This window comes from Cupriavidus sp. FW305-27 (assembly GCF_058787995.1).
In genome coordinates, this window is the sequence record NZ_JBYTAG010000023.1 from 1 (window position 1) to 56,805 (window position 56,805).

50 protein-coding genes and 1 pseudogene (1 of these 51 only partly in view) are annotated in these 56,805 nt (G+C 68.1%); 18 read left to right on the plus strand and 33 right to left on the minus strand.

Features of this window, described 5'->3' with window-relative positions:
- On the minus strand, positions 1-443 hold a 443-nt coding region (locus AC3WRI_RS13275), incomplete at its 3' end, for a TorF family putative porin (RefSeq protein WP_492293406.1).
- Between the two features lie 386 nt (positions 444-829).
- Between AC3WRI_RS13275 and AC3WRI_RS13280 the strand changes: the two genes are divergently transcribed.
- Both AC3WRI_RS13280 and AC3WRI_RS13285 read left to right on the plus strand, forming a co-directional pair.
- Positions 830-1,108 carry an accessory factor UbiK family protein gene (locus tag AC3WRI_RS13280; RefSeq protein WP_010814845.1) on the plus strand — a complete coding sequence of 93 codons (279 nt, stop codon included), beginning with the start codon at positions 830-832 and terminating at the stop codon, positions 1,106-1,108.
- Between the two features lie 80 nt (positions 1,109-1,188).
- Positions 1,189-2,733, plus strand: coding sequence for a YifB family Mg chelatase-like AAA ATPase (locus AC3WRI_RS13285; protein ID WP_492293407.1), 1,545 nt, complete (start codon positions 1,189-1,191; stop codon positions 2,731-2,733).
- Positions 2,734-2,792: 59 nt separating this feature from the next.
- Here AC3WRI_RS13285 and zwf read toward each other — a convergent pair whose 3' ends face one another.
- The 6 genes from zwf to ptsP form a co-directional block, all read right to left on the minus strand.
- A complete protein-coding gene (zwf, locus tag AC3WRI_RS13290) occupies positions 2,793-4,280 on the minus strand; it encodes a glucose-6-phosphate dehydrogenase (RefSeq protein WP_010814847.1) in 1,488 nt (495 codons plus the stop codon).
- A 58-nt stretch (positions 4,281-4,338) separates the two neighbouring features.
- Complete coding sequence (locus tag AC3WRI_RS13295; protein WP_492293421.1) at positions 4,339-5,370, minus strand: SIS domain-containing protein; 1,032 nt, start codon at positions 5,368-5,370, stop codon at positions 4,339-4,341.
- Positions 5,363-6,466 (minus strand): N-acetylglucosamine-6-phosphate deacetylase, encoded by a 1,104-nt coding sequence (gene nagA, locus AC3WRI_RS13300; RefSeq protein WP_454749521.1) that lies wholly within the window; start codon positions 6,464-6,466, stop codon positions 5,363-5,365. Before nagA ends, AC3WRI_RS13295 begins: the two co-directional genes overlap by 8 nt.
- A gap of 42 nt (positions 6,467-6,508) precedes the next feature.
- On the minus strand, positions 6,509-7,573 hold the full coding sequence (locus AC3WRI_RS13305; protein WP_011614456.1) for a porin: 1,065 nt from the start codon (positions 7,571-7,573) through the stop codon (positions 6,509-6,511).
- A 116-nt stretch (positions 7,574-7,689) separates the two neighbouring features.
- Positions 7,690-9,399, minus strand: coding sequence for an N-acetylglucosamine-specific PTS transporter subunit IIBC (gene nagE, locus AC3WRI_RS13310; RefSeq protein ID WP_011614455.1), 1,710 nt, complete (start codon positions 9,397-9,399; stop codon positions 7,690-7,692).
- 57 nt (positions 9,400-9,456) lie between these two features.
- Positions 9,457-12,009, minus strand: a complete 2,553-nt coding sequence (gene ptsP, locus AC3WRI_RS13315; protein ID WP_492293408.1) for a phosphoenolpyruvate--protein phosphotransferase — start codon at positions 12,007-12,009, stop codon at positions 9,457-9,459.
- Positions 12,010-12,401: 392 nt separating this feature from the next.
- Here ptsP and AC3WRI_RS13320 point away from each other — a divergent pair, with 392 nt between their 5' ends.
- Positions 12,402-13,124, plus strand: a complete 723-nt coding sequence (locus AC3WRI_RS13320) for a GntR family transcriptional regulator (RefSeq protein WP_010814853.1) — start codon at positions 12,402-12,404, stop codon at positions 13,122-13,124.
- Here AC3WRI_RS13320 and AC3WRI_RS13325 read toward each other — a convergent pair.
- From AC3WRI_RS13325 to AC3WRI_RS13335, 3 genes are all read right to left on the minus strand, one after another.
- Positions 13,106-13,294, minus strand: a complete 189-nt coding sequence (locus AC3WRI_RS13325) for a hypothetical protein (RefSeq protein ID WP_081050386.1) — start codon at positions 13,292-13,294, stop codon at positions 13,106-13,108. The genes AC3WRI_RS13320 and AC3WRI_RS13325 overlap by 19 nt on opposite strands.
- Positions 13,295-13,372: 78 nt before the next feature.
- Positions 13,373-14,020, minus strand: coding sequence for a LysE family transporter (locus AC3WRI_RS13330; RefSeq protein ID WP_492293409.1), 648 nt, complete (start codon positions 14,018-14,020; stop codon positions 13,373-13,375).
- A gap of 82 nt (positions 14,021-14,102) precedes the next feature.
- On the minus strand, positions 14,103-14,705 hold the full coding sequence (locus AC3WRI_RS13335; RefSeq protein WP_010814855.1) for a hypothetical protein: 603 nt from the start codon (positions 14,703-14,705) through the stop codon (positions 14,103-14,105).
- Positions 14,706-14,859: 154 nt separating this feature from the next.
- Here AC3WRI_RS13335 and AC3WRI_RS13340 point away from each other — a divergent pair, with 154 nt between their 5' ends.
- The 3 genes from AC3WRI_RS13340 (at position 14,860) to AC3WRI_RS13350 (ending at position 18,270) form a co-directional block, all read left to right on the plus strand.
- Complete coding sequence (locus AC3WRI_RS13340; RefSeq protein WP_439671196.1) at positions 14,860-15,363, plus strand: SoxW family protein; 504 nt, start codon at positions 14,860-14,862, stop codon at positions 15,361-15,363.
- A gap of 111 nt (positions 15,364-15,474) precedes the next feature.
- Positions 15,475-16,011: a TlpA disulfide reductase family protein gene (locus tag AC3WRI_RS13345; RefSeq protein WP_439671195.1), complete on the plus strand. Its 537-nt coding sequence runs from the start codon at positions 15,475-15,477 to the stop codon at positions 16,009-16,011.
- Positions 16,012-16,170: 159 nt separating this feature from the next.
- Positions 16,171-18,270 (plus strand): ATP-dependent helicase, encoded by a 2,100-nt coding sequence (locus AC3WRI_RS13350; protein WP_492293410.1) that lies wholly within the window; start codon positions 16,171-16,173, stop codon positions 18,268-18,270.
- 19 nt (positions 18,271-18,289) lie between these two features.
- On the opposite strand, the gene AC3WRI_RS13355 is transcribed toward AC3WRI_RS13350, so the two are convergent.
- From AC3WRI_RS13355 to AC3WRI_RS13375, 5 genes are all read right to left on the minus strand, one after another.
- The gene (locus tag AC3WRI_RS13355) at positions 18,290-19,486 is read right to left on the minus strand and encodes a class I SAM-dependent rRNA methyltransferase (RefSeq protein ID WP_492293411.1); all 1,197 of its coding nucleotides are present in this window, start codon (positions 19,484-19,486) and stop codon (positions 18,290-18,292) included.
- A 113-nt stretch (positions 19,487-19,599) separates the two neighbouring features.
- Entirely contained in the window at positions 19,600-19,905 is a 306-nt protein-coding gene (locus AC3WRI_RS13360; protein ID WP_010814860.1) for a YbeD family protein, read from the minus strand.
- Positions 19,906-19,966: 61 nt separating this feature from the next.
- The gene (locus AC3WRI_RS13365) at positions 19,967-21,166 is read right to left on the minus strand and encodes a D-alanyl-D-alanine carboxypeptidase family protein (RefSeq protein WP_010814861.1); all 1,200 of its coding nucleotides are present in this window, start codon (positions 21,164-21,166) and stop codon (positions 19,967-19,969) included.
- A 62-nt stretch (positions 21,167-21,228) separates the two neighbouring features.
- Positions 21,229-21,870 (minus strand): alpha/beta hydrolase, encoded by a 642-nt coding sequence (locus AC3WRI_RS13370; RefSeq protein WP_010814862.1) that lies wholly within the window; start codon positions 21,868-21,870, stop codon positions 21,229-21,231.
- Positions 21,871-22,018: 148 nt separating this feature from the next.
- On the minus strand, positions 22,019-22,339 hold the full coding sequence (locus AC3WRI_RS13375) for a (2Fe-2S) ferredoxin domain-containing protein (protein WP_010814863.1): 321 nt from the start codon (positions 22,337-22,339) through the stop codon (positions 22,019-22,021).
- Between the two features lie 390 nt (positions 22,340-22,729).
- On the opposite strand from AC3WRI_RS13375, the gene AC3WRI_RS13380 reads away from it, so the two are divergent.
- The 8 genes and pseudogenes from AC3WRI_RS13380 to AC3WRI_RS13415 all read left to right on the plus strand — a co-directional run bounded on the left by AC3WRI_RS13380 (position 22,730) and on the right by AC3WRI_RS13415 (position 32,803).
- The gene (locus AC3WRI_RS13380; RefSeq protein WP_492293422.1) at positions 22,730-24,031 is read left to right on the plus strand and encodes a dicarboxylate/amino acid:cation symporter; all 1,302 of its coding nucleotides are present in this window, start codon (positions 22,730-22,732) and stop codon (positions 24,029-24,031) included.
- A gap of 82 nt (positions 24,032-24,113) precedes the next feature.
- Positions 24,114-26,116: pseudogene (locus AC3WRI_RS13385) on the plus strand (sensor histidine kinase).
- A gap of 8 nt (positions 26,117-26,124) precedes the next feature.
- Positions 26,125-27,450 (plus strand): sigma-54-dependent transcriptional regulator, encoded by a 1,326-nt coding sequence (locus AC3WRI_RS13390; RefSeq protein WP_041687124.1) that lies wholly within the window; start codon positions 26,125-26,127, stop codon positions 27,448-27,450.
- 238 nt (positions 27,451-27,688) lie between these two features.
- Positions 27,689-28,816, plus strand: coding sequence for an NAD(P)/FAD-dependent oxidoreductase (locus tag AC3WRI_RS13395; RefSeq protein ID WP_010814867.1), 1,128 nt, complete (start codon positions 27,689-27,691; stop codon positions 28,814-28,816).
- 250 nt (positions 28,817-29,066) lie between these two features.
- Complete coding sequence (gene creB / locus AC3WRI_RS13400; RefSeq protein ID WP_492293412.1) at positions 29,067-29,765, plus strand: two-component system response regulator CreB; 699 nt, start codon at positions 29,067-29,069, stop codon at positions 29,763-29,765.
- 9 nt (positions 29,766-29,774) lie between these two features.
- Entirely contained in the window at positions 29,775-31,211 is a 1,437-nt protein-coding gene (gene creC / locus AC3WRI_RS13405; RefSeq protein ID WP_492293413.1) for a two-component system sensor histidine kinase CreC, read from the plus strand.
- A gap of 126 nt (positions 31,212-31,337) precedes the next feature.
- Positions 31,338-32,315, plus strand: a complete 978-nt coding sequence (locus AC3WRI_RS13410; protein WP_010814870.1) for an NAD(P)H-dependent flavin oxidoreductase — start codon at positions 31,338-31,340, stop codon at positions 32,313-32,315.
- 119 nt (positions 32,316-32,434) lie between these two features.
- On the plus strand, positions 32,435-32,803 hold the full coding sequence (locus AC3WRI_RS13415; protein WP_439671757.1) for a YbaN family protein: 369 nt from the start codon (positions 32,435-32,437) through the stop codon (positions 32,801-32,803).
- Between the two features lie 48 nt (positions 32,804-32,851).
- On the opposite strand, the gene AC3WRI_RS13420 is transcribed toward AC3WRI_RS13415, so the two are convergent.
- The 7 genes from AC3WRI_RS13420 to AC3WRI_RS13450 form a co-directional block, all read right to left on the minus strand.
- Complete coding sequence (locus AC3WRI_RS13420) at positions 32,852-34,102, minus strand: phenylacetate--CoA ligase family protein (RefSeq protein WP_011614446.1); 1,251 nt, start codon at positions 34,100-34,102, stop codon at positions 32,852-32,854.
- 86 nt (positions 34,103-34,188) lie between these two features.
- Positions 34,189-35,007, minus strand: a complete 819-nt coding sequence (locus AC3WRI_RS13425) for an ABC transporter ATP-binding protein (RefSeq protein ID WP_010814873.1) — start codon at positions 35,005-35,007, stop codon at positions 34,189-34,191.
- Between the two features lie 78 nt (positions 35,008-35,085).
- Complete coding sequence (locus AC3WRI_RS13430) at positions 35,086-36,423, minus strand: ABC transporter substrate-binding protein (protein WP_010814874.1); 1,338 nt, start codon at positions 36,421-36,423, stop codon at positions 35,086-35,088.
- Positions 36,424-36,513: 90 nt separating this feature from the next.
- Complete coding sequence (locus tag AC3WRI_RS13435) at positions 36,514-37,590, minus strand: branched-chain amino acid ABC transporter permease (RefSeq protein ID WP_010814875.1); 1,077 nt, start codon at positions 37,588-37,590, stop codon at positions 36,514-36,516.
- A 24-nt stretch (positions 37,591-37,614) separates the two neighbouring features.
- Positions 37,615-38,529 (minus strand): branched-chain amino acid ABC transporter permease, encoded by a 915-nt coding sequence (locus AC3WRI_RS13440; protein ID WP_010814876.1) that lies wholly within the window; start codon positions 38,527-38,529, stop codon positions 37,615-37,617.
- An 11-nt stretch (positions 38,530-38,540) separates the two neighbouring features.
- Positions 38,541-39,503: an ABC transporter ATP-binding protein gene (locus tag AC3WRI_RS13445; RefSeq protein WP_037025387.1), complete on the minus strand. Its 963-nt coding sequence runs from the start codon at positions 39,501-39,503 to the stop codon at positions 38,541-38,543.
- A 14-nt stretch (positions 39,504-39,517) separates the two neighbouring features.
- Positions 39,518-41,476, minus strand: coding sequence for an AMP-dependent synthetase/ligase (locus tag AC3WRI_RS13450; RefSeq protein WP_010814878.1), 1,959 nt, complete (start codon positions 41,474-41,476; stop codon positions 39,518-39,520).
- A 237-nt stretch (positions 41,477-41,713) separates the two neighbouring features.
- Between AC3WRI_RS13450 and AC3WRI_RS13455 the strand changes: the two genes are divergently transcribed.
- Both AC3WRI_RS13455 and AC3WRI_RS13460 read left to right on the plus strand, forming a co-directional pair.
- Entirely contained in the window at positions 41,714-42,382 is a 669-nt protein-coding gene (locus AC3WRI_RS13455) for a Crp/Fnr family transcriptional regulator (protein ID WP_010814879.1), read from the plus strand.
- A 1-nt stretch (position 42,383) separates the two neighbouring features.
- Entirely contained in the window at positions 42,384-42,806 is a 423-nt protein-coding gene (locus tag AC3WRI_RS13460) for a DUF3293 domain-containing protein (protein WP_010814880.1), read from the plus strand.
- Between the two features lie 49 nt (positions 42,807-42,855).
- On the opposite strand, the gene AC3WRI_RS13465 is transcribed toward AC3WRI_RS13460, so the two are convergent.
- The 5 genes from AC3WRI_RS13465 to AC3WRI_RS13485 form a co-directional block, all read right to left on the minus strand.
- Entirely contained in the window at positions 42,856-43,194 is a 339-nt protein-coding gene (locus AC3WRI_RS13465) for a hypothetical protein (RefSeq protein ID WP_492293414.1), read from the minus strand.
- A 184-nt stretch (positions 43,195-43,378) separates the two neighbouring features.
- The gene (locus AC3WRI_RS13470) at positions 43,379-44,233 is read right to left on the minus strand and encodes a 3-hydroxybutyryl-CoA dehydrogenase (RefSeq protein ID WP_010814882.1); all 855 of its coding nucleotides are present in this window, start codon (positions 44,231-44,233) and stop codon (positions 43,379-43,381) included.
- A 51-nt stretch (positions 44,234-44,284) separates the two neighbouring features.
- Complete coding sequence (locus AC3WRI_RS13475; protein ID WP_010814883.1) at positions 44,285-44,722, minus strand: HIT family protein; 438 nt, start codon at positions 44,720-44,722, stop codon at positions 44,285-44,287.
- Between the two features lie 142 nt (positions 44,723-44,864).
- Positions 44,865-48,155: a fused isobutyryl-CoA mutase/GTPase IcmF gene (gene icmF, locus AC3WRI_RS13480; protein ID WP_492293415.1), complete on the minus strand. Its 3,291-nt coding sequence runs from the start codon at positions 48,153-48,155 to the stop codon at positions 44,865-44,867.
- 283 nt (positions 48,156-48,438) lie between these two features.
- The gene (locus tag AC3WRI_RS13485) at positions 48,439-48,777 is read right to left on the minus strand and encodes a DUF2917 domain-containing protein (protein ID WP_010814885.1); all 339 of its coding nucleotides are present in this window, start codon (positions 48,775-48,777) and stop codon (positions 48,439-48,441) included.
- Positions 48,778-49,001: 224 nt separating this feature from the next.
- Between AC3WRI_RS13485 and AC3WRI_RS13490 the strand changes: the two genes are divergently transcribed.
- Positions 49,002-50,408 (plus strand): aminotransferase-like domain-containing protein, encoded by a 1,407-nt coding sequence (locus tag AC3WRI_RS13490; RefSeq protein WP_010814886.1) that lies wholly within the window; start codon positions 49,002-49,004, stop codon positions 50,406-50,408.
- A 6-nt stretch (positions 50,409-50,414) separates the two neighbouring features.
- Here AC3WRI_RS13490 and bcaP read toward each other — a convergent pair whose 3' ends face one another.
- From bcaP to AC3WRI_RS13505, 3 genes are all read right to left on the minus strand, one after another.
- Entirely contained in the window at positions 50,415-51,812 is a 1,398-nt protein-coding gene (gene bcaP / locus AC3WRI_RS13495) for a branched-chain amino acid transporter BcaP (protein WP_010814887.1), read from the minus strand.
- A gap of 176 nt (positions 51,813-51,988) precedes the next feature.
- Positions 51,989-52,192, minus strand: coding sequence for a hypothetical protein (locus tag AC3WRI_RS13500; RefSeq protein ID WP_010814888.1), 204 nt, complete (start codon positions 52,190-52,192; stop codon positions 51,989-51,991).
- A gap of 7 nt (positions 52,193-52,199) precedes the next feature.
- Positions 52,200-53,450, minus strand: a complete 1,251-nt coding sequence (locus AC3WRI_RS13505) for an MFS transporter (RefSeq protein ID WP_011614443.1) — start codon at positions 53,448-53,450, stop codon at positions 52,200-52,202.
- A gap of 166 nt (positions 53,451-53,616) precedes the next feature.
- On the opposite strand from AC3WRI_RS13505, the gene AC3WRI_RS13510 reads away from it, so the two are divergent.
- Positions 53,617-54,594, plus strand: coding sequence for a GlxA family transcriptional regulator (locus tag AC3WRI_RS13510; protein WP_011614442.1), 978 nt, complete (start codon positions 53,617-53,619; stop codon positions 54,592-54,594).
- Between the two features lie 6 nt (positions 54,595-54,600).
- On the opposite strand, the gene AC3WRI_RS13515 is transcribed toward AC3WRI_RS13510, so the two are convergent.
- The 3 genes from AC3WRI_RS13515 to aptA form a co-directional block, all read right to left on the minus strand.
- On the minus strand, positions 54,601-54,951 hold the full coding sequence (locus tag AC3WRI_RS13515) for a glyoxalase superfamily protein (RefSeq protein ID WP_439671185.1): 351 nt from the start codon (positions 54,949-54,951) through the stop codon (positions 54,601-54,603).
- Between the two features lie 13 nt (positions 54,952-54,964).
- Positions 54,965-56,482 carry a CoA-acylating methylmalonate-semialdehyde dehydrogenase gene (locus AC3WRI_RS13520; RefSeq protein ID WP_492293416.1) on the minus strand — a complete coding sequence of 506 codons (1,518 nt, stop codon included), beginning with the start codon at positions 56,480-56,482 and terminating at the stop codon, positions 54,965-54,967.
- Positions 56,483-56,590: 108 nt separating this feature from the next.
- Positions 56,591-56,805 carry the end of an omega-aminotransferase AptA gene (aptA, locus tag AC3WRI_RS13525; RefSeq protein WP_010813359.1) on the minus strand. The gene runs 1,117 nt beyond the window's last position, so only the last 215 of its 1,332 coding nucleotides appear in the window; the start codon falls outside the window, past its right edge — the gene reads right to left on this strand; it ends in the stop codon at positions 56,591-56,593.

A 56,805-nucleotide genomic window follows, 5' to 3' on the forward strand; every position in this document is an offset into this window, starting at 1 on the left:
AGCTCGGTGGTGTACGGGCGCGGGTTGTTGTAGCCGCCCGGGTAGTAGTACTCAAGCACGCCCAGGTCATAGCTGAATTCGGTGCCGGCAACCTTGAAGGTGTTCTTGAAGCCGCCGTAGAAATCCATCTCGACCGGGGCCGAGACCGCCGGGTTGGCATCCTCGAGCCAGCTGATGCTGGAGTTCCAGTTGCCCAGATAGAAGCCGCTTTCGTGGGCGTAGTCAAAGCCACCCTGGATGGCCGGGCGCAGGTTGGTCTGGCTGATGCCGCGATAGCGGTAGTCCGAGACCAGCGACACGTTGGCCGTGAACGTATGCGGCGATGCCGGCTCGGCAGCGGCGGCGGCCGGTGCCGGGGCCGCCGCGTCCGTGCTTTGCGCGTGGGCGGTGGCGGCGGCACTGGTCAGGACAAGCGCGCTGACTGCAAGGGCCAACTTCTTCATGGGTTTCTTCTCCTTTTTTCCTGAGGCTCGGATTTCGTTTCTTGGATTTCGGTGATTCAATGACGCTGGCGCACCAACTACTGCAACTGCCATGCCAGCTCTTCGGAAATCGGCGGCCCATGTTGGCCGTGATGGCGTGCCGTGACCAAAGCCAGACTTGAATCTGCCCTGCAGCGAAGCCAGATCAGGTTAAAAGGTGTGAACGCGGATGCGCCGGAGCTTTCGCCCACGTGCCTCACGGGCGATAATTGAGTCCTGACGGTGGCCGCGTGCGCGACACCCAGGCCGCGCGCCCGCAATCGGGGCGCCCAATTCCTGTGCGAAAGCGCGCTAAACGCCAGATGCCCACCCGGATTGGCACCAGTTAGGTGCGCAAAGGAGAAACCATGAAACCGACCGATCTCTTCAACGACCTGCAGAACAAGGTCAGCGAGGCGCTGCGCAACTCGCCGGCAAGGGACATCGAAAAGAACGTGCGCAGCATGATGACCCAGGGCTTTGCCAAGCTGGACCTGGTCACGCGCGAGGAATTCGACGTCCAGTCGCAGGTGCTGGCCCGCACCCGCGCCCGCCTGGAGGAACTGGAGGGCCGCGTGGCGGAGCTTGAGCGCCGCGCCGGCATCACGCCCGGCGCCGGCTCGGTGGACTCGACCGGGGGCGCGTGAGCACGCCGGTCCTGCCCGATCCAACCCGCCGCCTGAAGGCCGCCACTCCTGGCGGCCTTTTTCGTTAACAGTTCGATGACATGAGCCTTGCCGTCCTACGCAGCCGGGCACTGACCGGCATCGCCGCGCCGCCGGTGCGGGTCGAGACCCACCTCGCCAACGGCCTGCCGGCATTCACCATCGTCGGCCTGGCCGACACCGGCGTGCGCGAAAGCCGCGAGCGCGTGCGCGCCGCCATCCTCAACAGCGGTTACGAGTTCCCCAACCGCCGCATCACCGTCAACCTGGCCCCGGCCGACCTGCCCAAGGAATCCGGCCGCTTCGACCTGGCCATCGCGCTGGGCATCCTGGCCGCCAGCGGCCAGATCCCGTCCGAGGCACTGGATGCTCATGAGTTCGCCGCCGAGCTGTCCCTGTCCGGCGAACTGCGCCCCGTGCGCGGCGCGCTGGCCATGGCCATGGGCCTGGCGCGCGACAACGCCGCCCGCGCCGCCGCCGGCGAGGCGCCGCGCGCCTTCCTGGTGGCCGCAGGCAATGGCGCCGAAGCCGCGCTGATCGAGGACCTGGCGGTGCATGCCGCCGCGACGCTGCGCCAGGCGTGCGACCATCTCTGCCCCCTGCCCGACGCGCGGCTGCCCCGCTCCATGCCGGCGTTGCTGCCCGCCGCCACGGACCGCGGCCCCGACATGCGCGACGTACGCGGCCAGGCCCAGGCGCGCCGGGCCATGGAAGTGGCCGCCGCCGGCCAGCATTCCGCCCTGCTGGTGGGCCCGCCGGGCACCGGCAAGTCGATGCTGGCGCAGCGCCTGCCCGGGCTGCTGCCGCCGATGACGCTGCAGGAAGCACTGGAGTCCGCCGCGGTCATGAGCCTGACGCCGGGCGGCTTCCGCACCGCGCTATGGGGCCAGCGCCCGTTCCGGTCGCCGCACCATACGGCATCGGGGCCGGCCATGGTCGGCGGCGGCGGCAACCCGCGCCCGGGCGAGATCTCGCTGGCGCACCACGGCGTGCTGTTCCTGGACGAGCTGCCCGAATTCGACCGCAGGGTGCTGGAAGTCCTGCGCGAGCCGCTGGAATCCGGCCGCATCACCATCGCCCGCGCCGCCGGCCACGCCGACTTCCCCGCCTGCTTCCAGTTCGTCGCGGCGATGAACCCCTGCCCGTGCGGCTACCTCGGCCATCCCGACCGCCCCTGCCGCTGCACGCCCGACCAGGTGCGGCGCTACCAGTCCCGCATCTCCGGCCCGATGCTCGACCGCATCGACCTGCAGGTGGAAGTCCCAGCGCAGGACCAGGGCGAGATGCTCGACGGCCCGCCTGGCGAACCCAGCGCCGTGGTGCGCACCCGCGTGCTGGCCGCGCGCGAGCGCCAGCTGGCCCGGCAGGGCAAGCCCAACAATGAACTGGGCGGACGCGAGATCGAACAGCACTGCACGATGGAAGCACAGGCGCAGGCACTGCTGCGCGGCGCGATGACGCGGCTGGCGTGGTCGGCGCGGTCGTACTACCGCGTGCTGAAGGTGGCCCGCACCATCGCGGACCTGGAAGGTGCCCAGGTGCTGACCGCCACGCATGTGGGCGAGGCGATCCAGTACCGGCGAGCGTTGCGGATGGCGGGCGGTTGAATGCCTCGGCCTAAGCTACAAGCGAAGCCAGCGTCGCAGCCCGCGTTCGGTCAGCCGCATCACGCCTCCTCAGACCACTGCACGCCTTCGCGCGCCATGAACGCCGACGAAGCCGCCGGGCCCCAGGTGCCGGCGGTATAGGGGCGCGGGCCTTCGTCCTGCTGGCGCCACGCTTCCAGGATCGGGTCGACCCAGGTCCAGGCGGCCTGCAGTTCGTCGCGCCGCACGAACAGCGCCAGCCGTCCGCGTATCACGTCGAGCAGCAGGCGCTCGTAGGCTTCGGCGCGCCGGGTGGTGAAGGCCGAGTCCAGGTTCAGCGCCAGGCTCAGCGGCTTCAGCTTCATGCCCTCGCCTGGCTGCTTGACCATCAGCGTCAGCCGCACCGACTCTTCCGGCTGCAGCCGGATCACCATGCGGTTGGGCTGCAGCGTGCTGCCGGCATCGAAGATCGAATGCGGCACCTCGGCGAAGTTGATCACCACCTCAGTCACGCGCTCCTGCATGCGCTTGCCGGTGCGCAGATAGAACGGCACCTTGTTCCAGCGCCACGTGCCGAGCTCGGCGCGCATCGCGACGAAGGTCTCGGTGCGGCTGTCTGGCGGAATGCCTTCTTCCTGCAGATAGCCGCGCACCAGCTCGCCGGCGATGGCGCCCGCGGTGTACTGGCCGCGCACGGTATTGCGGCGTACGTCCTCGGGCGACATCGGCCGCAGCGAGCGCAGCACCTTGAGCTTTTCATCGCGCACCGCATCGGAGGTGAGCGCTGCCGGCGGCTCCATCGCCAGGATGCTGACCAGCTGCAGCAGGTGGTTCTGCACCATGTCGCGCATGGCGCCGGCCTCGTCGTAGAAGCCGCCGCGCGTGCCCACGCCCACGGTCTCGGCCACGGTGATCTGCACGCTGCGCACGAACGGCGTGCGCCACAGCGGCTCGAAGATCGAATTGCCGAAGCGCAGCGCCATCAGGTTCTGCACCGTTTCCTTGCCCAGGTAGTGGTCGATCCGGTAGGTGCGGTCCTCGCTGAAGTAGCGGCTGACCACCTCGCCGATGCCGATGGCCGAGGCCAGGTCCACGCCCAGCGGTTTTTCCAGCACCAGCCGGGTGTCGTTGGCGATCAGGCCATGGCTGGCAAGGTTGTCGCAGGTGGCCGCGAACAAGCCCGGCGGCATCGCCATGTAATAGATGCGCAGCGCCTCCTGGCGCAGTTGCGCGGCCAGCGCCGGATAGTCCCCGGACTGCGACGCGTCAACGTGCACGAAATCCAGCCGCTGCAGGAAGGTCTGCCATTTGGCCGGCTCGAGATAGCGCGCTTCGACAAAGGGTTGTGCGCTTTCATCGGCAAAATTGACAAAGGCCTCGCGGTCCCAGCGGTGCCGGCCCACGCCGATGATGCGGGTGCCGTCGGGCAGGTTGCCGTCGCGGTGGCACATGTAGAGCGATGGCAGCAGCTTGCGTGCCGACAGGTCGCCGGCGCCGCCGAAGATGACGAGGTCCAGTGGCCGCGCGTCGGCAGTGCCGGAAGAAGAGGCGGTTCGGGTGGTTTGCATGACGGACTCCTTGCTTGCCGGGGCGGCATGGGGCGGTATTGGGGCGGTATGGGCCGGCTCAGCGCGTCTCGGTCACCTTGCGCAGGTACTGCGGCTGGTCGGGATTGCGGCCGCGTGCCAGCGCCAGCGCCTGCGCCGCGACATAGAAGCCCTGGATGGCGCAGACCGGATCGAGCAGCGGATGGCCGGCCGGCACCAGCGGCAACTCCAGGGGCAGCTCCGCATCAACCGTGCCAGGAGGCGCCGCCAGCAGCACGCGCGCACCGCGCTTGCGCATCTCGGCGGCCAGCGCCAGCAGTCCCGCCTGTTCCGGTCCGCGCGGCGCGAACACCAGCAGCGGGTAGCCGTCGCCGATGATTTCCATCGGGCCATGCCGCACTTCGGCGCCGGAGAAAGCCTCGGCCTGGATGCCGGAGGTCTCCTTGAGCTTGAGCGCCGCTTCCTGCGCGATCGCCAGGCCCGCGCCGCGGCCCAGCACGATCATGCGCTCGACGTCGCGCAGCGCTGGCACCAGCGCCGACCAGTCCTGCGCGGCCGCTTGCGCCAGCGCGGCCGGCAAGCCTGCGCAGGCATCGACCAGTTCGTGCTCGCCGCTGCGTGCGGCCTCGAGATGCCCCACCAGCAGCGCCGACATCGACAGCATGGCGATATAGCTCTTGGTCGCGGCCACGCTCTGCTCGGGGCCGGCAAGCAGGGGCAGTTCATGCGCGCACGCCTGCGCCAGCGGCGAATCGGGCGCGTTGACCAGCGCCACGGTGGCGGCGCCGCCGTCGCGCAGCGCTTGCATGGTCTCGACCAGGTCGGGGCTGCGGCCCGACTGCGAGAACGCCACCGCCAGCTGCCCGGCCACGCGCAGCGCGCTGTCGTGCAGCGTCACCGTCGACATCGGCAGCGAGGCCACCGGCACGCCCAGCCGGCGCGTGACCAGCGTGGCGAAGTAGCTGGCGGCATGGTCCGAGCTGCCGCGCGCCACGGTCAGCGCCGCGGGCCAGGCCTGCGCGGCGAGTTGCGCAGCCAGCGCGGCCACGCGCGGCGCCTGCGCCAACTGCGCGGCCACCACGGCCGGCGCGCTCAGCGCCTCTTCAAGCATTCTCGACACAGCATTCTCCTTCGACATAAACGGTGCGCACCAAGAGCGCGCGGTCCAGCACGACCACGTCGGCCCAGCAGCCCTGTGCCAGCATGCCGCGGTCGGACATGCCCAGGTACTGGGCCGGATACAGCGAAACGCGCCGCGACGCATCGGCGAGGTCCAGCCCGATCGACACGAAGTTGCGCAGCGCCTGGTCCATGGTCAGCACGCTGCCGGCCAGCGTGCCATCGGCCAGGCGCACGCTGCCGTGGACCTTGTAGACGGTCTGGCTGCCCAGGTGGTACACGCCGTCCGGCATGCCCGCGGCGGCGGTGGCGTCCGTCACCGCATACAGCCGCGGAATCGCGCGCAGCGCGGCGCGGATCGCGCCCGGATGAACGTGCAGCAGGTCGGGGATCAGCTCGGCAAACTCGGCATGGGCCAGCGCTGCCGCCACCATGCCGGGCGCGCGGTGCTGCAGCGGGGTCATCGCGTTGAACAGGTGGGTGAAGCCGCTGGCGCCGGCATCCAGCGCGGCCACCGCGTCCTCATAGGTGCCCAGCGTGTGGCCCAGCTGCACGCGCACGCCGCGCGCGACCAGCAGGCGGATGATGTCCAGATGCCCCGGCAGTTCGGGCGCCAGCGTCACCACCTTCAGCGGCGCGGCGCCGAGGTACTGCTCCAGTTCTTCCGGCGTGGCAGTGGCCGAGGTATCGGGCTGCGCGCCCAGCTTGCCGGGGTTGATATACGGCCCTTCCAGGTGCACGCCCAGCATGCGCGCCGCGCCGGGCGGGCGCTGCGCGCAGGCGCGGTTCAGCGCTTGCAGTGCGGGCAGCAGCACGTCGTGCGGCGAGGTCATGGTGCTGCCCAGCAGGCTGGTGGTGCCAAAGCGCACATGCGCGCGCAGGATCACCGGCACCGCGGCCTCGCCATCCATGAAGTCCTTGCCGCCGCCGCCGTGGTTGAGCAGGTCGACAAACCCCGGCAGCACGTACGGGGCATCGTTGTGCTCAGGCGAGGCGGGCACGCCCTCGATGCGCGCGATGCGTCCGTCCGGGCCGGCATGGATCTCTCCGAAGATCCAGCCGGCCGGCGTCAGGATGTTTCCTTTCATGGCAATACTCTCCAATACATTCAGATCACCGGCCAGCCACCGTCAGAACAGGTGGATGATGCCGGCATAGGCGCCCTGCTGGTTCGCCCCGGCGCCCGGCATGGTGTCCGGCGACGCCTCCACCGAGAAGGTGGCATTGCGCGAGTTGAACACCGACGCCACCGTGCCATACAGCGAGGTGCGCTTCGACAAGTCATACTTTGCGCCCAGTGTGACAAGCGTGCCATGCCCGCCGCCATTGTTCAGGGTGGCGTAGTAGACGCCGGACAGCAGCGTCAGCGCCGGCAGCAGGCGGTAGTTGGCGCCGACCCATGCCATCTGGCTGCGCGTGGCGGCGTAGGGGTTCTCCGGCGTGGCCACGGTATCGCCCGAGGACACGGTCAGGTTATAGCCGGCGAACAGGCGCAGGTTGTTCAGCGCATAGCTGCCACCGAGCGTGTACTGGCGCGAGTTGACATACAGGTTGTCCATGCGGCCCTGCGTGTCGCGCAGTTCCTCGTAGATGCCGGTCAGGCTCAGGTTGCCCTGCGCGTACTTGACGGCCGCGCTCAACTGCTTGCCGCTGTTGAAGCTGCCCGCCACGCCGTCGCTGCCGGCCTGCGCGCGCACACTCAGCCCGCCCCACACCGGCGAGTTGTAGGTCACGGCATTGGTGCGCGAGCCCCAGTTGCGGCCATAGACCAGCGTCGCGACCGAGCTGGCCTGCAGGCCCATCGGGTCGATCGCGCCGCTCTCGTCGTCGGTCAGGCTCATGGCCCGGCCCAGCAGCAGCGTGCCCCAGTCGTTACTGGCCAGGCCCACTTGCGCGCGCCGGTTGAACAGCGGATCGGAGCGCCCGGTGCCGGAGGTGATCATGCCCTCCAGGTTGAAGACCCCGCGCAGGCCGCCGCCAAGGTCTTCTGCGCCGCGCATGCCCCAGAAGCTGACGCCGTACTGGTTGCTGCCGAAGCGGAAGGTGTCCACGTCGCCGCCCGGGCGGGCGATGCCGTTGACATAGTCGAGGCCGGCCACGGCGCGGCCATACAAGGTGATGCCGGTGCCGGCGGACTGGGCGCAGGCGCCCCCGGCCGACGCTGCGAGCAGCGCCGTCAGTGCAATGCGTTTCACGATCAATGACTCCTGGATAAGCAGACGGTATCCACCGGCGCGGCTGTCGTCGCGGCCGTCGTTGTTGTTGCCGATGGGGAAGGTCGACCCCAGCCGCACGGCTGCGGCGGCGGGGGTCAGGTGGGCATGGCCTGCAGGGCGCGCTCGAAGGCGGCAGCGTGTCCGTCTGCCGCATGGCCGAAGGCGATATGGGCGGTGTCATCGCCGATCCACATCAGCTGGCTGCCCGCAAGGTGGTCGGCGCGCACCCGGGCGCGCTCGCGCACCACCACGCGCAGCCGCGTCAGTGCCACCACGCCGACCGAGGCGATATTGGCGGCGCCGCCCAGCGCATCGATCCACCAGGCGGGATCGAAAGCACCGGCAGCCGGCACGGACGCCTGGGTAGCAACGGCGGGCGCAGCAGCCACCACGGCCGTGGCCTGCGGCGCCTGCTGCAGCACCGCGCGGATATCACCGGCAACCTGCTCGGCCTGCGGCCCGATCACCACCTGCACCACATTGGGCGGGCGCTTGAGCACGCCGCGTACGCCCAGTGCCTTGAGCCGCGGCTCGGACACCGCGCCGATGTCGGCCACGTTCAGCCGCAGACGCGTGGTGCAGGCATCGACCACGACCAGGTTGGCAGGGCCGCCCAGCGCTTCGACATACTGTTGCGCCACGCTGCCCGCGGCCGGCTGCGCGGCACCGCCGGCGGCCGCCACGGGCACCACTTCATCGCGGCCCGGCGTCAGCAGGTTGAAGCGGCGGATAAAGAAGCGGAACAGCCCGTAATAGACCAGCGCATAGGCCAGCCCCAGCGGAATCGCCAGCCAGCCGCGGCTGGACAGCCCGTAGCCCAGCACATAGTCGATCGCGCCGGCCGAGAAGGTGAAGCCCAGCCGGATATCGAGCGCATGGCACAGCGCCATCGACAGGCCGGTCATCAGCGCATGCAGGCCGTACAGCACCGGCGCCAGGAACATGAAGCTGAACTCGATCGGCTCGGTGATGCCGGTCAGGAACGAGGTCAGTGCCATCGAGAACAGCATGCCGCCAACCAGCGCGCGCCGCGCCGGCGGCGTCTCGTGGTACATCGCCAGGCAGGCCGCGGGCAGGCCGAACATCATCACCGGGAAAAAGCCGGTCATGAACAGGCCTGCGCCGGGGTCGCCGGCAAAGTAGCGGTGCAGGTCGCCCGATACCGCCGCCCCCGTGGCCGGATCGGCGTAGTTGCCGAACACGAACCACGCCAGGGTATTGATCAGGTGGTGCAGCCCGGTGACCAGCAGCAGCCGGTTCAGCAGCCCGAACACCAAGGCGCCGGCCGAGCCCGCCGTGGTCAGCCACGCGCCGGCCGCGTTGATGCCGGCCTGCACCGGCGCCCACGCATAGGCCAGCACGATGCCCAGCAGCAGGCAGCACAGCGCGGTGACGATGGGAACGAAGCGCTTGCCGGAAAAGAAGCCCAGATAGGGTGGCAGCGCGACATTGCGATAGCGATTGTAGAGCCCACCCGCCACCGCGCCGGCGACGATGCCGGCCAGCACGCCCATGTCGAGCGATTTGTCGATGGTCTTCAGCACCGTGGTCAGCACCAGGTAGCCGATGGTGCCGGCCAGTGCCGCCGCGCCGTTGTTGTCGCGCGCAAAGCCCACCGCCACGCCGATCGCGAACAGCAGGGCCAGGTTGGCAAAGACCGCGTTGCCGGCCTCGGCCATCAGCTTGATGTCGAATACGTCGGGCTGGCCCAGGCGCAGCAGCAGGCCGGCCACGGGCAGCACGGCAATCGGCAGCATCAGCGTGGCGCCCAGGCGTTGCACCCTGGGCAGCAGGTCCATCTTCATTGGCGTTCTCCGAATCTGTGCGCGCGTGGCGCGTATTGGGTTGTGGTCGACCGGCGCTTATGCCGGCCAGTAGCGGCGGCACGCGTCGCGCACCGCGGCGGCTGACGGCAGCCGCAACAATTCGCCTGCGCGCTGCCGGCAATCGGCATGCGAGAGCGCGCGCACGCGCGCCTTGACGCCCGGCACCAGCCCGGCGTCGACTGACAACTCGGTCACGCCCAGCCCGACCAGCACCGGCACGGCCAGCGGGTCGCCCGCCAGCGCGCCGCACACGCCTACCCAGCGCCCGTGGCGCGCGGCGCCCTCGGTGGTGGCGGCGATCATGCGCAGCACCGCGGGATGCAGGCCATCCATGCGTGCCGCCAGCTCCGGCTGGCAGCGGTCAATGGCCAGGGTGTACTGGGTCAGGTCGTTGGTGCCGATCGAGAAGAAATCGGCGTGCTCGGCCAGCTGGTCGGCCAGCAGCGCGGCGGAAGGGACTTCGATCATCACGCCGACCTCGATCTCGGGATCGGTACCGGCTTCGGCCGCCAGCGCACGGATGCGTTCGCGCCAGGCCAGCAGTTCGCCGACCTCGCTGACCATCGGCAGCAGGATGCGCAGCGGCCCGCTCGCGCGCACTGCAAGCAGGCCGCGCAGCTGGTCGTCCAGCAGTTGCGGGCGCACCTGCGCCAGGCGCACGCCGCGCAGGCCCAGGGCGGGGTTGTCTTCGGCAGGCAGGTGCAGCCAGGCGGCGTCCTTGTCGGCGCCGATATCAAGCGTGCGCACGATCGCGCTGCGGCCCTGCAGGGCATCGGCAATGGCCTGGCAGCTGGCGGTGTGGTCCGCCGCCGCGGGGGCTGCGTCGCCGTGCAGGAACAGCAGTTCGGTGCGCAGCAAGCCGACCGCGTCGGCACCATGCGCCACGGCATTGCGGGCGTCGTCGAGGCTGCCGATATTCGCGGCCACCTCAATAGGCACGCCGTCGCGGGTGCTGGCCGCGGCGTGCGCGGCGCGCAGGTCGGCCTCGCGCTGCTGCGCGCGCAGCCTGACGGCGTTGGCGGCGGCGGCCAGCAAATGCGCATCGGGGCAGGCGTGCAGGCGGGCGCTGTCGCCGTCGGCGATTACCGGCGTGCCGTCCTGCAGGCGCTCCAGCGCGCTGCCCAGAGCCACCAGGCAAGGGATGCCGAGCTGACGCGCGATGATGGCCGCGTGCGAGGTCGGGCCGCCGCGCGCCATCACCAGTGCGGCAACCCGGGTGCGGTCCAGTCCGGTCAGGTCGGACGGCGTGAATTCCCCGGCGGCCAGCACGATGACATCGCCGTCGGCGGCCGGTGCGGGCAGCTGGACCGGGACACTGCCCGCCGGGGCCAGCGCACGCAGCACGCGCTTGCCCAGGTCCAGCAGGTCGGCAGCGCGTTCGGCCATGCGGCGGTCGGCCATCGCGGACAGCATGGCGGCTTCGGCCCGGGTGGCCTCGCGCCAGGCAAAGCCCGCGCTCTTGCCGGCGGCGATCATGGTCTCGGCCGCGGCCTGCAGTGCCGGGTCTTCCAGCAGCGCGCGATGCATGGCGAAGATGCCGGCCTCGGCGCCGGCGCGGCGTGCGGTGGCGGCTTCGCTCTCATGCGCCAGCTGGGCGTCGATGGCCGCCAGCGCGGCGCGCAGGGCCTCGCGCTCGGCAGCAATGCCCTGGCCGGCCTCGGCCGGCTCCGGCGTGGTCTCGCGCCACCAGTGCAGCGTGCCGATCGCGATGCCGGGGGCGGCAGCCACGCCGGGGATGCCATCCGCCGGCAGGCCGGCGCCCGGCCCAGGCTGCGCAATCGGTGCGGCCACCGTGGGCACGGGTTCTTCTTCGCCCACGCCGGCGCGCTGCAGTTCGTATGCGACCGCATCAAGCGCGGCACCGGCATCGCGGCCGGTCGCCACCAGCTCGACCGCGGCGCCCTCGTCGGCGGCCAGGCCCAGCAGCGCCACCAGGCTGGCCAGGCTCGCCTGCCGGCCGCCGTAGTGCAATGCGACGGCGGCGTCCAGGCCGCGCGCGGCTTCGCGCGCCCGTGCCGCGGGCCGCGCGTGCAAGCCGCCAGGGCAGGCGAGCGTGACCGTGCGCCGCAGTTCGGCTGCGCTCGCGTGGTCTTCCTGCGCGGGCGCCGCGGCACCCGCGGCACGCACCTGCAGCAGCACCGTGCGGCCCGCCTCGGCCTGCGCCGCGCCGGTCCTGCCGGCGACCGTGAAGGCATCGCCATTGGCGATTGCCATCACCGTCACCAGGCTCGACGCCTGCTGCGCGACACGGTCGACATCGAAACGGATCAGCGCATCCCCCTGGCGCACGGCAGCGCCCTGCGCCACGCAAGGCGCAAAGCCTTCGCCGCGCAGCGACACCGTATCGATGCCGACATGGAGCAGCACCTGCGCCCCGCACGGAGCCTGCAGCGTCAGGGCGTGGCCGGTGGCGGCCAGGTGGACGATGGTGCCGTCGCAAGGCGCCACCAGCGTGTCGCTCAGGGGGTCGATGGCCAGGCCGTCGCCGAACATGCCGTCGGCAAAGACCGGGTCCGGCACGGCCGCGAGGGGAAGCAGCACTCCGCTCACCGGAGCCCGCAGCAACAGGGTTTCGCTCGTCTCAGCCATTTTGCTTCCAGAAGTCGCGGCGGCCGGTGCAGAAATGCGACGGCGCCAGGGTCAGGCGAAAGATAGACGGCAACCGACAATAAAAATACCAGTGAAAACCACTACAACAATATTGTATCTAAATGGCATCTTTATTGAGGCAAGGCAAAGCAGTCCTTGGATGGTCCTCACATTCGCCTTAATCACCATAACCCACGGAGATAGGTAAGATTTTTCCAAATCACAGCAGCATTTTCGGACGCCATAATCAGCAGAACCATTTCAATACCAATTGACGTAAAGCGAAGCGATGGCGATGTTATCGCCCAGATGACGCAATGCCGCCCCATGGACGTCAAATGTCCTAAAGTGGTATCATCACCTCCACACTCTGGTACCTACGAGGATTCGCAATGGATCAACGGCTGCAGGCTCTCAAGCCGGACGAAGCGGAGGCGACGCCGATCTACCTGCAAGTGGCGCGCAGGCTGGCCGCGGCCATCCAGGCCGGCCAATGGCGGGTGGGCGACGCGCTGCCGTCCGAGCGCACGCTGGTGGATTCACTGGAGATTTCACGCGTCACGGCGCGGCGCGCGCTGCAGGTGCTGGCAGAGGAAGGCGCGATCACGCGCAGCCGCGGCGCGGGCACCTTTGTCGCGCCGCGCCCTGAGCAGAAGGCGGCGCGGCTGGACAACTTCAGCGAGCTGGCGCGCCGGCGCGGCATGACGCCGGCCAGCGAACTGGTGGCGTTCGAACGCCGCCGCGCCACGCCCCAGGAGGCTGCGGCGCTGGCGCTGCAGGAAGGGGAAGAGATTGTCAGCCTGACCCGCCTGCGCAAGGCCGACGGGCAGGTCTTCTGGATGGATGTCACCACGCTGGCACTGGCCGTGCTGCCCGACGCCAGCGCCATCGGCGAATCGCTGTACGCCTACCTGGAGCGGATCGGCAAGCCGGTGCTGCGCGTCACCGAAAGGCTGCGCGCGATCGTCGCCGGCGAAGCACTGGCCGCGCGCCTGCAGATCGCGCCCGGCGAGCCGCTGCTGCATATCCTGCGCACCGGCTACACCCATGGCGACCAGCCGGTCGAACTGACCGACGGCTACTGCCTGAACGATTTCTACGAGCTGAAGCAGTAGTGCCCGGCACGCCCGGCAACCGGCGGCTCGACCGGGGGCGGGGTCGGATCTTCCTCTGGCGGCAACGGCAAGTCCGGGGGGATGCCCGGCGGCCCGGGCTCTTCGACCGGGGGCACGGTATGGCGCGGCTGCAGGCGCGCACCGGCGTGGGGGTTCGGCAAGGCGGGCATGCGGGGTCTCCGTGGCCGGGTTTCCTCCTCATTGAAGCAAACCCGGCCGGTGCGCGCCAGTATTGATGCAGACGCCGCTCAGGCGTGTTGCCGGCGCACGAAGAACAGCGCCGCGCCCACCGCCATCAGCACGCTGCCAAAGAAGCGGTTCTGCCAGCGCACCGCGCGCGCATTACGGAACAGCCCCTGCATGCGCGACGCCAGCAGCGCATAGCCATGCATCACCACCAGGTCCACGCAGCACATGGTGGCCGCCAGGATCGCCAGCTGCAGCGCAAGCGGCCGGTTGGGATCGATGAACTGCGGCAGCACCGCGACCATGAAGATGATGCCCTTGGGGTTGGTCACATTGGTCAGCAGGCCGGTGGCAAAGCGCCGGCGCCGGCTCATCACCACTACGCGCACGGGGGCGGTGCTGCCACCCTGGTCCGCCCCGCTCTCCACCTGCGCGCGCCATTGCTGCACGCCGAGGTAGATCAGGTACAGCGCGCCTATCGTCTTGACCACCATGAAGGCCTGCTCCGAGGCCAGCAGCAGCGCGCCCAGGCCGCCGCCCGCCACCAGCAGCACGATCACCAGCCCGGCCTGCAGGCCAAAGATGGTGGTGGTGGTCCTGCGCAGCCCGTACGAGAGCCCATGGCTCATCGACAGCACCGCGCCCGACCCCGGCGACACGGCGATCACCCAGCACGCGGCGAAAAAAGCCAACCATACTTCCCAACGCATCCCACTCTCCTTTGACGACAACCATGCCGGGGCCACGCTCCCGCAGCCACGGCACCAACAATCTTTCCTGCGACGCGGCGCGTCAGAACGGGTGGAAGCCGCCCAGGAACTGCTCCACCTGCTCGGCCTGGCGCGCGTCGCGCGCGGCATCGCCCGATTCCAGCACCACCGCCTGGTACGCGCGCGTACCCACCGCCACCAGGCGCGCCGTCAGCCGGCGCGGCGACTGGTCCTGCGGCGACACCCCGCTGGCCTGCACTTCCACGCCGGCAAGCGGGCGGCCCGGACGGTCGGCGCTCATCACGGTGACGGGCCGCGCGCGCGGCTCGCCCGACGGCGTGCCGAGGTTGGCCAGCAGGCCGGCCTGCATCGCCGCCAGCGCCTCGCGCCGCAGCGCTTCGTCATCGGCGGGCAGCGTCACCACGCCCACGGCGAACAACGTGTCGTCGACGCGCGCAGCTTCCATCGTCATCGGCAGCTTGCGCCCGGCAATGGTCACGTCGCGCGCGGCGCTGGTGGGCTTGCCCGGATAGAGCGCGGCGTAGGCGCCCTCGCCGGACTGGATGGTGCGCCAGTCATAGCGCGGTGAACAGGCGCACAGGGCGAATGCCAGCACGGCGGCACAGCACAGCAGCGGGCGGCGGACAGCGGCAGGAAAGCTCGGCGGGGGCGGCACAAGACGCATCGGGAATCCATGGGGGACGGCGCGCACAGGCTGCGGGCGGCGCTGGCGGACGCCATCGCCTGCGGGCGGAAACCGGTATTATCCCGAAAGCGGCGCTCCAGTGCTTGCTGCGCCGCTCCCGCTCCCGCTACCGCCCTGCCCCCACGTTCCAGCCATGCCTGCCGCCCTCATTGCCCGCCACGCCTTCGCCATAGCCAGCCTGCGCTGGGTGGCCGCGGGTGCGTTGCTGGCAGCCGCGGCCGGCATGCCCGCAGCCGCCGCCAGCCCCGCCCACCTGCCGCCGGCCACCGACCTGGCCGCCCACGGCACCGAGGCCGCGCGCCGCGGCGAGCCGCTGGTGGTGCTGGTGTCGATGCCGGGCTGCAGCTATTGCGACGCGGTGCGCCGCAACTACCTGGGCCCGCAGGCCGCCGCCGGCGAGATTGCCGTGCGCGAGCTCGACATGACCGCCGACACCCCGCTGCGCGATGCCGACGGCAGCCTGACCACCGCGCGCGCGTGGGCCCGGGCGCACCAGGTGCGGGTGGCGCCCACGGTGCTGTTCCTGGACCGCCAGGGCCGCGCCGCCGCCGGCCCGCTGCGCGGCATGCAGCCGGATTTCTACGGCGCCTACCTGGAACAGGCGCTGGACCAGGCACGCGCCGCCGTCCGGCGCTGAATCGATCGGGACGCTTGCGGCGGATTGCCGCAGCCCGGCCCCGCGCAGCGCGCGAACGCCTGCGGCATTAGAATGTCCCATTGCTGACCGAACCTGCCTGACCCGGATTCCATGACCACTGCTGCCCCTGCCACCAAATCCTCCCGCAAGCCCTGGCCCATCGTCGCGGCCGTGGTCGTGCTCGCGCTGCTGGGCTGGTTCGGCTACCGCGCGCTGGCGCCGGCCAATACGGCCCCGGCGGCCACCTTCACGCTGCTGTCGGGCGAGAAGGTCAGCACCGCCGACCTCAAGGGCAAGGTCTATATGATCAACTTCTGGGCCACCAGCTGCGCCACCTGCGTCAAGGAAATGCCTGACATGGTCCGCACCTATGAGCAGTTCAAGGGCAAGGGGCTGGAATTCGTCGCCGTGGCGATGAACTACGATCCGCCCATGTATGTGATGAACTACGCCAGGACGCGCGGCCTGCCGTTCAAGGTGGCGATGGATTCCGACGGCGCCGCGGCCAGGGCCTTCGGCAATGTGCAGCTGACGCCGACCACCTTCGTGGTCGACAAGGACGGTCGCATCCTGAAGCGCTATGTGGGCGAGCCCGAGTGGGATGCGCTGCACAAGCTGCTGGACGGCGCGCTGGCAAAGTCCGCGTAACGCTGTCGCTGCCAACCACCGGGAAAAGGTGCTCATCGAGCACCTTTTTTTGTTTTCATGTCCCGATCGCTCGCCGGCGGGTTGCGCTGAAACCCTGTATGGATATACAGTTGGCGCCAGCCTTTTTTGAGATTTCCGAGCCTTCCCCGAGCCCTCCCTGTGACTTTGGAACTAGCCCCCGCCGCCGACCTCGCTGCCCCTGGAGCCGATGATGTCCCCGCCTACCTGTCCCGGCTCAACCCGGAGCAGCGCGCCGCGGTGGAACACGGCAGCGACGCGCCGCTGCTGATCATCGCCGGCGCCGGCTCGGGCAAGACCAATACGCTGGCGCACCGGGTCGCGCACCTGGTGCTGGCCGGCGCCGATCCGCGACGCATCCTGCTGCTGACGTTCTCGCGCCGCGCCGCGGCGGAGATGGGACGGCGCGTCGAGCGCATCGTCGACCAGGCGCTCGGCACCCAGACCGGCGCGGGGCGCGCGGCGCTGCAGTGGTCCGGCACCTTCCACGCCATCGGCGCGCGCCTGCTGCGCGAATACGCCGAGACCCTGGGCCTGTCGCCCGCCTTCACCATCAGCGACCGCGGCGATGCCGCCGACCTGATGCACGTGGTGCGCCACGACCTGGGCCTGTCGGAGACCGCCAGCCGCTTCCCGAAGAAGGAAACCTGCCTGGCGATCTACTCGCGCGTGGTCAACACCCAGGCGCCGCTGGAAGACGTGCTCAAGCAGCAGTTCCCGCGCTACGCGATGTGGGCGGATGCGCTGCGCACCCTGTTCGCCGGCTATGTCGAGGCCAAGCAGAAGCAGCATGTGCTGGACTATGACGACCTGCTGCTGTACTGGGCGCAGGCCATGGCCGAGCCCACCATCGCGCAGGACATGGGCGCGCGCTTCGACCACGTGCTGGTCGACGAATACCAGGACACCAATGCGCTGCAGGCGTCGATCCTGCTGGCCATGCGGCCGGACGGCCGCGGCCTGACCGTGGTGGGAGACGACGCGCAGTCGATCTACGCCTTCCGCGGCGCCACCGTGCGCAATATCCTGGACTTCCCGGCGCAGTTCACGCCGGCCGCGCAGCAGGTCACGCTGTCGCAGAACTACCGCTCGACGCAGCCGATCCTGCAGGCCGCCAACGCCGTGATCGGGCTGGCGGCCGAGCGCTATACCAAGGACCTGTGGTCCGAGCGCGCCTCGGCCGAAAAGCCCGGCGTGATCGTGGTCAACGATGAGGCCGACCAGGCCCGCTACGTGGTCGAGCAGGTGCTGGCGCGGCGCGAGGCCGGCCTGACGCTGATGGCACAGGCGGTGCTGTTCCGCGCCGCCGACCACAGCGCGCAGGTAGAGATCGAGCTGGCCCGGCGCAATATCCCGTTCGTGAAGTTCGGCGGGCTGAAATTCCTGGAATCGACCCACGTCAAGGACGCGCTGGCGGTGGTGCGCTGGCTGGAGAACCCGCGCGACCGCATGGCGGGCTTCCGCACGCTGCAGCTGCTGCCCGGCATCGGCCCCAAGACCGCGGCGCGCGTGCTCGATGCGCTGGCGCTGGCCACCGAGCCCTTGTTCTCGCTGGAGCAATTCGAGCCGCCGCCGGCCGCAGCGCCCGCCTGGGCCGACCTGCTGGCGCTGGCGCGCGCGCTGATGGCGCCCACCTCGCCGTGGCCGTCGGAGTTCGAGCAAGTGCTGGCCTGGTACGCGCCGCACCTGGAGCGCCTGCACGACGATGCCGCCGCGCGCCAGGCCGACCTGCAGCAGCTGGAGCGCATCGCCGCCACCTACGGCGCGCGCGAGCGCTTCCTGACCGAACTGACGCTGGACCCGCCCAGCGCCTCCAGCGACGAATCCGGCGTGCCCTCGCGCGACGAGGACTACCTGATCCTGTCGACCATCCACTCGGCCAAGGGCCAGGAATGGAAGGCGGTGTACGTGCTCAATGCGGTTGACGGCTGCATGCCGAGCGACCTGGCGACCGGCACCACCGAAGAGATCGAGGAAGAACGGCGGCTGCTCTATGTGGCAATGACGCGGGCCAGGGACCACCTGGACATCGTGGTGCCGCAGCGCTTCTACGTGCACCAGCAGGTGGGCTTCGGCGACCGGCATGTGTATGCGTCGCGCACGCGCTTCCTGCCCAACCGCGTGATGCCCAACTTCTACAGCCGCTCGTGGCCACCCCCGCCGATGCCGGGCGAAGGGCCGGCCAGACCCGCGCTGGCGCCGGTGGACCTGGCCAGCCGGATGCGGAATATGTGGCGCTGACCAGCGCCACACATCCGTCTTACGCTACCTTCTCCAGCAGCAAACCCTTGAGGTACTCGCCTTCCGGGAATGCCGCCAGCATCGGGTGATCCGTGCCGGCCGACAGCCGCCGCAGGATGCGTGCATCGGCGCGCGCATCGGTCACCGCGCCCGCCACGATCTTCTGGAACAGCTCCATGCTGATCGCGCCCGAGCACGAGTAGGTAAACAGCAGCCCGCCCGGGCGCAGCAGCTGCATGCCGACCAGGTTGATTTCCTTGTAGGCGCGCGCGGCGCGGTCGATATGCTGCGCCGACGGGGCGAACTTGGGCGGGTCCAGCACGATCAGGTCGAACTGGCGGCCCTCGGCGCGGAATTCACGCAGGGTCTTGAACACGTCGGCATCGAGCCAGGTGGCACGCTCGGGTTCGAAGCCGTTGAGCGTGACATTGCCAGCGGCGATCTTCAGCGCCTCGCCCGACGAATCGATCGAGGTCACCGAGGTGGCGCCGCCGCGCAGCGCCGCCAGCGAGAAGCCGCCGGTATAGCAGAAGCAGTTCAGCACCTCGCGCCCGGCGGCCAGGTCGCCCACCAGCTTGCGGTTGTCGCGCTGGTCGACATAGAAGCCGGTCTTGTGGCCGTTGCGCACGTCGACGTAGTAGCGCACGCCGTGCTCGGTGACCGACAGCGCCGGATCCGGCTCGGCGCCGGCCAGCACCCCGGTCACCAGCTCCAGGCCTTCGCGCTGGCGCACGGCGGCGTCGGAACGCTCATAGACGTTGGGGCAGCCGGTTTCCTTGACCAGTGCCTGCACGATCGCGGTCTTCCAGTGTTCCACGCCGGCCGAATTGAACTGGCACACCAGCTGGCCCTTATCACCGTTGCCGTAGTAGTCGACGATCAGGCCGGGCAGCCGGTCGGATTCGCCGAAGACCAGCCGCACTGCGTCGCTGTCCTTCACCCATTGGCGCCGGTAGGCAACGGCCGCGGCCACGCGGCGCTTGAACAGGGCGTGGTCGACCGGCTCGTTTTCATCGAAGGTCCACGCGCGCGCGCGGATCTGCGACTCGGGGCTGTAGGCGGCCTTGGCCAGGAAGCGGCCGTCGGCGGCGCGCACGATCACGGTCGCGCCCGGCTCGCAGCGCCCTTCGGTCGTGGCAATGCCGGTGGCGTAGATCCACGGGTGGCGGCGCAGCAGGGATTTTTCCTTGCCGGGTTTCAGGGTGATGGTGTTCATGTTGGTATGGGGAAACTGCAGACCACCAGCAATTGAAACTGGCGCGAACGCATCAAGGCGACTCCCCTCTCCCGCGCGCGGGAGAGGGGAGAAAACAATGCGGGAAGGACAGGTTAGAGGACGACCTTCACCATCGGATGCGAAGTCAGCGCCCGATACAAGTCGTCGAGCTGCTCGCGGCTGGTGACCCACACCGTCACGGTCAGGCCCAGGTAGTTGCCGCCGCTGGAGGGGCGCATTTCCATCTTGCCGGCGTGGAAGTCGGGATCGAACTCCTGCACCAGCGTGACGATGGCCTCGGCAAAGCCGTCCTGCATCGCGCCCATCACCTTGATGGGAAAGTGGCTGGGGTATTCGATCAGCGACTGCTCCGGCGGGATGTCGCCCGGCTTGTTGCTGCCTTGCTTGTCGGTTGTCATGTCGGATTCTCCGGCACGAAACCGGCGCGCCGCATGGCGCGCCGGCTTACGCGCATTCAGGTCACTTGCGCTTGAACCACAGGCGGATGGTGTCCCACAGGCGGCCGAAGAAGCCGGCCTCGGGCACTTCTTCCAGCGCCACCACCGGGAACTCCGCCACCTTGTTGGTGCCGTCCATCAGCTTGACCATGCCCACCTGCTGGCCTGCCGAGATCGGCGCGATCAGCAGTTCCTGGCGCTCCAGCACCGGCTTGAGGCGTCCGCCGGTGCCCTTGGGCACGGTGACGAAGGTCTCGTTCTGCACGCCGATCTTGACCGTGCCGCTCTTGCCCTTGTAGATGTCCGGCGTGGCCAGCACCTGGCCCTTGTCGTACAGGCGCAGCGTGTCGAAGAACTGGAAGCCGTAGTTGAGGATCTTCAGGCTTTCCTGGGTGCGCACCTGTTCGGTGGTGGTGCCGATCACGATCGAGATCAGGCGGCGCGAGCCGTCCGGCACGTTGGCCAGCGGCCGCTTGGCCGACGAGATCAGGCAGTAGCCGGCGGACTTGGTGTGGCCGGTCTTGACGCCGTCCACGGTCGGGTCGATGTACAGCAGGCGGTTGCGGTTGGGCTGCCTGATCTTGTTATAGGTGAACTCCTTCTGCGAGTACATGGCGTAGTACTCGGGAAAGTCCTTGATCAGGCGCGTGGTCAGCGTGGCCAGGTCGACCGCGGTGGTGTAGTGGTTCGGGTCGGGAATGCCGTCGGTGTTGGTGAAGTGGGTGTTCTTCATGCCCATGCGCTGGGCCTCGCGGTTCATCATCGCGACGAAGCCCTCTTCCGAGCCGCCCACGGCTTCGGCCAGCGCCAGCGCGGCGTCGTTGCCCGACTGCACGATCAGGCCCAGCAGCAGGTCCTGCACGGTGACCGGCTTGTTGGGCTCGATGAACATGCGCGACTCGTCGCTTTTGACCTTGAGCACCACGCTGGTCGGCACCACCGCCTGGTCCAGCGTCAGGCGCTTTTCCTTGAGTGCCTCGAACGCCAGGTAGGCGGTCATCAGCTTGGTCAGCGAGGCCGGCTCGATGCGCGCATCGGCATTCTGCGACGCCAGGGCCTGGCCGCTGGTCACGTCATACAGCATCCACGACTTGGCTGCGACTTGCGGCATCGGCACGCCCTGCGCCAGGACGGCGGCAGGCGCGGCGGCCAGCACGATGGCGGCGGCGATGGCGGCGGGAGCAAAAGCGGACGAAAGGCGTGTCGTGGCTCGATTCAGCATGTTTCTGTTTTCCGACAGTAAGAAGGTGGCGCGGGGATGGTCCGGGTGGCGGCGTGCCGGCCTCACCGGTCCCACGCATTGACGACGAGCTGCTTGATCAGGTGCAGCTTGCGGTGAAAGAAATGGTCGGCGCCGGGGATCACGATCACCGGCAGCTCCTGCGGGCGGGCCCAGTCGAACACGCTGGCCAGCGGCACGGTGTCGTCCTGTTCGCCATGGATCACGATGGTGTCGGCCGGCACCTCGGCTACCTGCCAGCGGCTGGCGGCGGTGCCCACCAGCACCAGGCGCTGCGCGGGCGTGCCGGCCTCGGCCAGGCGGCGCGCCACGTGGGTGGTGACGAAGCTGCCGAACGAGAACCCGCCCATGGCCAGCGGCAGCGTTGCGGCCTGTGCCGACCACGCGGTCTGCTGGCGCATCCAGGCCACCACGGCCAGCAGGTCGTCCTGCTCGGCGATGCCGTTGTCATGCTCGCCGGCGCTGCCGCCGACGCCGCGGAAGTTGGGGCGCACCGTGGCATAGCCCAGTTGCACAAAGCTGCGCGCCAGCGTCTGCGCGACCTTGTTGTCCTTGGTGCCGCCGAACAGCGGATGCGGATGCGCTACCAGCGCCAGGCCGCGCGGCTCACCTTGCGGCAGGTCTACCGAGAGATCGATCGCACCGGCGGGACCGGCGATGGAAAGTACCTGGGTATGCGCGTTCATGATGGCGGTCAGGATGGCGGTGAAGCCAGCGCCCGGCGGGAAGCCCGGGCAAAAATGAAAAAACCGTCCGGCTGGCGGGCGGCGGAGCAATACGGCAAAGCGGCAAAACAGGGAAGCAACAAGCCGGCATGCGCCGGCTTCGGTTGGTTCAGCGGTCCACCATCAGCCGTTCGACAGGCTTGCCCTTCATCAGGTGGCTGTCGATGATTTCATCGATGTCGTGCTCGTCGACAAAGGTGTACCAGATGGCCTCGGGGTAGACCACCAGCACCGGGCCGAGTTCACAACGGTTCAGGCAGCCTGCCTTGTTGATGCGCACGCGGCCTTCGCCGCCGGCGATGCCCAGTTCCTTGCAACGCTTCTTGGCGTATTCCTGCATCGCCTGGGCGTTGTGGTTGGCGCAGCAGTTCTCGCCGGCCTCGCGCTGGTTCAGGCAGAAGAAGACGTGGTGCTGGTAGTAGCTGCTCATGCGTACGGTGTGAGAAGGCGGCCCCGGACGGCGGCACGGCCCGGACGGCATTGAACGGAAGCTCGGAATTATACGGTGTCGCGGCGGCATGGCCGCGATGGCGGCGCCCTGGCACGGCGGTCTAAGTTGCCGCCGGCCCCCATCGGGTGGCGCTTCGCGCACCTGAGATGCATCCGGCATTCCGAAACCCCGGAGTCGCGCCGTCCGGATTTCCGGAATCCCGGAGGCCGCGCGCCCCTGCCGGGCCGGTGTTTCCTTGTGAATCAACCAGTTAGCAATGCCGGTTTGACTGGCACGGCGGTTGCGAATTCCCGTCCCTGAACGCGCCGCAACCGTGACGGCGCGCGGCCCGAGCGATAGCGCCCGGGTACGGTCAACACCGAGGACGACATCATGAGAAAACCCTTCTACAAGATCCTGTACGTGCAGGTCCTGTTCGCCATCTGCGTCGGCATCCTGCTCGGCCACTACTGGCCCGACACCGGCGTGGCCATGAAGCCGCTCGGCGATGGCTTTATCAAGCTGATCAAGATGATCATCGGCCCGATCATCTTCTGCACCGTGGTGACCGGCATCGCCGGCATGAGCGACATGAAGAAGGTCGGCCGCGTCGGCGGCAAGGCGCTGCTGTACTTCGAGGTGGTGTCGACCTTCGCATTGCTGATCGGGCTGGGCGCCGCGCACCTGCTCAAGCCGGGCGTGGGCTTCAACATCGACCCGGCCACGCTGGACACCAAGGCGATTGCCCAGTACGTGTCCAAGGCGCACGGCCAGAGCACGGTCGAGTTCCTGATGCACATCATCCCGGACACGGTCTTCAGCGCCTTTGCCAACGGCGACATCCTGCAGATCCTGCTGGTGTCGCTGTTCTTCGGCGCCGCGCTGGCCGTGCTCGGCGAACGCGCGCGCATCGTGGTGCAGCTGATCGAGCAGGTCTCCAAGGTGTTCTTCCATATCGTCCACGTGATCACCAAGGTGGCCCCGATCGGCGCCTTCGGCGCGATGGCGTTCACCATCGGCAAGTACGGCCTGGGCTCGCTGGTGCCGCTGCTCAAGCTGATCGGCACCTTCTACTTCACGGCCATCATCTTCGTGCTGGTGGTGCTGGGCACGATCGCACGCATGACCGGCTTCAGCATCGTGCGCTTCATCTCGTACATCAAGGAAGAGCTGCTGATCGTGCTGGGCACCAGCTCGTCGGAAGCGGCGCTGCCGCACATGATGGAGAAGCTGGAAAAGCTCGGCTGCTCGCGCTCGGTGGTGGGCCTGGTGGTACCCACCGGCTATTCGTTCAACCTGGACGGCACCAACATCTACATGACGATGGCGGTGATCTTCATCGCGCAGGCCACCGGCATCGAGCTGACGCTGATGCAGCAGCTGACCATCCTGGCGGTGGCGATGATCACCTCCAAGGGCGCCAGCGGCGTGACCGGCTCGGGCTTCATCACACTGGCCGCGACGCTGGCGGTGGTGCCGACCATCCCCGTGGCGGGCATGGTGCTGATCCTCGGCATCGACCGCTTCATGAGCGAGTGCCGCGCGCTGACCAACATCATCGGCAACGGCGTGGCCACGGTGGTGGTCTCGGCATGGGAGCGCGAGCTTGACCGCGAGCGCCTGGCCAGCGTGCTGAACGGCGGCAGCGGCGATGTGGCGGATCTTGCCGACGTGGGCCAGGGCGTCCGCTGAGGGCGCCACCACCGCTGCGCGGACGGCTGCCCCGGCCGCCCGCCAGCAGGTATCATCGGCGCGACAGCCCCCGCGCGCGCCGATGACCCACTCAGACGATTTTCTCGCCGTGCATGACCCCGCCGCCACCCGTCCGGCCCACGCGCCGGACGTCGGCAGCGGGCGGTGGTGGGGCTTTGCCGTGGCGCTGGCCGCGGGTCTCCTGCTGCTGTGCGCGCTGACCTGGCTGGTCTCGGTCCAGCGCGGCCTGGCCAGCCTCCAGCAAAGCACGGCCACGCGCGCCGACCGCTACGCCGCCACGCTGGAAAGCACCCTCGACCGCTACGAATTCCTGCCCGCGCTGGTCTCGCTGCACCCCTTCGTGCGCGGGCTGCTGGACTCCCCCGACGACCCGCAACGCGTGGCCGCCGCCAACCAGTACCTGGCGGAGGTCAACCGCCGCGCGCATGCCTCGGCCACTTATGTGATCGCCGCCAACGGCATTGCGCTGGCGGCCAGCAACCACGGCCAGCCCGGCAGCTTTGTCGGCACAGACTACCGCTTCCGCCCCTACTTCCAGACCGCCGCGGGCGGCAAGATGGGGCGCTTCTATGCCATCGGCATCACCAGCGACGAGCCCGGCTACTACCTCGCGCAGCCGGTCGAGTCCGGCGGCAAGGTCATCGGCGTGACCGTGGTCAAGCTCAACCTGGAGTGGTTCCAGCGCGCCGGCAGCGGCGCCGAGCCGCTGATGGTCAGTGACGACCATGGCGTGATCTTCCTGTCGTCAGTATCGGCCTGGCAGTACCGCACCCTGCGCCCGCTGCCGCCGCCGCTGCAGGCCGAGATGGAAAAGACACGCCAGTACCACGGCCGCGCGGTGACGCCGCTGCCGCTGGAGCCGCTGACCTCGCCGGTCACGCGCTGGCTGGCGGACACCACGCTGGCCGACGGCGCGCGGCTGGTGCGCGTGCGCGACGAATCGCCCGCCAGCAAGACCACCTCTGCCCCGGACGGCGCCGAACGCACCGGCCCCCCCGCTACCTGGAACTGGACCGCACGGTCGGCGCGGCTGGCTGGACCATGCAGGTGATGGCGCCGCTGGAGCCGGTGCTGGCCAATGCGCGCAACGCCACCGTGGCGGCGGCGCTGGCCTATGCCTGCATCTGCCTGCTGCTGGTCAACTGGCGCCAGCGCCGCCAGCGCGCGCGCGACATGCAGTACAGCCGCCGCCTGCTTGAGGCCGCCTACGACCAGCTGGAGCGCCGCGTCGAGGCCCGCACCGCCGACCTGATGGCGATCAATGAAAAGCTGGAAGATGAAGTGGCCGAGCGTACCCGTGCTGAAAGCGAGCTGCGCGCGGCCCAGGACGAACTGGTGCAGGCCAGCAAGCTGGCCGCGCTGGGGCAGATGGCGGCCGGCATCACGCATGAGCTGAACCAGCCGCTGGCGGCGCTGCGCACGTTCTCGGACAACACCCGCGTGCTGCTGGAGCGCGGCCAGCTGGCCGCGGCCGAAGGCAACCTGACCGCCATTGCCGACCTGACCGAGCGCATGGGCAAGATCACCGGGCAGCTCAAGCTGTTCGCCGGCAAGGCGCGCCCGGTGCACCGGCCGGTCGCGCTGCGCGCCGCGGTCGATCATGTGCTGGCGCTGCTGGCACCGCGCCTTGGCGCGGTCACCGTCAACGTCACCGGCCTGGACGCCCTGCCCGGGCTGGCCGTGCGCGCCGATGAGCTGAAGCTGGAGCAAGTGCTGCTGAACCTGCTCGGCAACGCGCTGGATGCGATTGCGGCGGCCGCACCGGCGCAGGGACAGATCGATCTCGAGGTGCAGGCAGAAGACCACGCCGTCACCATCGTCGTGTGCGACAACGGCACCGGCATCGCGCCGCAAGCGCTGCCGCGCCTGTTCGAACCCTTCTTCACCACCAAGGAAACCGGGCAGGGTCTGGGGCTGGGGCTGGCGATCTCGTCGTCGATCGTGCGCGAGTTCAACGGCCAGCTGAGCGTGGCCAACGTGCCCGGCGGCGGCGCGCAGTTCACGCTGGTGCTGGCGCGCGCCCCCGCCATCGATCCGGCGCCATCGGTTTCCGCCTCTCAATGAGTATTGCCATGCAAGACGGTCTGCGTGTCCTGTTTGTCGAAGACGAGCCGCTGGTGCGCCAGGCCACCGCGCAAAGCCTGGAGCTGGCCGGCTTCGCGGTGCTGGCGCTGCCCTCCGCCGAGGCCGCGATCCCGCACCTGCACGGCGCCTTTGCCGGCGTGGTGGTGACCGACGTGCGCCTGCCCGGCGCCAGCGGGCTGGACCTGCTGCAGCACTGCCGCAACGCCGCGCCGGGCGTGCCGGTGATCCTGGTGACCGGCCACGGCGACATCACCATGGCCGTGCAAGCCATGCGCGAAGGCGCCTACGACTTTATCGAAAAGCCCTTCGGCGCCGACCGCCTCACCGACACTGTGCGCCGCGCGCTGGAACGCCGCGCGCTGGAACTGGAAAACCAGGCGCTGCGCCGCGAACTGGCCGGCCCCGCGGCGGGCACGCGCATCATCGGCCGCTCGCCCGCGATCGGGCAGGTGCGCGCGCTGGTGGCCAATGTCGCGCCCACCGACGTGCCGGTGATGATCAACGGCGAGACCGGCACCGGCAAGGAACTGGTGGCGCGCAGCCTGCACGCGCTGTCCGGCCGCGCCGAAGGCCCGTTTATCGCGCTGAACTGCGGCGCGGTGCCCGAGGCCATCTTCGAGAGCGAGATGTTCGGCCACGAGGCCGGCGCCTTCACCGGGGCCGGCAAGCGCCGCATCGGCAAGCTCGAGCATGCCTCGGGCGGCACGCTCTTCCTCGACGAGATCGAGAGCATGCCGCTGGCGCTGCAGGTCAAGCTGCTGCGGGTACTGCAGGAAGGCTCGCTGGAGCGGCTGGGGTCGAATGCCTCGGTGAAGATCGATGTGCGCATCGTCGCCGCGGCCAAGGGCGACATGGATGCGCTGGTGGTACAGGGCAGCTTCCGCGAGGACCTGTATTACCGGCTGAACGTGGTCACCATCGCGCTGCCGCCGCTGCGCGAGCGGCGCGAGGACATCGTGCCGCTGTTCGAGCATTTCTCGCTGGTGTCCGCGGTGCGCTACCAGCGGCCGGCGCCGATCCTGTCCGAGGCGCAACGCCAGGCACTGGCCCAGCGTCCCTGGCCGGGCAATGTGCGCGAGCTGCGCAATGCGGCGGATCGGATGGTGCTGGGCGTGCCGGAGGGCGGGCAGGCAGGTGCGCAGGCCGCGGGCCCCGATGAAACCGCGCCGCTGCGAGAGCGGATGGAGCACTTCGAGCGCGCGGTGATTGCGGATGCACTGGCACGCACCGGCGGCGCTGTCAGCCAGGCGGCGGACTTGCTGCAAGTCGGCAAGGCCACGCTCTATGACAAAATCAAGCGCTACGGGCTGTGATGTCATGCTGCCTTCATTGCGCTGCCATGCCGCCGTCACATTGGCGGCCTATTCTTCGATGGCGGCTGCGGCATTGGCAGGTGCCCGCCGTGTGTATCAATCTTCGTGGTAATTGACGGCCCCGCGTATGCGGGGCGTTTTTTTGGGTTGTGCACCCCGCCCCGCCACTTCACACTCGCCACACATTCCCCTCACCCCCGCTGGCCAGACTGGAGCCCTGCCATCTCCGGGACCCGCCATGCCCTCCTTCGACTACGACATCGTCATCGCCGGCGCCAGCTTTGCCGGCGCCGCCTGCGCCCTGGCCGCGGCGCGCGCCGGCCTGCGCGTGCTGGTGCTGGAACGCAAGACCGATCCCGGCGACAAGCTCCACACCACCGGCATCCTGGTCAAGGAAGCCATCGAGCAGACCTGGCTGGGCCGCGCGCCGGCCGATTGCGTGCACCGCGTGGAGCAGGTGCGGCTGTACTCGCCCAGGCTGCGCAGCATCGACCTGAGTGCGCCCGGCTATTATTTCCACACCACCGATACGCCGCGCCTGATGCGCTGGCTGGCCGCCGAGCTGGTGCGCCACCGGGTCGAGCTGCGCCTGGGCCAGGCGTTCGTGGGCGCGGTGCCGCGCAACGGCGGTTGGCATGTGACCGGCGTGGGCAATACGCGCTATCTGGTCGGCGCGGATGGCGCGAAATCGCGCGTGGCCCAGTGTGCCGGGCTGGGGCGCGTGCACAGCTTCCTGTATGGCGTGGAGTATGAGTTCCCGGGACTGGCGCTGCCCGAGCCGGGCGCGCTGCACTGCTTCATCACCCGGCGCTTCGCACCCGGCTATATCGGCTGGATCGCGCAGAACCCCACCGGCGTGCAGGCCGGCCTGGCGCTGCGCTACCTGCCTCGGCACGGCCGCGCGCCAGACCTGGACGGTCTGCTGGCGCATGTGCGCGAGCGCGCCGGCCTGCCGCAACTGGCGCAGCCTGCGGCGACGCGCGCGGGGCTGATCCCATGCGGCGGCCCGGCCTTCCCGCTGGCGCGCGACGGCGTGATCCTGACGGGAGATGCCGCCGGCATCGTGTCGCCGGTCACCGCCGGGGGCATCCACTATGCCTTTGCCCATGGCGAGTCGGTCGGCCAGGCCGTGGCCGCGCACCTGCTGCGCGGCGGCCCGGCCCCGGAAGCGGTCGCCACCGCCGGCGCGCCGCGCTTTCGCGCCAAACGTGCGCTGCGCTGGATGTTCGACCGCTTCCAGTGCGACTGGCCCTTCGACCTGATGCTGTACTCGCCGCCGCTGCGCTGGGCGGCGGAGCAGATCTATTTCCACAAGCGCCGAGGCGAGGATCCCGCGCCGCCGCCGCGCGCAGCCACCAGCGCCTGACCGGCTGGTCCACTGAATCACTGAAATGGGAGGCGAAGGACATGTCATGCGGGATGCAGCGCTAGGGCGAAGCAGGGGTTTCGGATTGCATGGCAATCCGCCTGCGTAGCGGCATGCGCTTGCAAGCGCATGTGCGCCCTGCAAGGGCAGGGCGCCGCAATAGCACGGCTATTGCGAGCATTTGCAACGACGCGATGCGCCCGCATGACATGGCAGGCGCCGACCGATTTCAGTGATTCAGTGGACTAAAATGCCGGGCATGGAACAACCGCGGATCCTGGTGGTGGAAGACGAGCAGGCCATCGCCGACACCATCCTCTATGCCTTGCGCACCGACGGCATGCTGGCCGAGCACTGCACGCTCGGCGGCGTCGCGCTCGAGCGCATGCGCGCCGGCGCGGCCGACCTGGTAATCCTGGACGTGGGCCTGCCGGATCTGAGCGGTTTCGAGGTCTGCCGCACGCTACGCACGTTCAGCAATGCGCCGGTGGTCTTCCTGACCGCGCGCCATGAAGAGATCGACCGCATCGTCGGGCTGGAAATCGGCGCCGACGACTACGTGGTCAAGCCCTTCTCGCCGCGCGAGCTGGCCGCGCGCGTGCGCGCCATCCTGCGCCGGGCGCGCGGCGGCGGTGCTACCGCGGCGAAGAGCGACGAAGTTGCCGGCTTCACGCACGACAAGGACGGCGCGCGCCTGGCCTACCGCGGCCGCTGGCTGGAGCTGACCCGCTACGAGTACCTGCTGCTGGCCTGGCTGGTGACACATCCGGGCCGCATCTACTCGCGCGCGCAGCTGATGGAGTGCGTCTGGGAAGATGCACTCGACACCAGCGACCGCACCGTCGACACCCATATCAAGACCCTGCGCGCCAAGCTGCGGGAGGGTTCCGCCGACGGCGCCGAGCGCATCCGCACCCATCGCGGCATGGGCTATTCGCTGGAACCCTGAGCGCACGCCATGCATATCGGCCTGCGCATCTTCTTCGGCTTCTTCCTGATCGTGGGACTGGCCACGGTGCTGACGCTGCGCGTGTTTGTGCAGGAGGTCAAGCCCGGCGTGCGCCAGGCCATGGAAGACACGCTGATCGACACCGCGCACGTGCTGGCGGCGCTTGCCGCCGACGACATGAAGGCCGGACGCATTGCCGACGGCGATTTCGCGCGGCACATGGCGGCGCTGCGCGATGTGGCGGTGAATGCCGATGTGTCGGGCCTGCACAAGGACAGCATCGGCTACCGCGTCTACGTGACCGATGCCAACGGCATCGTGCGCTTTGACTCCACCGGTACTGACGTGGGCCGCGACTATTCGCGCTGGAACGATGTCTACCTGACGCTGCGCGGCAAGTACGGCGCACGCAGCACGCGCACCGACCCCGACGACGACGCCAGCACCGTGATGCACGTGGCCGCGCCAATACGCGACGCGGACGGCGAGCGCATCATCGGCGTGCTGACCGTGGCCAAGCCCAATGCGGCGATGGCGCCCTTCATCGAGCGCAGCCAGCGCAAGATCCTGCTCTACGGCGGCCTGCTGATCGGCGCTGCCTGCGTGATCGGGCTGGCCTGCACGCTGTGGCTGGCGCATGGACTTGGCCGGCTGCGCGGGTATGCGCGCGCGGTGGCGGCCGGCGAGCGCGCGGAGATGCCGCTGCGCGGCGGCAGCGAGCTGGCCGAGCTGGGCCGTGCGGTGCAGGGCATGCGCGAGCGGCTGGAAGACAAGCAGTATGTCGAGCACTACATCCACACGCTGACCCATGAGATGAAGAGCCCGCTGGCCGCGATCGGCGGCGCCGCCGAGCTGCTGCAGGAAGAGATGCCGGCGGCGGACCGCCAGCGCTTCGTCGCCAATATCCGTGCACAATCCGGGCGGCTTGAAACCATGATCCGCAAGCTGCTGGCACTGGCCGATGTCGAGCAGCGCCAGCGCCTGGAAGTGCGCGAGCCGGTGCGGCTGGCGCCGCTGCTGGCGCAACTGGGCAGCGAGCTGGAACCGCGCGCGCGCCAGCGCGGCGTCACGCTGCGGCTGGCCGCCGACGCCAGCCCGGACCTGGTCGCCGGCGATCCGTTCCTGCTGCGCCAGGCCATCGCCAACCTGCTGGAGAATGCCATCGATTTCGCCCCGCCGGACAGCGAAGTCATGGTGCGGCTGGAGCGCCGCGGCGGCGCGCTGGCCATCGCCGTCGCCGACCAGGGCCCGGGCATCCCCGACTACGCGCTGCCGCGCGTGTTCGAGCGCTTCTACTCGCTGCCACGCCCGCACGGTGCGGACAAGAGCACCGGCCTGGGCCTGTGCTTTGCACGCGAGGTGGCAACGTTGCATGATGGCGATGTAACGCTGGCCAACCGCCCCGGCGGCGGCGCGCTGGCGGAACTGACCCTTCCGGCCGGGTAGTTCGACGAGGTGACCGGACCGGCATAGACTGGGGCTTCTAACGTGACCGCGCTGAAACTCCCTATAATCGAACGACCGTTCATTTAGGGCACCTGCACTGTGCCCGTCAGTAGTTCAGGAGACACCATGCCCGCCGCCAAGCAACTGCCCCAGGCCCTGCAGAACCTGGCCCTGCCCGTCATCGCCTCGCCCATGTTCATCGTCAGCTACCCGGAGCTGGTGCTGGCGCAGTGCAAGGCCGGCATCGTCGGCTCATTCCCGGCGCTCAATGCGCGCCCGGCGGAGCTGCTCGACGAGTGGCTCACCCAGATCGAAGGCGAGCTGGCCACCTTCAAGGCCGCCAACCCGGGCGCGCAGGTGGGCCCGGTCGCGGTCAACCAGATCGTGCATACCTCGAACGCGCGGCTCGAACACGACGTAAAGGTGTGCGTGGACCACAAGGTGCCGATCTTCATCACCTCGCTGCGCGCACCGGTCAAGGAAATGATCGACGCGGTGCACAGCTATGGCGGCATCGTGCTGCACGACGTGATCAGCATGCGCCATGCCGAGAAGGCGATCGAGGCCGGCGTCGACGGCCTGATCCTGGTGGCCGCCGGCGCCGGCGGCCATGCCGGCATGCTGTCGCCGTTCGCGCTGGTGGGCGAGGTGCGCAAGATCTTCGACGGCCCGATCGCGCTGTCGGGCTCGATCGCCACCGGCGAGGCGGTGCTGGCCGCGCAGGCCATGGGCGCGGACTTTGCCTACGTCGGCACGCGCTTTATCGCCTCGCAGGAGGCCCACGCGGCGGAATCGTACAAGCAGTCGATCACCAGCTCGGCCGCCGCCGATATCATCTACACCAACCTGTTCACCGGCGTGCACGGCAACTACATCCGCGAAAGCATCAGCAACGTGGGGCTGGATCCGGACAACCTGCCGGTGGCCGACAAGAGCAAGATGGACTTCTCCAGCGGCGCCTCCAAGGCCAAGGCATGGAAGGACGTCTGGGGCGCCGGCCAGGGCGTGGGCCAGATCCACGACATCCCCACCGCCGGCGAAATCGTCGCGCGCATGAAAGCGGAGTACGATGCCGCCAAGGCGCGCCTGGGTATCGCGCGCTAACCGAGGTTTTTACCGGGCCGCTATTGCGGCCCTTCATTCAACCATTGCCTGGTCCAAGCTCCACCACCCCGCCCGATTCCGACGCCACGTTGAGCCGCCGGCAGCAGGCGCTGCGCGCCATGTGGGTGGTGCTGGGCGCGGTCTTCCTGCTGCTGGGGGTGATCGGCATCTTCCTGCCGGTGCTGCCGACCACGCCATTCGTGCTGCTGGCCGCGGCATGCTTCGCGCGGGGGTCACAACGCTTCCATGAATGGCTGCTGGGGCATCCCCGCTTCGGGCCGCTGGTCAGTGACTGGCAGCGCTATCGCAGCATTCCCTTCCGGGCCAAATGCCTGGCGTTGTCGATGATGTGGGCGTCGATGGGGACGACCGCGTGGCTGCTGCGGGCGCGGCCGATTGCTTCGGCGGCGCTGCTGGCTTGTGCGGTGGGGGTGAGCGTGTGGATGGTCAGGCTGCCGACGCGGCCGGTGGAGGGGGGGAAGTCCTGACCTGCCCTGCATCAAAGGCCCCGCCCATGCGGGGCCTTTGACTTGTCTTCAGTCGTATCGCCGCGCATCCTCGATCAGCTTCCCATCCTGCGGCAACGACCCCGCCGCAACGAAAGCTACTTCACCGCGCAGCCGCATCACTTCGCGCAGCGATTCCGCCACCGCACGCTGCAAGTCACCATCCTCGCGCGTAGCCTCGCAGCGCAGCGTCATCACGTCCGCGCCTGGGTCGCCAGTCACCACCAGCCGCGCCGCGCGGATCTCCGGATGCCGCCGCAGCACGTCTGCCACCTGCCCGGGATGCACGAACATGCCCTTGACCTTGGTGGCCTGGTCGGCACGGCCCAGCCAGCCCTTGAGTCGGATATTGGTGCGCCCGCACGGGCTGGGCCGCTGCGACGACTCCGCCACGATGGCCGAGAGGTCGCCGGTGCCGAAGCGGATCAGCGGGTAGTCGCCGTTGCCCAGCACCGTCACCACCACCTCGCCGGTCTCGCCCTCGGGCATCGGCCGGGAACCGCCGGGCTCGACGATCTCTACCAGCACGCCCTCGTCCACCACCCAGCCATCGCCGCCCTCGGTCTCATAGGCAATCAGGCCGACATCCGCGGTGCCATACATCTGCTGCACGCGCACGCCGCGCGCCTGGAACCAGGCACGCAGCGACGGCGGCAGCGCCTCGCCCGAGACCAGCGCCTTGGCCAGGCTGGTGCAGGGCGTGCCCAGCTCGTCGCCGCGCTCCAGCAGCAGCTTCAGGAACGACGGCGTGCCGGCGTAGGCCGTGGGCTGCAGGCTGGCCAGCGCCTGCACCTGCGAATCGGTCTGGCCGACGCCGGCCGGGAACACGCAGCAGCCCAGCCGGTGCGCGCCGGTCTCCATCATCATGCCGGCCGGGGTGAAGTGGTAGGAGAAGGTGTTGTAGACCAGCTCGCCGGCGCGGAAGCCCGCCGCATGCATGGCGCGGGCCACGCGCCACCAGTCGGCGTCATGGCCGTCGGGTTCATGGATCGGGCCGGGCGACTGGAACACATGGCGCAGCTTGCCCAGCGGCGTGGCGTTGAGCCCGCCCAGCGGCGGCAGTGCGCGCTGGCGCGCGGTCAGGTCCGACTTGCGCGTGACCGGCAGCGCCGCCAGCGCCGCGCGCGAGCTCAGCAGCCGCGGGTCGACGCCGCCCAGCATCTCGGCAAAGTAAGGCGCGTTGTCGCGCGCATGGGCCACCTGGCGTGCCAGGGCGGCAAGGAGCGCCTGCTCGCGGACTTCCGGCGCGCGGGTTTCGAGCGAATCGAAGTGTTCTGGCATGGTGCTATGCGTCAGGGAATGGGATGCGGCATGCCGCCGCGCCGCTGGGCGCGTGGTGGCAATGCCGGATGAAATCGGTCGGGTGCCTACGCCAGCCAGCGCTTGCGGCGCCGGTAGCTCTTCACATCGCGGAACGACTTGCGCCCGGCACCGTCGTCCGCATCGTTGGCGGCCACGCCCAGGTAGAACTCCTTGACGTCCTCGTTGGTGCGCAGCGACTCGGCGTCGCCGTCCATCACCACGCGGCCGTTTTCCAGGATGTAGCCGTAGTCGGCATAGCGCAGCGCCACCATGGTGTTCTGCTCGGCCAGCAGGAAGCTGACGTTCTCGCGCGAATTCAGGCCGCGCACGATCTCGAAGATCTCCTCGACGATCTGCGGCGCCAGCCCCATCGAAGGCTCGTCCAGCAGGATCATCGCGGGCTTGGCCATCATGGCCCGGCCGATCGCGCACATCTGCTGCTCGCCGCCGGAGGTGTAGCCGGCCTGCGACTTGCGGCGCGTCTTCAGCCGCGGGAAGTATTCGTAGATCTTTTCCAGCTCGTCGCGCGTCTGGCCGCGCGACAGGCCGCGCGTGTAGGCACCGGTGAGCAGGTTCTCTTCGATGGTCAGGTGCGCGAAGCAGTGGCGCCCTTCCATCACCTGGATCACGCCGCGGCGCACCAGGTCGTTGGGCGTGAGCTGGTCGACGCGGTCGCCGCGATATTCGATCGAGCCCTTGGTGACATCGCCGCGCTCGGCCTGCAGCAGGTTGGAGATGGCCTTGAGCGTGGTGGTCTTGCCCGCGCCGTTGGCGCCGAGCAGCGCCACGATCTTGCCTTCCGGCACTTCGAGCGAGACGCCCTTGAGCACCAGGATCACGTGATCGTAGATGACTTCGATATTGTTGACGGACAGAAGGCTCATGGTGCGGCTCGTGTTGGTAAGACGGTTCGGCTCAGGCGAGCACGCGGCGCCAGGCACCGCATGCCCGCCAGGTTGCTATCAGGACTTCGAACAAGCCGGCGTAATCCCCTTCTCCTTCGCGTACTGCGCCGCCGTGGCCTTGAACAGCGGGTGGATCAGGCCCTTGTTGCCCTCGATCCAGTCCGACACCACCACCCACTTGGTGCCGTCCCACTGCTGGATCTTCACCTTGCCCGAGCCCTCGTGGTTGTCGCAGCTGGTCTTGATCTCGGGCAGCAGGCCGGTCGCGCCCAGTTGCTGCAGGCGCGCGTTGGTCAGGTTCAGGTTCTCGAAGGCCCAGCGCATCTGCTCGCCGGTCATGGGCTTGCCCTTGCCGAACTTGGCCTGCGCCACGCGCACCGCTTCCACCGTCACCACCGCCGCCGACACGCCGCGGTTGTACAGCACCGAACCCACCTTGTTCTTGTCCTGCATATTGCCCTTGCCGGCACCGTAGACCACCTTCTCGATATCGGCGATCAGCGGCACGTTGCGGCCCGCCACGTTCCAGGTGGCGCTCATGTAGCCCTTGGAGGCATCACCCGCCGGCACCGTGTCTTCCTCCGAGCCGGCCCACCACGAGCCGATTATCTTGTCGCGCGCAAAACCCACCTTCTGCGCGGCCTTCAGCGCGGTCTGGTTCATCACGCCCCAGCCCCAGAAGATCACGTAGTCGGGGTTCTCCTGGCGAATCTTCAGCCACTGCGCGCCCTGCTCGTTGCCGGGGTGCGCCACCGGGATCTCCACCAGGTTGAACTTGCCCAGCTTGGCCTCGGCCTGCAGCGCCACGATCGGCTCCTTGCCATAGGCCGAGTCGTGATACAGGTAGACGATCTTCTTGCCGGCCAGCGAGCCGCCGTTCTTCGAGGCCAGGTACTTGACGATGGCCGAGACCTGCATCTGGTACGTAGTCACCAGCGGGAACGCATACGGGAACACCGAGCCATCCACCGCGTCGGTGCGGCCGTAGCCCATCATCACCAGCGGCACCTTGTCGGCAGCGGTCTTGTCGACCAGCGCGTACGAGATGCCGGTGGACATGGCGTGGTAGGCCGTGCCCTTGGTGGTGGCGTTCTTGGACTTCAGGCGTTCATAGCACTCCACGCCCTTGGCGTTGTTGTACTCGGTCTCGCACTCTTCCCACGACAGCTTGACGCCGTTGACCCCGCCTTCCTTCAGGTTGACGTAGTTGAGGTAGTCGATGAAGCCGCCATACCAGGACTGGCCGTTGGCGCCATACGGCCCCACGCGGTAGCTTGGCAGCGCCACGAACTGCTCGTTGCTCTGCGCCATGGCCGGCGCCGCCGGCGCCAGCAGTGCCGCCGCGGCGCTGACCACCAGGGCGGCGCGTTGCACATTGCGAATCAGGTTGGTCATGACAGTCTCCATCGCCCTCAAGGGAGCGTTTCGTTATGCGTAAGCTTCAGAACTTCACACAGGAACTGCGGTAATACAGGCCCCCTCCCGTCAATGAGGGAACGGCCACAGCCTCAGCTTCTCCTTGGCGATCTGCCACAGCCGGGCCAGCCCGTGCGGCTCCACGATCAGGAAGAAGATGATCAGCCCGCCGAACACCATCAGCTGGATGTGCGACACGGTGGCATTGGTGAATGGCAGGTGCAGCAGCGCGGCCAGCGACGGCAGCACGTTGTCCAGGAAGATCGGCAGCAGCAGGATGAAGGCCGCGCCCAGGAACGAGCCCAGGATGCTGCCCACGCCGCCGATGATGATCATGAACAGCACGCGGAACGACAGGTCCAGCGAGAAGCCGTCCGGCTCGACCGAGCCCAGGTAGCAGAACGCATAGAGCGCGCCGGCCACGCCGCAGTAGAACGAGCTGACCGCGAACGCCAGCAGCTTGGTGCGCATCAGTGGGATGCCGATCACCTCTGCCGCCACGTCCATGTCGCGCACCGACATCCATGCGCGCCCGGTGGCCGAGCGCACCAGGTTCTTGGCCGCCAGCGCCAGCACCGTGACGATGGCCAGCACGAACAGGTACTTCTTCAGCGGGGTGTCGATGGCGAAGCCGAACAGGTCCAGCCGCTGCGCCGTGATCACGCCCGACGAGCTGTTGTTGGAGAACCAGGGGAACTTGGTCAGCGCCCACACCACGAAGAACTGCGCCGCCAGCGTCGCCACCGCGAGGTAGAAGCCCTTGATGCGCAGCGACGGCAGGCCGAAGGCCACCCCCACCAATGCCGCGGAAAGGCCCGCCATCACGAATGTCAGCAGCACCGGCATGCCTTCCACGCGCAGCTGGAAATTGTAGGCCGCGTAGGCACCCACCGCCATGAAGGCCGCGGTACCGAGCGACAGCTGGCCGGCATAGCCGGTCAGGATATTCAGCCCCAGTGCCGCCAGCGAGAAAATCAGGAACGGGATCAGGATGGCCGAGAACCAATATTCCGACCCGACGAACGGGATCGCCACGAAGGCCACCGCCATCAGCACGGCAAAGCCGATGCGGTCCTGGCGGATGGGAAAGATCTGGCTGTCGGCGACGTAGCTGGTCTTGAACTGGCCGGCTTCACGATAAAACATGGCAAGTCTCCTGTGCGAAGTCGGTCAGACGCGATCGATGTGTTTCTCGCCGAACAGCCCTTCGGGCCGCACCAGCAGAAACAGCAAGGCAAACACATACGGGAACCACCCTTCGATGCCGCCGAAGTTGCCCCCGAACATCGACTGGAACACCGGCGGGATATAGATCTCGGCCAGCTTCTCCGAGGCACCGATGATCAGCCCGCCGACGATGGCGCCGGGCACCGAGGTGAAGCCGCCCAGGATCAGCACCGGCAGCGCCTTGAGCGCGGTCAGCGTGAGCGCGAACTGCACGCCATTGCGCGAGCCCCACAGCATGCCGGCCACCAGCGCGACGAAACCCGCCACGCCCCACACGATCGCCCAGATGTTCTGCAGCGGGATGCCCAGCGACAGCGCCGCCTGGTGGTCGTCAGCGACCGCGCGCAGCGCGCGTCCGACCTTGGTGTACTGGAAGAACAGCGCCAGCGATCCGACCAGCAGGCCGGCAATGGCCGCCGCCGCAATATCGAACTTGGACAGCACGATGTTGAAGTTGGTCATGATCGACTCGATCGGCTCGTCGACGATGCCCAGGTTGATCGGGCGCACCTCATTGCCGAACAGCAGCGGCCCCAGGCCCTCGAGGAAGAACGACAGCCCGATGGTCGCCATGAACAGCGTGATCGGCGGCTGGTTGACCAGCTTGCGCAGCACGAAGCGCTCGGTGCTCATGCCGACCAGGATCATCACCACGAAGGCGCCGATCACCGCGGCCCACATCGGCAGGCCCTTGTCCATCAGCCCCACCACCGCCAGCGCGGCGAAGTACACCATCGCGCCCTGGGCAAAGTTGAACACGCCCGAGGCCTTGTAGATCAGCACGAAGCCCAGCGCCACCAGCGAGTACATCAGGCCAGAGAGCAAGCCGCCGATCAGGATTTCAAAGAAGAACGTCATGGTTCAGAGCCTCAGTGCGAAGTGCCCAGGTACGCCTTGATCACGTCAGGGTTGCCCTTGACCTCTTCCGGCGTGCCGTCGCCGATCTTCTTGCCGTAGTCGAGCACCACCACGCGGTCGGAGATATCCATCACCACACCCATGTCGTGCTCGATCAGCACGATGGTGGTGCCGAACTGCCGGTTCACGTCCAGGATGAAGCGGCACATGTCCTGCTTCTCTTCCACGTTCATGCCGGCCATGGGCTCGTCCAGCAGCAGCATCGAGGGCTCGGCCGCGAGTGCGCGCGCCAGTTCGACGCGCTTCTGCAGGCCATACGGCAGGCGCCCGACCGGGGTCTTGCGGATCGACTGGATCTCGAGGAAGTCGATCACTTCCTCGACCTTCTGGCGATGGCGCATCTCTTCGTTGCGCGCCGGGCCCCACCACAGCGCGTGGGCGAAGAGCCCGGTGCGGAACTGCGTGTTGCGCCCGGTCATGATGTTGTCCAGCACCGTCATGCCCTTGAACAGCGCGATGTTCTGGAAGGTACGCGCAATGCCCTGGCGCGCCGCGGCGGTCGGGTGCATCTGCTTGCGCTCCTCGCCGCGGAACACGATGCGTCCCTGCTGCGGGTGATAGACGCCGTTGATCACGTTGAGCATCGAACTCTTGCCGGCGCCGTTGGGGCCGATGATGGCGCGCACCTCGTGCTCGCACACATCGAACGAGATATCGGTCAGCGCCTTGACCCCGCCGAACGACAGCGAGATATGCTGCAGGTCCAGGATCACCTCGCCGCCGGTGCGCGCCTGTTCGCCGGTGCGCTGCGCGCGCTGCGTGCCGGGATGCGCGCCGCTGTCATCCGTCAGTTCCGCAGGAGACATCGGACCCGTAGGTGCGATCGCGCCGCCGCTGCCGGCACCGCTGGCATCCGTGCGTGCCGTCCCCGCCCATTCGCGCTGCCCCGCGCCTTGCCAGGCTACTTGCGTCATCTTGCTGCCCTCGCTCATGCCGCGCGCGCCGCCACCGGCAGGCGCTTCGCATTGACCAGCTTCAGCGTGGCCGACACGCTGCCCTCGCGTCCGTCTTCGAACTTGACGCGCGTCTCGATGAACTGCTCGGACTTGCCCGCATAGAGCGCCTCCACCAGCACGCCGTATTTGTCGGCGATAAAGCCGCGGCGCACCTTGCGCGTGCGCGTGAGCTCGTCGTCGTCCGGATCCAGTTCCTTGTGCAGGACCAGGAAGCGTGCCACCTGCGATCCGGCCAGCATCGGGTCGTTGGCCAGGTCGGCATTCACCTGGTTCACGCATTCGCCGATCATTTCCAGCACCTCGGGCTGCGCGGCCAGGTCGACATAGCCGGCGTACGGCAGGTGGCGGCGCTCGGCCCAGTTGCCCACGGCCTCGAAGTCGATATTGATAAACGCGCAGACCTGGTCGCGGTCATTGCCGAAGGCCACCGCTTCCTTGATGTACGGGAAGAACTTGAGCTTGTTCTCGATGTACTTTGGCGCGAACATCGAGCCATCGGCCAGCTTGCCCACGTCCTTGGCGCGGTCGATGATCTTCAGGTGGCCGTCGGCGTCGATCACGCCGGCGTCGCCGGTCATGAAGTAGCCCTCGTCGTTGATGGCCTCGCGCGTGGCGTCATCGCGCTTGTAGTAGGACTTGAGCAGGCCCACGCCGCGCACCAGCACCTCGCCGTTGTCGGCGATGCGGATTTCCATGCCGGGCGCCGCCGGGCCGACTGAATCGAACTTGACCTTGCCGTCCGGCTGCAGGCACACATAGGCGCAGGTCTCGGTCTGGCCGTAGAACTGCTTCAGGTTCACGCCGATCGAGCGGTAGAAGCGGAACAGGTCCGGTCCGATCGCCTCGCCCGCGGTATAGCCCACGCGGATGCGGCTCATGCCCAGCACATTGCGCAACGGGCCGTAGACCAGCGCTTCGCCAAGGGCGTAGCGCGCGCGGTCCGCGAGCGATACCGGCTTGCCGTCGAGGATATCGGTGCCGCAGCGCTTCGCCACGTCCATGGCCCAGTGGAACAGCTTGCGCTTGATCCAGCCGGCATCCTCCATGCGGATCATCACCTGCGTCAGCAGCCCTTCATAGATGCGCGGCGGCGCAAAGTAGTAGGTGGGGCCGATCTCGCGCAGGTCGGTCATCACCGTTTCGCGCGATTCCGGGCAGTTCACCGTGAAGCCCGCCACCATCGCCTGCGCGTATGAGAACAGATTGTCGCCCACCCATGCCATCGGCAGGTAGGACAGCACGTCGTCGTCCGCGCTGAGCTTGTCGAAGGCGCAGCCGTTGCGCGCCGCGCCGATCAGGCCGTAGTGCGAATGGCACACGCCCTTGGGCTTGCCGGTGGTGCCGGAGGTATAGAGGATGATCGCGGTGTCGTCGGGCTGGCCGGCGGCGATGGCCTCGTCATAGAAGCCCGGGTGCGCCTGGTCGAACTCGCGGCCCAGTTCCTGTAGCTGTTCATAAGACATCAGCGACGGATGGTCGTAGTCCATCAGGCCGCGCGGGTCTTCAAAGATGACGTGGCGCACGGCGCGGCCGGACTCGGCCAGCTGCGCTTCCACTTCCAGCAGCTTGTCGACCTGCTCCTGGTCCTCGACGATGGCGAACTCGATCTCCGCATCGTTGAGCACGTAGACCATCTCGTTGGCGATGGCGTCCTGGTACAGCGGCACCGGCACACCGCCCAGCGCCTGCGCCGCGGTCATGGCCCAGTACAGCCGCGGGCGGTTGTCGCCCACCACCGCCAGATTCATGCCACGCCTGAAACCGAGTGCGGCCAGCCCGCAAGCCAGTGCCCTCACCTGCTGCGCCGCCTGGGCCCAGCTGTATGTCTGCCAGATGCCGAGATCCTTCTCGCGGTGAGCCGGATGATCCGGCCGCTGCTGGGCGTGCGCCAGCAGCCATCGCGGGAAGGTCGTCGCCGACGATTCCTGCATCGCTGTCTCCTGTCCCTCCGGCGTGGGGATCCACGCGCGGTGTCAAGCGTCGGTCCGGTGGTTATACTTGGCTTGTTTTGCCTGGCGGCAGTCATGCCGCAGCGCATCAAGCCCGTGGTGCCTTGTTTTGCGGCACTTCCCGGCTCCGTGGTGATCGTAAGATAGCCCATGCCATCCACCCGGGTTGTCACGCCGGTGACAATTCCGGGTTAATCCCTACCGGAGCAAATTCAGGCCATGCTGAACGATTTTGTCGACCGCTGCGTGTGGGCAGCAGACCTGAGTCCCGAGCAGCGCGAGCGCGTGCGCCGCGCCATGTTCGTGCACGAGTACACCCAGGGCGACTACGTCTGTCACAAGGGTGACATGGCCGAGCACTGGATGGGCGTGCTCGAAGGCATCGTCAAGATCACCACGGTGTCGCCCTCGGGCAAGTCCGTCACCTTCACCGGCGTGCCCACCGGCGGCTGGTTCGGCGAAGGCGCGGTGCTCAAGTCGGAAATCCGCAAGTACGACGTGATGGCGCTGCGCCGCTCCACCATCGCCTTCCTGCCGCGCGACACTTTTCTGTGGTTGCTGGATACCAGCCTGCCGTTCACGCGCTTCCTGCTGACCCAGTTCAACGAACGCCTGGGACAGTTCATCGCCGCGGTGGAATATGAGCGGCTGCTCGACATCGATTCGCGCGTGGCGCGCGCGGTGTCGTCGCTGTTCAATGAGCACCTGTATCCGGGGATCGGCAAGACGCTGGAGATCTCGCAGGAAGAGATCGGCCTGCTCGCTGGCATCTCGCGCCAGCGCGCCAACCAGGCGCTCAAGGTGCTGGAACAGCAGGGCCTGGTGCGGGTGGACTACGGCGTGATCGAGGTGCTGGACCTGGAGGGGTTGCGGCAGTACGGCGAATAACATGGCCAGCGCCATCGACGACGCCACGCTGCAGGCCTATCGCGAGACGCACTACCGCGTGCTGGGCGACCTGCCGATGGTATTGCGGGTAGACCAACCCAGCGCCCCGCTGGCGGCGCTGCACCGCGCGCTGGGCGTGGCAGCGAGCGCCTTCATTACCGCCGCCAACCCGTTCAGCCTGCGCTGCGACGACGACACCAACGCAAAGCGCCAGCAAGCGCTGGCGCAAGACTTGGCAAGGATGGGATTGCGCGCAATCGAAGCCGCCGGCGAGCATCCACGCAACGGCTGGCCGGCCGAGCCGAGCTTCCTGGTGCCGGGGCTGTCGCTGGCGGATGCACGGGCACTCGGCGAGAAATACGAACAGAACGCGGTGGTCTGGAGCGGCGCGGACGCGGTGCCGCGGCTGGTGCTGCTGCGCTGAACGCCGGGCCGGGCGGTGGTGCCGGCCGGCGCCTCAGCCGGTGCGGCGGTCAGTGGCCGTGATGACCGCGATGGCCGTGATGACCGTGATGACCGCGATGCCCATGGCCGTGGTGGCGATAGTGATGATGCCGATAGTGGTGATGGCGGCCGCGCCACTCATGGCGGCCATACCAGCGACGGCCATCCCAATAACGGTCGCCATGCCAGCCGTGATGGCGCGGCGCATACACCACGTGCGGCGGGGGTGCCACATAGACCGGAGCCGGCGCCGCATAGACCGGCGCGCCGATCTGCACGCCCACGTCCACATGGGCCATCGCCGAACGGGCCGCCAGCAGGGACATTGCGCCCGCGAGCAACGCAGCAAAGAGAATCGGGTGAGCCATGGAGCTTGTTTTGTCGTAATGGGAATGGGTGCACTCTACCGCGCATTCCTGTTACCGGATGCGGCGGAGTGTTTCGGCATATAACGCCGTGTAAGCGGGATTTGGCGGCAACCGGAACCGGCCCCGGAAAAAGCAGCGGCCGCCCGCAGGCGGCCGCTGTACCACGCGGCAAGTGCCGGGCAGCTTACTTGCTATAGACGTACACGCCGCGGCCAGTCTTGCGGCCCAGGTAGCCGGCAGCGACCATCTCGCGCATCAGCATCGCCGGGCGGTACTTCGGATCGGCAAACTCCGTGTACAGCACTTCCATCACGGCCAGCATGGTGTCCAGGCCGATCATGTCAGCCAGCGCCAGCGGCCCGATCGGGTGGTTGCAGCCCAGCTTCATGCCTTCGTCGATCTCTTCCGGCGAGGCCAGGCCTTCGCCCAGCACGCAGAAGGCCTCGTTGATCATCGGACACAGGATGCGGTTGACGACGAAGCCCGGGCTGTTCTTGACCGTGATCGGGTATTTGCCGAGCTGCTTCGACAGGGCCTCGACGGCGGCGTGGGTGGTGTCGCTGGTCTGCAGGCCGCGGATCAGTTCCACCAGCGCCATCACCGGCACCGGGTTGAAGAAGTGCATGCCGATAAAGCGGTCGGCGCGCGAGGTCACGGCAGCCAGCTTGGTGATCGAGATCGACGAGGTGTTGGACGCGATGATCACGTTCTCGCCGACGATGCCGTCGATCTGCTTGAGGATCTTGACCTTCAGGTCGTAGTTCTCGGTGGCGGCCTCGATCACGATATCGGTGGCCTTGAGATCGTCATACGAGGTGCTGCCCTTGATGCGCGCCAGCGCGCTGGCCTTGTCGGCCTCGGTCAGCTTTTCCTTCTTGATCAGACGGTCCAGGCTGCTTGCCACGGTGGCGACACCCTTCTGCACGGCGGCATCGCTGATGTCGACCATCACCACGTTGAGACCTACCACTGCGCAGGCCTGGGCGATGCCATTGCCCATGGTGCCGGCACCGACGATGCCCACTGTCCTGATGCTCATCTTGTCTTCCTCTGCTTGGTTGGATTGCTGATTGATCGGTTCAGGCGCGGCTCAGGCGCCCTGCTCGCGCAGCGCGGCGATGATGCGCTGGGCATGGCCCTTGAGCTGTTCCGGGTCCTGCATCTCGCGCGCATGGCCGCGCAGCGCGCTGTCGGCATAGCGCGGCACGATATGGAAATGGACGTGCGGCACGGTCTGGCCCGCGGCCGCGCCGTTGAACTGGCCGATGGAGATGCCGTCGGGCGCAAACGCCGCGCGCACCGCGCGCGCCACGCGCTGCGTGGCGACAATGGCGGCCTGCGCGCCCTGCTCGGACAGGTCGAACAGGTTGACCGCGGCTTCCTTGGGCACCACCAGCGTATGGCCGTCGGCCTGCGGCATGATGTCCATGAAGGCGATGGTATCGTCGTCCTCGTAGACCTTGATGCACGGCAGCTCGCCGCGCAGGATCTTCGCGAAGATATTGGTCGGGTTGTACTGGGTGTCCATGATCTTTGGCTTGCGGTTGTCTCGAATACGTTTGCCGTGGCGCGGCCGCCGGCACAGCCTTCGAGTGTAACGCAGGGCGACCCTTCACTGCGGCCGCCCTGCGCGGTAATCGGGCACTGCTTGCTGCGCGGTGCCGCCGGCTCTACATATTGCGCCGGTACTGCCCGCCCACTTCGAACAGCGCATGGGTGATCTGCCCCAGCGAGCAAACCCGCACCGCGCCCATCAGCACCGCAAATACGTTCTGGTTGTCGATCACCGCCTGGCGCAACTGCGCCAGCATGGCCGGCGCCTCGGCCGCGTGGGCCTGCTGGAACGCATGCAGGCGGTCGAGCTGGCTCTGCTTCTCGGCCTCGCTGGAGCGCGCCAGCTCCAGCTTCTGCGGGGTCGGGTCGCCGTCCGGGTTGCGGAACGTGTTCACGCCGATGATGGGCAGCGTGCCGTCGTGCTTGAGCTGCTCATAGTAGAGCGACTCTTCCTGGATCTTGCCGCGCTGGTAGCCGGTCTCCATCGCACCGAGCACGCCGCCGCGCTCGGCAATGCGCTCGAACTCCTGCAGCACCGCCTCTTCCACCAGGTCGGTCAGCTCCTCGATCAGGAAGCTGCCCTGGTTGGGGTTCTCGCACCTGGCCACGCCCCACTCGCGGTTGATGATCAGCTGGATCGCCAGCGCGCGGCGCACCGACTCGCCGGTGGGCGTGGTGATGGCCTCGTCGTAGGCATTGGTATGCAGCGAATTGCAGTTGTCGTAGATCGCGATCAGCGCCTGCAGCGTGGTGCGGATATCGTTGAAGTCGATCTCCTGCGCATGCAGCGAGCGGCCCGAAGTCTGGATGTGGTACTTCAGCTTCTGGCTGCGCTCGTTGGCGCCGTATTTGTCGCGCATGGTCACGGCCCAGATGCGGCGCGCGACGCGGCCCAGCACGCTGTACTCCGGGTCCATGCCGTTGGAGAAGAAGAACGACAGGTTGGGCGCGAAATCGTCGATATGCATGCCGCGCGCCAGGTACGCCTCCACATAGGTGAAGCCGTTGGACAGCGTGAACGCCAGCTGCGAGATCGGGTTCGCGCCGGCCTCGGCGATGTGGTAGCCGGAGATCGACACCGAGTAGAAGTTGCGCACCTGGTGGTGGACAAAGTACTCCTGGATATCGCCCATCACCTTGAGCGAGAACTCGGTGGAGAAGATGCAGGTGTTCTGGCCCTGGTCTTCCTTGAGAATGTCGGCCTGCACCGTGCCGCGCACGTTCTGCAGCACCCAGGCGCGGATCTTGGCTTCTTCGTCGGCGGTGGGCTCGCGCTGGTTGTCGGCGCGGAACTTGTCGAGCTGCTGGTCGATGGCGGTGTTCATGAACATCGCCAAAATGGTCGGGGCCGGGCCGTTGATGGTCATCGACACCGAGGTGCTCGGGCTGGTCAGGTCGAAGCCGTCGTACAGCACCTTCATGTCGTCGAGCGTGGCGATCGACACGCCGGAGTTGCCGACCTTGCCGTAGATGTCCGGACGCACATGCGGGTCTTCGCCATACAGCGTGACCGAGTCGAACGCGGTCGACAGCCGCTTGGCATCCATACCTTCGGACACCAGCTTGAAGCGCCGGTTGGTGCGGAAGGCATCGCCCTCGCCGGCGAACATGCGGGTGGGGTCTTCGTTCTCGCGCTTGAAGGCGAACACGCCGGCGGTGTACGGGAAGCTGCCGGGAACGTTCTCGCGCATCAGCCACTTCAGCACCTCGCCGTCGTCCTCGAAGCGCGGCAGCACCACCTTGCGCACCTTGGTGCCGGACAGCGTGGTCGTAACCAGCCCGGTGCGGATCTCCCGGTCGCGGATTTTCACTACGTACTCGTCGCCGCTGTAGGCTTCGCGCATCTGCGGCCACATCGCCAGCAGCTTGCGCTCGACCTGACCGAGGGCGCTGTCGCGCTCCGCCGCCAGCGCATCCAGCGCCGCGCCATCGCCTTGCGCGGCCTGCACCATGCGGCTCGATTCACGCAGTTGCTGGCGCTCGCGTGCAATGCGGCTCTGCTCCATCACGCGGCGGTGGTAGCCGCGCACCGTGTCTGCCAGTTCCGCCAGGTAGCGGCTGCGCGCCGGCGGCACGATCACATTCTGGCCGGTGGAGATGCGCCCCGCCTGCGCCGGCAGCACGCCCGGCTGCAGCTTCAGGCCGCGTTCGGCCAGCGCCGCGCGCAGCCCCTGGTACAGCATGGTCACGCCATCGTCATTGAAGCGCGACGCCTGCGTGCCGTAGACCGGCATGTCCTCGGCCTTGCCGTGCCATTGCTCGCGGTTGCGCTGCACCTGCTTGGCCACGTCGCGCCACGCGTCCTGCGCGCCCTTGCGGTCGAACTTGTTGATCGCGACGAAGTCGGCAAAGTCCAGCATGTCGATCTTCTCGAGCTGGCTGGCCGCGCCGAACTCGGGCGTCATCACATAGAGCGACAGATCCACGTGCGGCACGATGGCCGCGTCGCCCTGGCCGATGCCCGAGGTCTCGACGATCACCAGGTCGAAGCCCGCCACCTTGCACGCGGCGATCACGTCCGGCAGCGCCTGCGAGATCTCGGAGCCAGCCTCGCGCGTGGCCAGCGAGCGCATGAAGATGTTCGGGTGGTTGATCGCGTTCATGCGGATGCGGTCGCCCAGCAGCGCGCCGCCCGACTTGCGCCGCGAGGGGTCGATCGAGATCACGGCGATCGACAGCGCATCCTGCTGGTCGAGGCGGAAGCGGCGGATCAGTTCGTCGGTCAGTGAAGACTTGCCGGCGCCGCCGGTGCCGGTGATGCCGAGCACCGGGATCGATGCCGTTGCCGCTTGCGCATGCATCGCCTGCACCAGCGCCGGATCGGCCTTGCCGTTCTCCAGCGCGGTAATCAGCTGGGCCAGCGCGCGGCGGTCGCCGCCGGTGACGGGTTCGAGCGAGGCCGGCGCATAGCGCGACAGGTCGATGTCGCAGCGCTGCACCATATCTGCAATCATGCCGGCCAGGCCCATGCGCTGGCCGTCCTCGGGGCTGAAGATGCGCGCCACGCCGTAGGCCTGCAGCTCGCGGATCTCGTCCGGCACGATCACGCCGCCACCGCCGCCAAAGACCTGCACGTGCTCGCCGCCCTTCTCGCGCAGCAAGTCGACCATGTACTTGAAATATTCGACATGGCCGCCCTGGTAGCTGGAAATCGCGATGCCCTGCGCGTCTTCCTGCAGCGCCGCCGTCACCACTTCCTCGACCGAGCGGTTGTGGCCGAGGTGGACCACCTCGCAGCCATGCGACTGCAGGATGCGGCGCATGATGTTGATCGAGGCGTCATGGCCATCGAACAGCGACGCCGCCGTGACAAAGCGCACCTTGTTGACCGGACCGCGGCCTTGCGCGGTGGGCTTGGGCTGGGGCGCACCGCGGCGCACATCATGCACATCGGAAAGGTCGGTCATTGTCTCCACCGTCTGTGGTGTTGGCTGCCACCGCGGCGTGCGCCTGAAGTACCGCTCTGTGCCGGCTTGGCCGCAAACGCGCGGGCTGCGCCCCCGGGTCGGGGCCGATCGATTATATGACGTTGACGTTAACGTAAAGCAATGGGGCGGAACCCCGAGCCCGGCGTGCATAGGACGGGGCTGTCCCTATAGAGTAGGCGCCCGCGGCAGGCGCCGCGCAAGCATCCGGGCAAACAAAAGGCCACCCTCAGGTGGCCGTTCCGGCAAAGCTTGAGTGGTCCGCTCAGGCCCAGATCCTGGGGCACTCCCCGAACGCATCCGTGCTGTGCTCCTCCACCCGGTGCCGCATCGCCCGCAGCCACGCCACCAGCCGCCGCAGCGACCACGGCGCCGGCACCTGTGCCAGCGTAAAGCGCGCGCCCGCGCCATCGCCCGACAGCCACACCCGGTAGCCCTCCGGCAACGCCAGCTCAGTGCCCGGCTCCAGCCAGATGTCGTTGGGACTGCCTTCCACCGTCACCCACAACTTGCCCGCCACCGCGCAGACGGTCTGCCCGTAACCGGCGCGCCAGCTCACTGGCAGCCCAGGCTCGTCCAGCTCGAAAGTCCGTAGTTCGCGCATGTCCCACTCCTCATAGCCGGCGGTCGCGTCCGGCGCCGGCCCCCGTGGATGCCGAATGATCACGGTAGCCGGCGCCTTCCTCCGCCACGCTTCCATTATTCGCATCCCTCACTACAATCCCATGTACAGTTGTGAACAGTTTTCGATGAACTGTTCAGTAGTTTTCCCTGACAGTTGTCGCTTGTAGCGATCTGCGCCTACCGGCTTCCCCCGGCTGCCTGCCCATGAAACTAATCTTAGATGCTTCCACCGGAATTCCACTGACCGAGCAGATCGTTGCCGGCGTGAAAGCGTGGATCGGCAACCGCGAAGCACGGCCCGGCGCACGCCTGCCGTCAATCCGGCAGTTGGCGGCGGAGAACGGCATCAGCCGCTTCCCGGTGATCGAAGCCTATGACCGGCTGGTATCGCAGGGGCTGCTGGATTCGCGCCAGGGTTCGGGCTTCTATGTGGCGGACAGCCCGCTGGCGGGGCGCTCGGCGTGCGGATGGTCCGATCCGAGCCTGGCCGAGGATCTTTCCGACCACATCCTCGAGCAGTTCAACCACCCCAGCGGCACGCTCAAGCTGGCCGGGGGCTTCGTGCCGGAGACCTGGCGCGACGTCGAGGGGCTGACGCAGGCGATCCGCGCGATCTCGCGCAATGAGATCGACAGCGTGATCCACTACGCCACGCCGATGGGGCATCCGGAACTGCGTCGCCAGGTGTTGCTGCGCGTGCGCCAGCTGGGCATCGCCGCCGAACTGCCGCAAGTGCTGATCACCACCGGTGCCAGCCAGGCGCTGGACCTGGTGGTACGCCACCTGCTCAAGCCCGGCGATACCGTGTTCGTGGAAGATCCCGGCTACTACAACCTGTTCGGCCTGCTGCGGCTGCATGGGGTGCAGCTGGTGGGCGTGCCGCACACGGCCAACGGCCCCGACCCGGACGCCACCGAGGCGCTGCTGCGCCAGCACAAGCCCAAGCTGTTCTTCACCAACAGCGTGCTGCAGAACCCGACCGGATCGACGCTGGCGCCGCCGGTGGCATTCCGGCTGCTGGAGCTGGCGCGCCGGCATGGCTTCCGCTTTGTCGAGGACGATATCTTCTCGGACTTCCAGACCCACTTCACCGACCGGCTGGCCACGCTGGACCAGCTTGAGCACGTGATCTACATCGGCGGCTTTTCCAAGACGGTGTCGGCCTCGCTGCGGGTCGGCTACCTGGTGGCGGACAAGGCGCTGGTCAAGGACCTGGTCGATGTGAAGGTGCTGACCAGCGTGGCCGGTTCGCACTTCGCGGAAGCAGTCACGGCGGCGCTGCTGGAGCGCGGCGGCTACCGCAAGTATGTGGAGCGGCTGCGCCTGCGCGTGCGCGAGGCCTGCGCCAATGCCGTGCGGCAACTGACCGGCAACGGCTGGGAGGTGTTCTGCCAGCCGTCCGGCGGCAACTTCCTGTGGGCGCGCCCGCCCGGCATCGAGGATTCGCGCGAACTGGTGACGCTGGGCGAGGAATACGGCGTGACGCTGGCCCCAGGCAACTACTTCCGCCCGGGCGGCGAGACCTCGGCATGGATCCGGATCAACGCCGCCTATGCCAACGAGCCGCGCGCGGTGGCCTTCATGAAGGCCGCGGCCGGGCGCGGCGGCTGAAGGCGCTCAGCCGCCGTGGTTATGCAGCACGGCATTACGCCGCGCGTAGCCGAAGTAGATCACCAGCCCCACCGACAGCCACACGAGGAAGGCAATCCAGGTCAGCGCCTGCAGATGCGCCATCAGGAACAGGCAGAAGCCGATCGACAGCAGCGGTACCACCGGCACGCCCGGGCAGCGGAATGCGCGCGGCAGTTCCGGGCGCGTCTTGCGCAGCACCAGCACCGCCACCGAGATCAGCGTGAAGGCCGCCAGCGTACCGATATTGATCAGCTCGGCCAGCACGTTCAGCGGCACGAAGGCGGCAATCGCGGCAAACACGATGCCGACGATCCAGGTGGCGAAATACGGCGTGGCATGCACCGGGTGCACGGATGACAGCCGCTCGGGCAGCAGGCCGTCGCGCGACATCGCAAAGATCACGCGGGTCTGGCCGTAGGTCATCACCAGGATCACCGTGGTCATGCCCAGGATCGCGCCCAGGTCGACAAAGCCCGCCACCCAGTTCTGGCCCGCGAACTGCAGCGCCAGTGAGACCGGGTGGTCCACGCCGGCAAACTTCGCGAACGGCACGATGCCGGTCATGATGGCGGCCACCACCACATACAGCACCGTGCACACCGCCAGCGAACCGATGATGCCGATCGGCAGGTCGCGGCGCGGGTTGCGCACCTCTTCCGCGGCAGAGGTCACCGCGTCGAAGCCGATAAAGGCAAAGAACACCAGCGCCGCCGCATTGAAGATGCCGGCAAAGCCGAATGGCGCGAACGGCTGCCAGTTGGCCGGCTGCACATGCCACACGCCCACCGCGATAAACAGCAGCACCACGCCGATCTTGACCGCCACCATCAGGTTGTTGATGCGCGTGGATTCGCGCACGCCGTACGACACCACCCAGGTGATGGCCAGCATGATCAGGCACGCCGGCAGGTTCAGCATGGACTTCACCCCCGGCACCGAGCCTGGCGCCGCGGTCAGCGCCGCCGGCAGTTTCAGCCCGAAGCCCGCCATCAGCGACTGGAAGTAGCCCGACCACCCCACCGACACGGCGGACGTGGCCAGCCCGTATTCCAGCAGCAGGTCCCAGCCGATCATCCACGCGACGATCTCGCCCAGCGTGGCATAGCTGTAGGTATAGATCGATCCCGACACCGGGATCGCCGAGGCAAACTCCGCGTAGCACAGCGCGGCAAAGCCGCACGCCAGCGCCGCGATCACGAACGACACCGTCAGCGCCGGCCCCGCGGTCAGCGCGCCGGTGCCGGTCAGCACGAAAATGCCGGTGCCGATGATGGCGCCGATGCCCATCATCACCAGGTCGGTTGGACCCAGCACCTTCTTCAGGCCGTCATCGCGCGCGACGGCCAGCATCGCGTCGATGTCCTTGGTGCGGAACAAGCTCATTCAGACTCCATGCAACTGTGGCCGGGCACGCGGCGGCAAGCCGCGCGGGCCCGGAAAAAGGGCGGTAGTTTACGCCCGCCGCGGCGCGAAGGCGTCACATTGCGCGCCCGCGCGCGGCAGGCACGTCATCGAATGATAGAAAAGGCCAGGCTGGCCCGCACTGAACGCAGGCAAAGTCAGCCGCCGCAGCCGGGCGCCGACAGGATGCCGTCCACGCGCGCCAGGGCGGCGGCAAGCGGATCGAGCGCCAGCAGTGCAGCGCCGGCAAGGGCCAGTGCCGCCAGCGCTGCAATCCTCGCGCGCAGCGGCCACGGCCCCGCCAGGGCCGCCAGCCCCAGCGGGGCGAGGGCCGCGCAGGCAAGAAGGAGCCGCGGCAGCATCGGCACTTCAGCGGCTGGCAGCCTCAGGAACCGCGGCGTGTGCCGGGCCCTTGGCAAGTGCCGGCAACGGCCCCGCGCGGCGCAGGCCAAGCCACGAGCACGCGGCGGAGCACAGCGTCACCGCCACCAGCGCCGTGATGCTGTGCTGGTAGCTGCGCGTGGCATCGAACGACCACGCCCCCAGCTGCACCGTCAGGAAGGCGCCCAGCTGGTGCCCGAGGAACAGCAGGCCAAACACCTTGCCCTTGATCCGGCTGCCGTAGCGCTCGAAGCAGAACATCGAGGTCAGGATCACCGTGCCCAGATAGCTGGCGCCAAAGCCGACCGCAAACGGCAGCACGCCCAGGCCCGGCACCAGCAGCAACAGCATCGATGCCGAGCGCAGCGCGTAGAACGCGGCCAGCAGCCGGTGCTTGTCCCAGCGCAGCGCCAGCGCGCCGGAGACCAGGCCGCTGGCCAGCTCCAGCGCGCCGAGCGTGCTCATCGCATAGCCCATCGCCAGCCGCGGCACGCCCTGCCCCTGCCAGTACGCGATCAGGTGCACGTCGATAAAGGCCATGGTGGCGCCGCAGCCGAAGAAGCCGGCCGCCAGCGCATAGAACACCGGGTCACGCCGCACCACCGTCCATGCCGGCACATCGGCCCCGGCCGTGCATGGCGCCGGTGCGGACGCCGGCTCCCAGCGCGAAGTCAGCCACAAGGCGCCGGCCACCGGCAACGCAAACACCGCACCGGCCACGCCGAACGCCGTGATCCAGCCCGCCTGCGGCTGCAGCCAGATCCACAGCGGCGACAGCACGATAAAGCCGATCGCGGTGCCGTTGGTAACCACCGCATAGGCCAGCCCCTTCTTGCGCTCCTCGAACAGCCGGTCCACCAGGATGCCCATCGGCACAAAGGTCATGGCCGCCAGCCCGAACGCACCGGCGAGGCCGAACATCAGCACGAAGAACGTCAGCGATCCCGGCCACAGCGCCGCGCCACCCAGCGCAATGCCTGCCGCCAGCGCCCCAGCGGCCGCGGTGCGCAGCGGGCCGACGCGATCGCTGAGCGCGCCGACCACCGGCGACATCAGCCCGGTGGCGAGCATAAAGACACTGCCGGACCAGGCAAACTGCGCACGGCCCTGCCCGAAGTGCGTGGCGAGGTCGACGAAGTACACCTGGTAGAGGCCCTTGACCGCGGTCGAGACAAACATCGCGGCGAAGCCGATGGCGACCAGGGCAAGGGTGATGGCGGGGATGCGTGTGCGGGGCATGTCGATCTCTCAGTCGTGCGAGGCCTGGTGCCATGCTAAGCCAGCCCGCCCTCCGGCCATGGCAACCACCCGGCCCAGAAAAGCAACTTTTCGGCCATCCCTGTTGTGTTGTGCTGGATTCGCGCGAGAATGGCGGCATCGTACCGCTCGCTCTTCCCTTGCCGCGATGACTACCGCTTATCTCCTGGTGCTTCCCAACGTCCACATGCTCGACCTTGGCGGTCCGCTGCAGATCCTGGCCAGCGTATCGGAACTGGGTATTGGGCCACTCAAGGTGCGCTGCGTCGGGCCACATTCGAGCGTCCCTTCGTTCCAGGGGCCGGCACTGAGCCAGGTCGAACGCCTGCCTGCACGACTCGCCTCCGGCGATGTGGTGCTGGCCATCGGCAGCAAACTTCTGGACACACTGACCCGTTCGCCGGCATGGCACGATAGCGTGAATTGGCTGAAAAGGTCTTTCGCCGACGGCAGGAACGCCGACGTACAGGTTGCCGCGGTCTGCACCGGTGCCTTCCTGCTCGGCGCCGCCGGCCTGCTCGACGGCCGCCTGTGCACCACCCACCACGCCCATACCCGCCGCCTGCGCACGCGGCACCCCGCCGCCTCGGTCATCGAGAACCGGGTCTTCGTTCGCGATGGCAATGTGTGGACGTCAGCCGGCGTGGCTTCGGGCATCGATCTGGCGCTGCGTCTGGTGGCCGATGCCTATGGCGACGAAGCCGCCATCGCCGTGGCGCGCGACAACGTGGTGCCCTTCCGCCGCTTCGGCGGCGATCCGCAGCTCGCCCCGCAGCTGCGCGCGCGCTCGCACGGCAACCCGCTGGTGCATGCGGTACAGGACGCGATCTCGCGGGAACTCGACACCAATGTTGCCGACCCGCGCTTTGCCGACCGCTTTGCCATCAGCGTGCGGCACCTGTCCCGCGTGTTCCACGAAGAAACCGGCCTCACGCCCAAGCAGTACCAGCTCACGCTACGCATGGCGCGCGCGCGCAAGCTGCTGGCGTCGTCATCGTTGCCGGTGGAAGAGATTGCGCTGAAAAGCGGCTTCGCCAGCGTGCAGGCCTTCCGCGCGTGCTGGAACAAGGCAGAGCCGGCCACGCCGAAGGCCTACCGGCAAGCCCGCGCCGGCAGCGCGGAATGACCGCGCTCAGGTGTGCATCAGGATATTGACCAGCCGGCCCAACGGATCGCGCACGTAGAAGCGGCGCACACCCCATGGCTCGTCGGCGGGACCGTACTCGATGGCGAAGCCGCCGGCCAGCATGCGGCGATGCGCCTCGTCCACGTCATCGACCTCGATCGACAGGTCCGGCACCGGCGTGCCGTTGCCGCCTTCCGTGGCGAAACTGAGCTGGACGGTCATGGTCGAGGTGCTGCCGTAGGTCCGGATCCAGCCGTGGTCCATCAATACGTCCAGGCCCAGGATGTCCTGGTAGAAAGCGCGGGCACTGGCCGGGTCGGCGACCGCGATGTTGGCAACGATCCGGTTGACCTTCATGCCCGCTCTCCCCTTACTTCGCCACCGGCATGGTGAACTCAGCGCCCTTGGCGATCGAATCCGGCCAGCGCTGCATCACGCTCTTGTAGCGCGTGTAGAAACGCACGCCCTCTTCGCCATAGGCGTGATGGTCGCCAAACAGCGATCGCTTCCAGCCACCGAACGAATGCCAGGCCATCGGCACCGGGATCGGCACGTTGATGCCGACCATGCCGACCTGGATCTGCCGCGCGAACGCACGCGCGATGCCGCCGTCGCTGGTGTAGCACGACACGCCGTTGCCGTATTCATGCGCATTGATCAGCGCCACCGCTTCGGCAAAGTCATGCACGCGCACTACCGACAGCACCGGGCCGAAGATCTCTTCCTTGTAGATCGTCATGTCCGGCTTGACGTGGTCGAACAGCGTGCCGCCGACATAGAAGCCGTTCTCATGGCCGGGTACGGTATGACCGCGGCCATCGGTCACCAGCATCGCGCCCTCTTCCACGCCCTTGGCGATATAGCCCTCCACCTTCGCCTTGTGCGCAGCGGTCACCAGCGGACCCATTTCGGCATCGGACTCCATGCCGTTGCGGATCTTCAGCGAGCTCGCACGTTCGGCGAGGCGCGGCACGAGCTTGTCAGCGACATCGCCCACGGCCACGGCGACCGAGATCGCCATGCAGCGTTCGCCGGCAGAACCATACGCGGCACCGATCAGCGCATCGACCGCCTGGTCGAGATCCGCATCGGGCATCACCACCAGGTGGTTCTTGGCGCCGCCCAATGCCTGCACGCGCTTGCCGTGTTTGGTGCCTTCCGTATAGATGTACTCCGCAATCGGCGTCGAACCGACGAACGACAGCGCCTGCACGTCCGGATGCGCGAGCAGTGCGTCCACCGCCTCCTTGTCACCCTGCACCACGTTGAACACACCATCGGGCAAACCAGCCTGGCGCAGCAGGTCGGCAATCAGCAGGCTCGGCGACGGATCACGTTCCGACGGCTTCAGCACGAAGGTATTGCCGCAGGCGATCGCCACCGGGAACATCCACATCGGCACCATCACCGGGAAGTTGAACGGCGTGATGCCGGCCACCACGCCCAGCGGCTGGCGCAGGTTCCAGTTGTCGATGCCGCCGCCGATGTTGTCGGTGAAATCGGTCTTGAGCAGGCTGGGGATGCCGCAGGCAAATTCCACCACCTCGATGCCGCGCGTGACTTCGCCCCTGGCGTCCGAGAACACCTTGCCGTGCTCGCGCGTGATCAGCGCGGCCAGGTCGTCGTGGTGCTGGTCGAGCAGTTCCTTGAACTTGAACAGGATGCGCGCGCGGCGCAGCGGCGGGGTGTCGGCCCAGGCGGGGAATGCCGCATGGGCGGCGGCAACGGCGTCGGCCACGTCCTGCGTGGTGCCGAGCGCCACGCGTGCTGCGACTTCGCCGGTGGCGGGGTTGAACACGTCCGCCAGGCGCTGGCCGCCGGCGCGGCGCACAGCGCCGCCGATGAAATGGTGGATCTCGGCCAGTTGCCGGTTTTCTGCGATGCTCACTTGGGATTTCCTTCGATAGCCGCGGCACGCAAGTCAGCGCGCCCCCGGCATGCAATCAGGGAGGCCGGACCCGCAGGTCCGGCGGCAATGCGATGCGGCGCGCGCCGCTTACTTGATGTCCTGCAGCGCCTTCTTCACCGTATCGAACAGTTCCCCGATCTGGGCTTCAGAGATGATCAGCGGCGGCGAGAACGCCAGGATGTCGCCGGTGTAGCGCACCAGCACGCCGAGTTCCAGGCACTTCAGGAAGGCCTCATACGCGCGCGCGCCGGGCTGGCCGGGACGCGGCTCCAGCTCGATGCCGGCAACCAGGCCGTAGTTGC

Excerpts from the sequence above, each read along its gene's own strand:
- AC3WRI_RS13355 (WP_492293411.1), bottom strand. The coding sequence starts at position 19,486 with ATGAACACCATCACCCTGAAACCCGGCAAGGAAAAATCCCTGCTGCGC.
- creB (WP_492293412.1), top strand. The coding sequence starts at position 29,067 with ATGCCGGGCATGGAACAACCGCGGATCCTGGTGGTGGAAGACGAGCAG.
- AC3WRI_RS13365 (WP_010814861.1), bottom strand. The coding sequence starts at position 21,166 with ATGCTGAATCGAGCCACGACACGCCTTTCGTCCGCTTTTGCTCCCGCC.
- AC3WRI_RS13425 (WP_010814873.1), bottom strand. The coding sequence starts at position 35,007 with ATGAGCCTTCTGTCCGTCAACAATATCGAAGTCATCTACGATCACGTG.
- AC3WRI_RS13395 (WP_010814867.1), top strand. The coding sequence starts at position 27,689 with ATGCCCTCCTTCGACTACGACATCGTCATCGCCGGCGCCAGCTTTGCC.
- AC3WRI_RS13330 (WP_492293409.1), bottom strand. The coding sequence starts at position 14,020 with ATGCGTTGGGAAGTATGGTTGGCTTTTTTCGCCGCGTGCTGGGTGATC.
- ptsP (WP_492293408.1), bottom strand. The coding sequence starts at position 12,009 with ATGGCTGAGACGAGCGAAACCCTGTTGCTGCGGGCTCCGGTGAGCGGA.
- nagA (WP_454749521.1), bottom strand. The coding sequence starts at position 6,466 with ATGAAAGGAAACATCCTGACGCCGGCCGGCTGGATCTTCGGAGAGATC.
- AC3WRI_RS13490 (WP_010814886.1), top strand. The coding sequence starts at position 49,002 with ATGAAACTAATCTTAGATGCTTCCACCGGAATTCCACTGACCGAGCAG.
- AC3WRI_RS13335 (WP_010814855.1), bottom strand. The coding sequence starts at position 14,705 with ATGCGTCTTGTGCCGCCCCCGCCGAGCTTTCCTGCCGCTGTCCGCCGC.
- AC3WRI_RS13375 (WP_010814863.1), bottom strand. The coding sequence starts at position 22,339 with ATGAGCAGCTACTACCAGCACCACGTCTTCTTCTGCCTGAACCAGCGC.
- AC3WRI_RS13360 (WP_010814860.1), bottom strand. The coding sequence starts at position 19,905 with ATGACAACCGACAAGCAAGGCAGCAACAAGCCGGGCGACATCCCGCCG.
- AC3WRI_RS13470 (WP_010814882.1), bottom strand. The coding sequence starts at position 44,233 with ATGAGCATCAGGACAGTGGGCATCGTCGGTGCCGGCACCATGGGCAAT.
- creC (WP_492293413.1), top strand. The coding sequence starts at position 29,775 with ATGCATATCGGCCTGCGCATCTTCTTCGGCTTCTTCCTGATCGTGGGA.
- AC3WRI_RS13390 (WP_041687124.1), top strand. The coding sequence starts at position 26,125 with ATGCAAGACGGTCTGCGTGTCCTGTTTGTCGAAGACGAGCCGCTGGTG.
- AC3WRI_RS13320 (WP_010814853.1), top strand. The coding sequence starts at position 12,402 with ATGGATCAACGGCTGCAGGCTCTCAAGCCGGACGAAGCGGAGGCGACG.
- AC3WRI_RS13505 (WP_011614443.1), bottom strand. The coding sequence starts at position 53,450 with ATGCCCCGCACACGCATCCCCGCCATCACCCTTGCCCTGGTCGCCATC.
- nagE (WP_011614455.1), bottom strand. The coding sequence starts at position 9,399 with ATGAAGATGGACCTGCTGCCCAGGGTGCAACGCCTGGGCGCCACGCTG.
- AC3WRI_RS13515 (WP_439671185.1), bottom strand. The coding sequence starts at position 54,951 with ATGAAGGTCAACCGGATCGTTGCCAACATCGCGGTCGCCGACCCGGCC.
- AC3WRI_RS13485 (WP_010814885.1), bottom strand. The coding sequence starts at position 48,777 with ATGCGCGAACTACGGACTTTCGAGCTGGACGAGCCTGGGCTGCCAGTG.
- AC3WRI_RS13415 (WP_439671757.1), top strand. The coding sequence starts at position 32,435 with ATGTGGGTGGTGCTGGGCGCGGTCTTCCTGCTGCTGGGGGTGATCGGC.
- AC3WRI_RS13370 (WP_010814862.1), bottom strand. The coding sequence starts at position 21,870 with ATGAACGCGCATACCCAGGTACTTTCCATCGCCGGTCCCGCCGGTGCG.
- AC3WRI_RS13325 (WP_081050386.1), bottom strand. The coding sequence starts at position 13,294 with ATGCCCGCCTTGCCGAACCCCCACGCCGGTGCGCGCCTGCAGCCGCGC.
- AC3WRI_RS13475 (WP_010814883.1), bottom strand. The coding sequence starts at position 44,722 with ATGGACACCCAGTACAACCCGACCAATATCTTCGCGAAGATCCTGCGC.
- AC3WRI_RS13340 (WP_439671196.1), top strand. The coding sequence starts at position 14,860 with ATGCCTGCCGCCCTCATTGCCCGCCACGCCTTCGCCATAGCCAGCCTG.
- AC3WRI_RS13285 (WP_492293407.1), top strand. The coding sequence starts at position 1,189 with ATGAGCCTTGCCGTCCTACGCAGCCGGGCACTGACCGGCATCGCCGCG.
- AC3WRI_RS13410 (WP_010814870.1), top strand. The coding sequence starts at position 31,338 with ATGCCCGCCGCCAAGCAACTGCCCCAGGCCCTGCAGAACCTGGCCCTG.
- bcaP (WP_010814887.1), bottom strand. The coding sequence starts at position 51,812 with ATGAGCTTGTTCCGCACCAAGGACATCGACGCGATGCTGGCCGTCGCG.
- AC3WRI_RS13500 (WP_010814888.1), bottom strand. The coding sequence starts at position 52,192 with ATGCTGCCGCGGCTCCTTCTTGCCTGCGCGGCCCTCGCCCCGCTGGGG.
- AC3WRI_RS13460 (WP_010814880.1), top strand. The coding sequence starts at position 42,384 with ATGGCCAGCGCCATCGACGACGCCACGCTGCAGGCCTATCGCGAGACG.
- AC3WRI_RS13450 (WP_010814878.1), bottom strand. The coding sequence starts at position 41,476 with ATGCAGGAATCGTCGGCGACGACCTTCCCGCGATGGCTGCTGGCGCAC.
- AC3WRI_RS13455 (WP_010814879.1), top strand. The coding sequence starts at position 41,714 with ATGCTGAACGATTTTGTCGACCGCTGCGTGTGGGCAGCAGACCTGAGT.
- AC3WRI_RS13430 (WP_010814874.1), bottom strand. The coding sequence starts at position 36,423 with ATGACCAACCTGATTCGCAATGTGCAACGCGCCGCCCTGGTGGTCAGC.
- zwf (WP_010814847.1), bottom strand. The coding sequence starts at position 4,280 with ATGCAAACCACCCGAACCGCCTCTTCTTCCGGCACTGCCGACGCGCGG.
- AC3WRI_RS13420 (WP_011614446.1), bottom strand. The coding sequence starts at position 34,102 with ATGCCAGAACACTTCGATTCGCTCGAAACCCGCGCGCCGGAAGTCCGC.
- AC3WRI_RS13445 (WP_037025387.1), bottom strand. The coding sequence starts at position 39,503 with ATGACGCAAGTAGCCTGGCAAGGCGCGGGGCAGCGCGAATGGGCGGGG.
- AC3WRI_RS13345 (WP_439671195.1), top strand. The coding sequence starts at position 15,475 with ATGACCACTGCTGCCCCTGCCACCAAATCCTCCCGCAAGCCCTGGCCC.
- AC3WRI_RS13435 (WP_010814875.1), bottom strand. The coding sequence starts at position 37,590 with ATGTTTTATCGTGAAGCCGGCCAGTTCAAGACCAGCTACGTCGCCGAC.
- AC3WRI_RS13510 (WP_011614442.1), top strand. The coding sequence starts at position 53,617 with ATGACTACCGCTTATCTCCTGGTGCTTCCCAACGTCCACATGCTCGAC.
- icmF (WP_492293415.1), bottom strand. The coding sequence starts at position 48,155 with ATGACCGACCTTTCCGATGTGCATGATGTGCGCCGCGGTGCGCCCCAG.
- AC3WRI_RS13295 (WP_492293421.1), bottom strand. The coding sequence starts at position 5,370 with ATGCTTGAAGAGGCGCTGAGCGCGCCGGCCGTGGTGGCCGCGCAGTTG.
- AC3WRI_RS13440 (WP_010814876.1), bottom strand. The coding sequence starts at position 38,529 with ATGACGTTCTTCTTTGAAATCCTGATCGGCGGCTTGCTCTCTGGCCTG.
- AC3WRI_RS13465 (WP_492293414.1), bottom strand. The coding sequence starts at position 43,194 with ATGGCTCACCCGATTCTCTTTGCTGCGTTGCTCGCGGGCGCAATGTCC.
- AC3WRI_RS13280 (WP_010814845.1), top strand. The coding sequence starts at position 830 with ATGAAACCGACCGATCTCTTCAACGACCTGCAGAACAAGGTCAGCGAG.